Source organism: Aneurinibacillus aneurinilyticus ATCC 12856, from assembly GCF_000466385.1.
Taxonomy (GTDB): Bacteria; Bacillota; Bacilli; order Aneurinibacillales; family Aneurinibacillaceae; genus Aneurinibacillus; species Aneurinibacillus aneurinilyticus.
On record NZ_KE952903.1, the window covers coordinates 22,447 to 77,201 of the forward strand.

At 47.7% G+C, this 54,755-nt stretch carries 56 protein-coding genes; 1 reads left to right on the plus strand and 55 read right to left on the minus strand.

The genetic code is table 11. The annotated features are described in order from the left end of the window. Window positions 1-85: 85 nt before the first annotated feature. The 41 genes from HMPREF0083_RS23440 to HMPREF0083_RS23635 all read right to left on the minus strand — a co-directional run bounded on the left by HMPREF0083_RS23440 (window position 86) and on the right by HMPREF0083_RS23635 (window position 40,668). Window positions 86-1,303 (minus strand): ABC transporter permease, encoded by a 1,218-nt coding sequence (locus HMPREF0083_RS23440; protein ID WP_021624396.1) that lies wholly within the window; start codon window positions 1,301-1,303, stop codon window positions 86-88. Then, window positions 1,300-1,998, minus strand: a complete 699-nt coding sequence (locus tag HMPREF0083_RS23445) for an ABC transporter ATP-binding protein (protein ID WP_021624397.1) — start codon at window positions 1,996-1,998, stop codon at window positions 1,300-1,302. The genes HMPREF0083_RS23440 and HMPREF0083_RS23445 overlap by 4 nt, the downstream gene beginning before the upstream one ends. Further along, entirely contained in the window at window positions 1,991-2,161 is a 171-nt protein-coding gene (locus tag HMPREF0083_RS28515) for a YwzD family small protein (RefSeq protein ID WP_021624398.1), read from the minus strand. The genes HMPREF0083_RS23445 and HMPREF0083_RS28515 overlap by 8 nt, the downstream gene beginning before the upstream one ends. Before the next feature lie 17 nt (window positions 2,162-2,178). After that, a complete protein-coding gene (locus tag HMPREF0083_RS23450; protein WP_021624399.1) occupies window positions 2,179-4,116 on the minus strand; it encodes a polysaccharide biosynthesis protein in 1,938 nt (645 codons plus the stop codon). A 19-nt stretch (window positions 4,117-4,135) separates the two neighbouring features. Then, window positions 4,136-5,293, minus strand: coding sequence for a DegT/DnrJ/EryC1/StrS family aminotransferase (locus HMPREF0083_RS23455; protein WP_040304694.1), 1,158 nt, complete (start codon window positions 5,291-5,293; stop codon window positions 4,136-4,138). 2 nt (window positions 5,294-5,295) lie between these two features. Then, window positions 5,296-5,916 (minus strand): sugar transferase, encoded by a 621-nt coding sequence (locus HMPREF0083_RS23460; RefSeq protein ID WP_051354787.1) that lies wholly within the window; start codon window positions 5,914-5,916, stop codon window positions 5,296-5,298. Between the two features lie 35 nt (window positions 5,917-5,951). Next, complete coding sequence (locus HMPREF0083_RS23465; RefSeq protein WP_021624402.1) at window positions 5,952-6,662, minus strand: acyltransferase; 711 nt, start codon at window positions 6,660-6,662, stop codon at window positions 5,952-5,954. After that, window positions 6,659-7,963 carry a glycosyltransferase family 4 protein gene (locus tag HMPREF0083_RS23470; protein ID WP_021624403.1) on the minus strand — a complete coding sequence of 435 codons (1,305 nt, stop codon included), beginning with the start codon at window positions 7,961-7,963 and terminating at the stop codon, window positions 6,659-6,661. Before HMPREF0083_RS23470 ends, HMPREF0083_RS23465 begins: the two co-directional genes overlap by 4 nt. 44 nt (window positions 7,964-8,007) lie before the next feature. Next, window positions 8,008-9,159, minus strand: a complete 1,152-nt coding sequence (locus tag HMPREF0083_RS23475; protein ID WP_040304698.1) for a glycosyltransferase family 4 protein — start codon at window positions 9,157-9,159, stop codon at window positions 8,008-8,010. Next, window positions 9,156-10,526, minus strand: a complete 1,371-nt coding sequence (locus tag HMPREF0083_RS23480; protein WP_021624405.1) for a hypothetical protein — start codon at window positions 10,524-10,526, stop codon at window positions 9,156-9,158. The genes HMPREF0083_RS23475 and HMPREF0083_RS23480 overlap by 4 nt, the downstream gene beginning before the upstream one ends. Further along, window positions 10,507-11,853, minus strand: a complete 1,347-nt coding sequence (locus HMPREF0083_RS23485) for a lipopolysaccharide biosynthesis protein (protein ID WP_051354784.1) — start codon at window positions 11,851-11,853, stop codon at window positions 10,507-10,509. Before HMPREF0083_RS23485 ends, HMPREF0083_RS23480 begins: the two co-directional genes overlap by 20 nt. A 13-nt stretch (window positions 11,854-11,866) precedes the next feature. After that, window positions 11,867-13,033 (minus strand): hypothetical protein, encoded by a 1,167-nt coding sequence (locus HMPREF0083_RS23490; protein WP_040304700.1) that lies wholly within the window; start codon window positions 13,031-13,033, stop codon window positions 11,867-11,869. A gap of 173 nt (window positions 13,034-13,206) precedes the next feature. Next, window positions 13,207-14,544 carry a nucleotide sugar dehydrogenase gene (locus tag HMPREF0083_RS23495; protein ID WP_021624408.1) on the minus strand — a complete coding sequence of 446 codons (1,338 nt, stop codon included), beginning with the start codon at window positions 14,542-14,544 and terminating at the stop codon, window positions 13,207-13,209. Further along, complete coding sequence (locus HMPREF0083_RS23500) at window positions 14,541-15,674, minus strand: DegT/DnrJ/EryC1/StrS family aminotransferase (RefSeq protein ID WP_021624409.1); 1,134 nt, start codon at window positions 15,672-15,674, stop codon at window positions 14,541-14,543. The genes HMPREF0083_RS23495 and HMPREF0083_RS23500 overlap by 4 nt, the downstream gene beginning before the upstream one ends. Before the next feature lie 18 nt (window positions 15,675-15,692). Then, window positions 15,693-16,748 carry a Gfo/Idh/MocA family protein gene (locus HMPREF0083_RS23505; RefSeq protein WP_021624410.1) on the minus strand — a complete coding sequence of 352 codons (1,056 nt, stop codon included), beginning with the start codon at window positions 16,746-16,748 and terminating at the stop codon, window positions 15,693-15,695. A gap of 234 nt (window positions 16,749-16,982) precedes the next feature. Next, window positions 16,983-17,771: a tyrosine-protein phosphatase gene (locus HMPREF0083_RS23510; protein WP_021624411.1), complete on the minus strand. Its 789-nt coding sequence runs from the start codon at window positions 17,769-17,771 to the stop codon at window positions 16,983-16,985. A 324-nt stretch (window positions 17,772-18,095) separates the two neighbouring features. Further along, window positions 18,096-18,785, minus strand: coding sequence for a CpsD/CapB family tyrosine-protein kinase (locus tag HMPREF0083_RS23515; RefSeq protein ID WP_021624413.1), 690 nt, complete (start codon window positions 18,783-18,785; stop codon window positions 18,096-18,098). Continuing rightward, window positions 18,782-19,543: a YveK family protein gene (locus HMPREF0083_RS23520; protein WP_021624414.1), complete on the minus strand. Its 762-nt coding sequence runs from the start codon at window positions 19,541-19,543 to the stop codon at window positions 18,782-18,784. The genes HMPREF0083_RS23515 and HMPREF0083_RS23520 overlap by 4 nt, the downstream gene beginning before the upstream one ends. Window positions 19,544-20,101: 558 nt before the next feature. Further along, window positions 20,102-21,280, minus strand: a complete 1,179-nt coding sequence (locus HMPREF0083_RS23525; protein ID WP_040304702.1) for an aminotransferase — start codon at window positions 21,278-21,280, stop codon at window positions 20,102-20,104. Then, window positions 21,277-21,780 carry an Lrp/AsnC family transcriptional regulator gene (locus tag HMPREF0083_RS23530; RefSeq protein WP_021624419.1) on the minus strand — a complete coding sequence of 168 codons (504 nt, stop codon included), beginning with the start codon at window positions 21,778-21,780 and terminating at the stop codon, window positions 21,277-21,279. The genes HMPREF0083_RS23525 and HMPREF0083_RS23530 overlap by 4 nt, the downstream gene beginning before the upstream one ends. A 161-nt stretch (window positions 21,781-21,941) precedes the next feature. Continuing rightward, window positions 21,942-22,208 carry a DNA-directed RNA polymerase subunit beta gene (locus HMPREF0083_RS29555; protein WP_021624421.1) on the minus strand — a complete coding sequence of 89 codons (267 nt, stop codon included), beginning with the start codon at window positions 22,206-22,208 and terminating at the stop codon, window positions 21,942-21,944. Window positions 22,209-22,212: 4 nt separating this feature from the next. Beyond that, window positions 22,213-23,061 carry a flagellar hook-basal body protein gene (locus HMPREF0083_RS23540; RefSeq protein WP_040304704.1) on the minus strand — a complete coding sequence of 283 codons (849 nt, stop codon included), beginning with the start codon at window positions 23,059-23,061 and terminating at the stop codon, window positions 22,213-22,215. A 16-nt stretch (window positions 23,062-23,077) separates the two neighbouring features. Further along, window positions 23,078-23,971, minus strand: coding sequence for a flagellar hook-basal body protein (locus tag HMPREF0083_RS23545; protein ID WP_021624423.1), 894 nt, complete (start codon window positions 23,969-23,971; stop codon window positions 23,078-23,080). A gap of 139 nt (window positions 23,972-24,110) precedes the next feature. Then, window positions 24,111-25,136, minus strand: a complete 1,026-nt coding sequence (gene mreB / locus HMPREF0083_RS23550; protein WP_021624424.1) for a rod shape-determining protein — start codon at window positions 25,134-25,136, stop codon at window positions 24,111-24,113. 78 nt (window positions 25,137-25,214) lie between these two features. Then, a complete protein-coding gene (gene spoIIID / locus HMPREF0083_RS23555) occupies window positions 25,215-25,502 on the minus strand; it encodes a sporulation transcriptional regulator SpoIIID (protein WP_040304706.1) in 288 nt (95 codons plus the stop codon). Between the two features lie 130 nt (window positions 25,503-25,632). Continuing rightward, window positions 25,633-26,373, minus strand: a complete 741-nt coding sequence (locus HMPREF0083_RS23560; protein WP_021624426.1) for a M23 family metallopeptidase — start codon at window positions 26,371-26,373, stop codon at window positions 25,633-25,635. Between the two features lie 201 nt (window positions 26,374-26,574). Continuing rightward, window positions 26,575-27,600 (minus strand): stage II sporulation protein D, encoded by a 1,026-nt coding sequence (gene spoIID / locus HMPREF0083_RS23565; protein WP_021624428.1) that lies wholly within the window; start codon window positions 27,598-27,600, stop codon window positions 26,575-26,577. A gap of 190 nt (window positions 27,601-27,790) precedes the next feature. Further along, the gene (gene murA / locus HMPREF0083_RS23570; protein WP_021624429.1) at window positions 27,791-29,137 is read right to left on the minus strand and encodes a UDP-N-acetylglucosamine 1-carboxyvinyltransferase; all 1,347 of its coding nucleotides are present in this window, start codon (window positions 29,135-29,137) and stop codon (window positions 27,791-27,793) included. A gap of 23 nt (window positions 29,138-29,160) precedes the next feature. Continuing rightward, window positions 29,161-29,958, minus strand: coding sequence for a YwmB family TATA-box binding protein (locus HMPREF0083_RS26760; RefSeq protein ID WP_021624430.1), 798 nt, complete (start codon window positions 29,956-29,958; stop codon window positions 29,161-29,163). A gap of 73 nt (window positions 29,959-30,031) precedes the next feature. Then, entirely contained in the window at window positions 30,032-30,256 is a 225-nt protein-coding gene (locus HMPREF0083_RS23580; protein ID WP_040304709.1) for a DUF1146 family protein, read from the minus strand. A gap of 211 nt (window positions 30,257-30,467) precedes the next feature. Continuing rightward, window positions 30,468-32,009: an NADH-quinone oxidoreductase subunit NuoN gene (gene nuoN, locus HMPREF0083_RS23585; protein WP_021624432.1), complete on the minus strand. Its 1,542-nt coding sequence runs from the start codon at window positions 32,007-32,009 to the stop codon at window positions 30,468-30,470. Between the two features lie 5 nt (window positions 32,010-32,014). Next, entirely contained in the window at window positions 32,015-33,535 is a 1,521-nt protein-coding gene (locus tag HMPREF0083_RS23590; RefSeq protein WP_021624433.1) for a complex I subunit 4 family protein, read from the minus strand. Beyond that, window positions 33,508-35,415: an NADH-quinone oxidoreductase subunit L gene (nuoL, locus tag HMPREF0083_RS23595; RefSeq protein ID WP_378431553.1), complete on the minus strand. Its 1,908-nt coding sequence runs from the start codon at window positions 35,413-35,415 to the stop codon at window positions 33,508-33,510. Before nuoL ends, HMPREF0083_RS23590 begins: the two co-directional genes overlap by 28 nt. Window positions 35,416-35,439: 24 nt before the next feature. Then, window positions 35,440-35,751 (minus strand): NADH-quinone oxidoreductase subunit NuoK, encoded by a 312-nt coding sequence (gene nuoK, locus HMPREF0083_RS23600; protein ID WP_021624435.1) that lies wholly within the window; start codon window positions 35,749-35,751, stop codon window positions 35,440-35,442. After that, a complete protein-coding gene (locus tag HMPREF0083_RS23605; protein WP_021624436.1) occupies window positions 35,748-36,254 on the minus strand; it encodes an NADH-quinone oxidoreductase subunit J in 507 nt (168 codons plus the stop codon). Before HMPREF0083_RS23605 ends, nuoK begins: the two co-directional genes overlap by 4 nt. After that, on the minus strand, window positions 36,254-36,670 hold the full coding sequence (gene nuoI / locus HMPREF0083_RS23610; RefSeq protein WP_021624437.1) for an NADH-quinone oxidoreductase subunit NuoI: 417 nt from the start codon (window positions 36,668-36,670) through the stop codon (window positions 36,254-36,256). The genes HMPREF0083_RS23605 and nuoI overlap by 1 nt, the downstream gene beginning before the upstream one ends. A 13-nt stretch (window positions 36,671-36,683) precedes the next feature. After that, the gene (gene nuoH / locus HMPREF0083_RS23615; protein ID WP_021624438.1) at window positions 36,684-37,685 is read right to left on the minus strand and encodes an NADH-quinone oxidoreductase subunit NuoH; all 1,002 of its coding nucleotides are present in this window, start codon (window positions 37,683-37,685) and stop codon (window positions 36,684-36,686) included. After that, a complete protein-coding gene (locus HMPREF0083_RS23620; protein WP_040304711.1) occupies window positions 37,685-38,800 on the minus strand; it encodes an NADH-quinone oxidoreductase subunit D in 1,116 nt (371 codons plus the stop codon). The genes nuoH and HMPREF0083_RS23620 overlap by 1 nt, the downstream gene beginning before the upstream one ends. A gap of 4 nt (window positions 38,801-38,804) precedes the next feature. Next, window positions 38,805-39,794, minus strand: coding sequence for an NADH-quinone oxidoreductase subunit C (locus HMPREF0083_RS29880; RefSeq protein WP_021624440.1), 990 nt, complete (start codon window positions 39,792-39,794; stop codon window positions 38,805-38,807). Further along, window positions 39,791-40,309, minus strand: coding sequence for a NuoB/complex I 20 kDa subunit family protein (locus tag HMPREF0083_RS23630; protein ID WP_021624441.1), 519 nt, complete (start codon window positions 40,307-40,309; stop codon window positions 39,791-39,793). The genes HMPREF0083_RS29880 and HMPREF0083_RS23630 overlap by 4 nt, the downstream gene beginning before the upstream one ends. After that, the gene (locus tag HMPREF0083_RS23635) at window positions 40,300-40,668 is read right to left on the minus strand and encodes an NADH-quinone oxidoreductase subunit A (protein ID WP_040304713.1); all 369 of its coding nucleotides are present in this window, start codon (window positions 40,666-40,668) and stop codon (window positions 40,300-40,302) included. The genes HMPREF0083_RS23630 and HMPREF0083_RS23635 overlap by 10 nt, the downstream gene beginning before the upstream one ends. Before the next feature lie 338 nt (window positions 40,669-41,006). On the opposite strand from HMPREF0083_RS23635, the gene HMPREF0083_RS23640 reads away from it, so the two are divergent. Further along, on the plus strand, window positions 41,007-41,495 hold the full coding sequence (locus HMPREF0083_RS23640) for a low molecular weight protein-tyrosine-phosphatase (RefSeq protein WP_040304715.1): 489 nt from the start codon (window positions 41,007-41,009) through the stop codon (window positions 41,493-41,495). A gap of 132 nt (window positions 41,496-41,627) precedes the next feature. Here HMPREF0083_RS23640 and HMPREF0083_RS23645 read toward each other — a convergent pair whose 3' ends face one another. The 14 genes from HMPREF0083_RS23645 to HMPREF0083_RS23710 all read right to left on the minus strand — a co-directional run. Next, window positions 41,628-42,032 (minus strand): F0F1 ATP synthase subunit epsilon, encoded by a 405-nt coding sequence (locus tag HMPREF0083_RS23645; RefSeq protein ID WP_021624445.1) that lies wholly within the window; start codon window positions 42,030-42,032, stop codon window positions 41,628-41,630. A 31-nt stretch (window positions 42,033-42,063) separates the two neighbouring features. Further along, entirely contained in the window at window positions 42,064-43,467 is a 1,404-nt protein-coding gene (gene atpD, locus HMPREF0083_RS23650) for a F0F1 ATP synthase subunit beta (protein ID WP_021624446.1), read from the minus strand. Between the two features lie 30 nt (window positions 43,468-43,497). Next, a complete protein-coding gene (atpG, locus tag HMPREF0083_RS23655; protein WP_021624447.1) occupies window positions 43,498-44,358 on the minus strand; it encodes an ATP synthase F1 subunit gamma in 861 nt (286 codons plus the stop codon). 68 nt (window positions 44,359-44,426) lie between these two features. Beyond that, entirely contained in the window at window positions 44,427-45,938 is a 1,512-nt protein-coding gene (gene atpA, locus HMPREF0083_RS23660; RefSeq protein WP_040304717.1) for a F0F1 ATP synthase subunit alpha, read from the minus strand. 21 nt (window positions 45,939-45,959) lie between these two features. After that, complete coding sequence (locus tag HMPREF0083_RS23665; protein WP_021624449.1) at window positions 45,960-46,499, minus strand: F0F1 ATP synthase subunit delta; 540 nt, start codon at window positions 46,497-46,499, stop codon at window positions 45,960-45,962. Beyond that, window positions 46,496-46,960: a F0F1 ATP synthase subunit B gene (gene atpF, locus HMPREF0083_RS23670; RefSeq protein ID WP_051354788.1), complete on the minus strand. Its 465-nt coding sequence runs from the start codon at window positions 46,958-46,960 to the stop codon at window positions 46,496-46,498. Before atpF ends, HMPREF0083_RS23665 begins: the two co-directional genes overlap by 4 nt. Before the next feature lie 139 nt (window positions 46,961-47,099). Further along, window positions 47,100-47,321, minus strand: coding sequence for a F0F1 ATP synthase subunit C (gene atpE, locus HMPREF0083_RS23675; RefSeq protein ID WP_021624451.1), 222 nt, complete (start codon window positions 47,319-47,321; stop codon window positions 47,100-47,102). Between the two features lie 71 nt (window positions 47,322-47,392). Beyond that, on the minus strand, window positions 47,393-48,184 hold the full coding sequence (atpB, locus tag HMPREF0083_RS23680) for a F0F1 ATP synthase subunit A (protein WP_021624452.1): 792 nt from the start codon (window positions 48,182-48,184) through the stop codon (window positions 47,393-47,395). 27 nt (window positions 48,185-48,211) lie between these two features. Beyond that, window positions 48,212-48,589, minus strand: a complete 378-nt coding sequence (locus HMPREF0083_RS23685; protein WP_021624453.1) for an ATP synthase subunit I — start codon at window positions 48,587-48,589, stop codon at window positions 48,212-48,214. 1 nt (window position 48,590) lies between these two features. Beyond that, window positions 48,591-48,809, minus strand: coding sequence for an AtpZ/AtpI family protein (locus tag HMPREF0083_RS23690; RefSeq protein ID WP_021624454.1), 219 nt, complete (start codon window positions 48,807-48,809; stop codon window positions 48,591-48,593). Window positions 48,810-49,069: 260 nt separating this feature from the next. Then, a complete protein-coding gene (locus HMPREF0083_RS23695) occupies window positions 49,070-50,260 on the minus strand; it encodes an acetyl-CoA C-acetyltransferase (RefSeq protein ID WP_021624455.1) in 1,191 nt (396 codons plus the stop codon). Between the two features lie 99 nt (window positions 50,261-50,359). Beyond that, complete coding sequence (locus HMPREF0083_RS23700; RefSeq protein WP_021624456.1) at window positions 50,360-53,158, minus strand: phosphodiester glycosidase family protein; 2,799 nt, start codon at window positions 53,156-53,158, stop codon at window positions 50,360-50,362. A 222-nt stretch (window positions 53,159-53,380) separates the two neighbouring features. Then, the gene (locus tag HMPREF0083_RS23705; RefSeq protein ID WP_021624457.1) at window positions 53,381-54,109 is read right to left on the minus strand and encodes a CsxC family protein; all 729 of its coding nucleotides are present in this window, start codon (window positions 54,107-54,109) and stop codon (window positions 53,381-53,383) included. Between the two features lie 152 nt (window positions 54,110-54,261). Further along, on the minus strand, window positions 54,262-54,755 hold a 494-nt coding region (locus HMPREF0083_RS23710; protein WP_021624459.1), incomplete at its 5' end, for a UDP-N-acetylglucosamine 2-epimerase.

A 54,755-nucleotide genomic window follows, 5' to 3' on the forward strand; every position in this document is an offset into this window, starting at 1 on the left:
CTCAGCCAGGCGGGACTGCAAAACATCTGGGTAGGCGCGAAGAGGGAGACGAAAGGCTCCGTGCACGTTTTTCACCTGCCATTGCCTATTCATACCGCAACGCTTCAATCGGAGGAATCCGCACCGCACGAAGAGCCGGGATCGTACCGAACAGAAGTCCTGCACCGATGGAAAATACGATCGTGTACGCGACCATCTCTAGCGGAATGTGATTTGATAGAATCGGGAAGTAATGATGAATCCAATCTATCGCCCCATACGTTGCTGCAAGCCCAAGCACGGCACCTACGACGCTAAGAAAGACGGATTCGAACAAAAACTGGCTTAAAATATGCCACGATCTGGCTCCAACCGCTTTGCGAATGCCGATCTCCCGGGTTCGTTCTTTCACTGTCAACAGCATGACATTCATAATACCAATACCGCCGACAAGAAACGCGATACCGGTAATGGCAAGCGTAATTGTTCCGGCTAGGTTAAGTACCGTCTGGATGACATGGACTGCATCTTCCGCTTTTACGAGATTAAAATCTTTCTTTCCATGATTCTTGCCTATCACATGGTTAATCTGCTTTTCTACCTGTGCTACATTCTCTGCGTTCCTGGCGGTAAAAAATAGCAGCGAAGCGTTCTCCGTCTTCCCTATCTTCGCTACCACATGATACGGAGCGTACACGCGGTCATCAATATTGAAGCCGAACATCTGCTTCTTGCTCAACACTCCGATAACCTCAAATTGTTCGCCGTTAACTTTTACCTGCTTACCAATGGCTGATGCATTACCAAATACATTGTTCTTAATGTTAGAACCAAGCACAATAACATGCTTGTGCTGCTCTACTTCCTGCTGGGTAAAGAAGCGTCCCTCGGCAACCTGCGTGTCGAGTAAGGGCGGCAAATCCGGTGTTGTACCGGTAAAAATCATGTCATATCCCTTCTTCTCATGTACAAGCGCTCCCATGACTTCATTCTGTGGCGCTGCTTTATCCACACCTGCAATCTGCCTTTTTACATCTACTGCATCTTTGTACGTCAATGTACTTGCAGCTGGTGCAAATGAAGCGAAGTCGGATAGACCGCTATCAATGGCTTTTTTGTTCATGAGCTTGCCGGGTATGACCGTAATCTGCTGGGCGCCAAGTCCAGAGAATTGCCTGAGCAGTGTCTGGTTGAAATTGTACAAGACAGACATCAGCGATATAACAAGAAACGCAGCAACAGCAACGCCAAGCAAAGCAAGGAATGAACGGCCCCGATACATCCAGATGCCGCGCAGCGCCATCCTCAAGTTCCGTATTATCATCCAAGACCCGCTCCCTTGACGGCTGCTTCACCATATGGGACAAGGGTACGATTACGAACATACAGAATTCGATCCGCAATTTCCGCAAGTTCCGTATCATGCGTAACGAGCACAATCGTATGCCCCTGTCCATTCAACCGCTTGAGAATGGAAACGATCTCTCGCTTGGAATCAATATCAAGATTCCCTGTTGGCTCATCAGCCAGCAGCAGAGAGGGAGAGGCCACAATCGCACGGGCAATGGCTACTTTTTGCTTCTGTCCTCCAGATAGGTTTGTCGGCAGCTCTTTCTTACGTGCAAGCATTCCGACCTGTTCGAGCGCTTCATCCACCTGTCTGCGGCGTTCTCTGCCGGATAGCGGAGCGTACTGCAATGGCAGCGCCACATTCTCTCCTACCGTTAGCCGGGGAATGAGCATAAACTGCTGAAAAACAAAGCCGATATAGCGGTTGCGGATAGCAGCCAGCTTTCCATCGCCATACCGTGTCACATCTTCTCCGGACAGCAAGTATGTTCCCGTATCCGGTTTGTCCAGCAGACCGAGAATCGTAAGCAGTGTAGATTTACCTGAACCGGACGGTCCCAGAATGGAGACGAATTCTCCTTGCTGTATACGCAGGTTCACATTCTCAAGCACAGCAATTTTCTCCCTGCCATCCCGGTAATGGCGTGAAATTCCCATCAACTCAATCATATCCCGGCTCGCCCTCTATGAATGGTTTGAGCTGGAATACAATATGCGAGACAATGTCTCTCGTATCGACTGCTTGTAGTTGTTCACCCTTCTCGTAAATATCAAGCAAGATATCGGTCAGGGCCTTCTGATCCAGCCCCTTGTCTGCGGTTCTTGTAATCAACAGCTATCAACTCCCCGTCACTTTTCGGCGCCGAGCGCCACCTCCAGCTTCCGCCGATGTACGACAGCTTCCGCCGCTTTCTGTCTATTCTTCGCTTCTTCCAGGTCAGATGCCGCCAGTTGATATGTCGGTACGAGGTCTTTCAGCATGGCCTTTAGGTGTTCCGGTTCTACCGGCATATAGTTGTTGAAAGCGGCTCGCTCCAGCTTTTCAAGCTTCGCCATGAATTCCTTAACCGAGAAAACGGCGGGCTTACCGATAAAAATACGGTCGTGCGTCGTTCCTGCCGTACCTTCTTCTGCTGTCAGCAATTCCTCATATAGCTTCTCACCAGGACGCATGCCAGTGTATTCCACTCTAATATCCCGATCCGGCTCCAGCCCGGACAGGCGAATGAGATCATGTGCCAGCTTGGCGATTTTCACCGGTTCTCCCATATCCAGCACAAACGTCTCACCACCTTCAGCAATAGCGCCCGCCTGAATGACCAGCTGTACAGCCTCCGGAATCGTCATGAAATAACGAACCATCTCCGGGTGGGTGACCGTTACCGGACCGCCCTCCCTGATTTGCTGTTTAAAAATCGGGATGACGCTGCCCCGGCTGCCAAGCACGTTGCCAAACCGAACAGCAACAAACTTGGTGGTACTGCGGCGATTTAAGCTTTGCACAATCATTTCGGCAATTCGTTTGGTCGTTCCCATCACGCTTGTCGGGTTGACCGCCTTATCAGTTGAAATCATAACGAAGCGCTCCACCCCAAAGAGGTTAGCGCACTGCGCTACATTCTTTGTGCCGATTACATTGTTTTTAATTGCTTCAGCCGGATTGCGTTCCATTAGTGGCACATGCTTATGCGCCGCCGCATGGAAGACAACAGACGGACGGTACAAATCGAATACTTCAACCATTCGCTGCCGATCCTGAACATCGGCGATAACCGTCTCATACGCCAAGCCTGGATATTTACGCTTTAATTCATTTTCAATCGCATAAATACTGTTCTCCCCATGTCCGAGCAATAACAGCTTCTCTGGTTGGAATCCGGCGATTTGGCGTGACAGCTCCGAGCCGATCGAGCCGCCTGCACCAGTAATAAGCACCGTTTTATTTGTCACATATTCTGCGATGCCTTTCAGATCGACTGCCACCGGATCACGGCCCAGCAGATCCTCGACATTTACATCGCGGATTGTACTGATGGATACGTTGCCGTGTATTACATCACTAACGCGCGGTAAAATCTTAATGCTGGCGGACGTTTTCTTGCAGATGTTGATAACATTGGCCGTATCCGACTTCGCAGCGGATGGCAGCGCCAGTACGATCGTATCAATGCCAAGTCGCTTAACGACGGCTGGAATATCCCGTCTCATCCCGACGACTGGCAGCCCTCCGACTTCCATATACAGCTTGGCCGGGTCATCATCGATAAATGCCACCGGGTACAACGTCGTATCAGGAAAATGCTTTAGCTCTTTCGCTACCAGCGTACCCGCGTCGCCTGCACCTACGATGAGCGCTTTCTTGTGATGTGGCTGGATTTTCACCTGGCTGCCGCGTACGATGCGCCAGAGAAGGCGCGAACCAGCAATACCTATCGTCGTAGTCATCCATGATAGCAGAAAGACGGTCAGCGGAATCCCAATATCCATGCCGGACATACGCACCGCAGCATACAATAGCAAATTCATGCCAAGCGCGACCGTCGTTGTCCGGATAATCAGCACCAGTTCCCCTACGCTCGCATACTTCCATACCCGACGATACAGGTTGGAAAAATAAAACACGGCGTAGGTGACCAGCCAAATCCCCCCCATCGCATACGGCATGCTATCCCAGAACGGCTCAGGAATTCGGGCTTCGAACCGTAATAAATAGCTGATAAATACCGAACCCAATACGATAAACGAATCCACCGCAAGCAACAGCATAATTCTTTTGGAATACTTCATGCGGTTTCACCTACTTCCGTCATTTTTCGCATACGACTTGTATAGCACGCTTCACACCTGCAATTACCCGCTCCTGTTCTTCCACCGTTAGACTCGAACCGGAAGGCAGACATAATCCATTCACGAATAGCTCGTCCGATACGCTGCGATTTTCCGTATGCGGATAATAGCTACAACCCGTAAACAGCGGCTGCAAATGCAGCGGCTTCCACACCGGGCGCGCTTCAATATTCTCTTCGGCAAGCGCATCGACAATCTGTACAGCACTAATGCCTGTCACCCGCTCGTCCACCGTCAGCGCCGTTAGCCAGCGGGTTGTATACCCTTCTTCTGCTTCCGGCATAAATGCGAAACCAGGGACATCAGCCAACGCACTCACATAACGATCAAATACCGCTCGACGAGCCTGAATCCGATTATCAAGCACGCGCAGCTGTCCCCTGCCGACTCCGGCCAGAATGTTGCTCATACGGTAGTTGTAGCCAAGCTCACTGTGCTGATAGTGGCGAGCCTGATCACGGGACTGTGTAGACCAAAAGCGCGCTTTCTCCAATGCTTCGATATCATCAGAGACGAGCATGCCTCCGCCGGACGTGGAGATGATTTTGTTGCCGTTAAAGGAGTAAATACCGAATCTTCCAAACGTACCGCTGCTTTTTCCTTTATAGGCCGCGCCAAGCGATTCGGCTGCATCTTCGATAACCGGCACACCATATCGGTCACAAATGGCCAGCAGCGGTTCCATATTTGCGCTTTGCCCATACAAATTAACAATGATGACTGCTTTTGGAAGCGTACCTGCCGCCTCGGCATCCTGCATCGCTCTCTCCAGCGCGGCCGGCGACATATTCCATGTGTTCGGCTCTGAATCAATAAATACTGGAGTCGCACCCTGGTACAATACGGGATTAGCGCTAGCTACAAAGGTCAGGCTGGAGCAAAATACTATATCGTCTGCACCAACATCCAGCAAACGCAACGCAAGATGAATGGCTGCCGTACCGGAACTAAGTGCAAGCGCTCCCTGTACGCCAACATACTCGGCCAACTCTCGTTCAAAACCTTCTACATTCGGGCCGAGCGGCGCAATCCAGTTCGTCTCGAACGCCTCGGCAATGTATTTCTGCTCTTCTCCGCCCATATGTGGCGGAGATAAGTAAATCCGCTGATTTGTCATCCTTACGCCTTCTTTCGTTCGTTTTCATGCGTCTGTGCCTGTCCCATAAACTTCGTCATAGTCGCATGGCCCTCTTTGCTAACACCTTCTGAGCGAACGACCTTAAAAAAGGTCAGCCACAAAATCTTCAAATCAAGCCAAAACGATCGATTCTCGACATACCACACATCGAGCTCGAATTTCTCCTCCCAGCTAATCGCATTACGTCCGTTTACTTGTGCCCATCCGGTAATGCCTGGTTTAACCTCATGACGGCGGGCCTGCCGCGGCGTGTATCGGGGCAAGTATTCCATCAGCAGCGGACGCGGTCCAACAAGACTGATATCGCCCTTCACTACGTTAAATAACTGCGGCAGCTCATCAAGACTAAGCTTACGCAACAACCGACCGAACCGGGTCAAACGCACATCATCCGGAAGCAGCTCCCCCTGCCCGTCCCGCTCATCCGTCATCGTGCGGAACTTATAAATATGGAATGGTTTGCCGTGAAGCCCGGGACGCTCCTGTTTAAACAGAACCGGCGTGCCAAGCTTGCGACGAACCAGCAGAGCGCATACGCCGATAATTGGGAACGTAATGAATAGCAGGGAAAGTGAGCAAACAAGATCGAATGACCGTTTCACCATGCTTCTCCCTCCGTTTCGCTGCTCTGTATACATTACTCTTGGTTGCGCAGCAGCTGAGCCTGCGGTACATCCCGCAGTTTCTTGGCCGGAATGCCAATAACCAGTTCTTCTCTCTTCACATCGCGGGTGACGATACTGCCCGCCGCAACCGTTCCGTCTTCTTCGATCGTAATGCCCGGCAATGTAATCGCATTTGCCCCGATGCGGCCTCCGTCCTTCACCGTCACACCCTTCATCTTGCCAAAGCGCTCTTTGCTACGGGCCATATAGTTATCGTTGCTGGTCACGACGCAAGGTGCAACGAATACATGGTTGCCCAGATTAGAATATGCTGTAATATAGCAATTCGTCTCCAGCTTGCACTTGCGTCCAATCGTGCAGTCATTCTCGATGGCGACGCCGCGACCAACAATCGTTTTCTCTCCCACTGTTACACGCTCCCTAATGGTAGCAAGGTCAGCGACGAAGACATCGTTTTCCAATACCGCACCGGCATAAATAATAGATGACGTTCCAATCGTGCAGCCATCGCCGATAACAACGGGGGGATTTTTCTTCACTTCTTTTAAAACCGAGTTTTTTGCTTTGGTTGGCTGCTTACCAATAATGACATTGTCCTGAATGATGACGTTATCTCCGATAACACTGCCTTCGTAAATGATCACATTATGACCAATGGTGATATTCTCACCCAATACGACCGAATCTTCGATAATGGTGTTCTTTCCAAACGTAATATTCATGCGTTGTATTCCTTCCTCTCATTTTTCGATAGGGTTCGTACCGCCTGTACCGACACAGCATTTACATCATGTATCGGTATATCTTTCTCGATCACATTCATCAAGCGGTAAGCGAGTTGCTTCCATGCATGATTGTTCTCTACATACGCGCGGCCCTTCTTGCCCATCTGCCGCAGCGCAGTACGGTTCAATGCCAGGAATTGCAGCGATTCAGCCATCTGCTGCGAATTGTTAACCTTCATCCCGGCACCGGACATCTCTATCGGTGTTTCCTCAAGCTGACACAGCAGAACAATCGGGAGAGATGCAGCCATATAGTCGTACATCTTATTTAAGCTAAATCCCCACTTATAAATCTCCGCATCCTGCATGGAAATCACGCCCACATCGGAACGAAGCAGGATAGCCGGAATGTCTTCTTTTTTGACCGGAGGAACGAATGTAATGTTGGTGAGCTTCTCCTGTCTTGACCGTTCCACAAGCCGCTGCTTCTCCGGCCCGTCCCCTACCATAACGAAATGAATGCTATTGTCCCTATCCTTAAGAATGCCAGCCGCATCCAGTATCGGATCGAGATGATTGGCAATACCATGCGCCCCTGTATATGTGACAACAAGTTTCCCTTCCAGAGAAGCGAATACCTGCTCCAGATCATTGGCTAGGAGAGTATCCTGGTTGTACCGAGCCAGGTCTGCTCCATTCGGCAGGTAGACCACCTTTTCGATATCAAAGCCTTGCCCGGCAACATACTGATCGGCTTTGTCAAATAAGACGATAATCCGCCGCGCATTCCTGTATAAGAAATGTTCCAGCTTGCGAAGTAGCCAGACAACCGGATTGCCGCGGGACACTTTGCCTAAATCGATAAGTGTTTGCGGCCATAGGTCGCGCTCCTCGAAATAGAAGGTGCACTTATATTTGCGTGCCAGCATACAGCCAACCAGCGCAGCCAGCGGATGCATAAGCGTTCCGATAATAAGGTCCGGTTTTTCGTTCCTTTTCTTGCCCAGCATATATGATTGCACGGTATAGCTCAGCATATTGGCAACTCGTCGCCAGTCATTACGCTTATACTCCGGGGTTTTTATCCAGACGAAGCGGACGCCATTATATGTCTCCTCCTTCCACTTCATACCCGGCTCCGGAATGTAGCGCTCCTTGCGTTCCTGATGAGAGAAAGAAGAGGCGAAAATAGTTACGTTGTAATTGCGTTTTACAAGCTCTCGCGCCAGATCATAGTGACGTGTTCCTCCGCTTGCACCAGGCGCGATTGCATAATGGTTGAAAATCCAAATGTTCATTTCTTTTTTCTCTCCCCCTTTCTCTGCGGAGTAAGATGGTTCTTTTACTGTGAGGATACCTGCTTTTGAAGCGGCAACGTTCGCTGCGCTCCGGGGCCAAAGCTTTCATACATCGCCACAAGCTTTTTGGCTTCCATCTCCCAGCTGTATTTCTCCTCGATAGCGCGTCGACCATTGTCGCCCATTCGCTGAGCTTCTTCAGGATGGCTGACAAGATATTGAATCGCTTCAGCGATCTGCTTGTCATCAAGCGGATCGACGCAAATGCCGCATTCATTCCCTTCGACAATCTCGCGCCAGAGCGGAAAATCAGAAGCGATGACAGGAATACCTGCGGCCATATATTCGAACATCTTTACAGGGAGCGCATCTTTATAATTGATAATCGGATGGAGCGTAACCAGTCCGGCCATGCTGCGTCCCAATATTTGCTGTACTTCCCCGCGACTCACATGCCCGAATTCCTCTACACGCTCCCAGCCCGGAATTCTCGTCGTCTCTTCACGTAGCGATTCTGGAATGAACTTACCTGCCAACAGCAACTTCGCATCCGTTCTTTCCATTGCTTTTACCATCTCTTGAATGCCGCGTTTCACGCTAATACCGCCTATATATGTAGCGGCCTGCTCCTTGCGTGACCAATCCCGCTCTGGCATCACGAATTCAGCTAGAAGCGGGTAATTGTTAACATACAGGGAGTAGCAGCCAATCCGGGCGAACCGCTTGCTGATGAATGGTGTAGCCGCTGCGATCGCATCAAATCGTTTTGCTGCGAAGTTCTCGAACACTTCAAACGTACGGGAAATAACCTTGCGCAGCGGTGCAGGTATCCAATACTTTGAGAGAATTTGCCGCGGCACATCCTCATGCACATCATAAACAACTTTTTTGCCTTTTATCTTGAGCAGCAAGCCTACCGGAAGCAATTCCGGATCATGAAAATGATACGCATCCGCATCGATTTCTATCGCTTTGCGGTAAACGTCGCTTACTGTTTTGGTCATACGGTTCAGCCTGCCCCGGCCACGTGTAATCGAATGAAAGCGGACACCGTTATGCATACCTTCAGGCGCATCCGGCGCGATAAGATGCGTCTCATATCCGGCACCTGCAAGCGAGCTGCATTCTTTTGTAAAAATCCTTGTATCCATCGGTGGATGAACGGATGTGAGGTGGCAAATTACAAAATTTCTCATAAGTCACGCTCCGTATATTGTGATAATGAAGCAACAGGTGATGGCGGCATACGCTTCTTCCAGATGTCTTCAGGAGCGAGCACCGCCTCACCCTCCTTCTTCTTTATGCCTGGTAGGATATAGGCCAGGATAAGAGCAAGAAGAATGCCGTGGGTAAGAAGAGTAGTCAAAAGCGCCGAATTGGATAGCGCAAATGCCGGTATGCCAAGCATCAGGCATTTCACCTGATATTCGCAATGCCGGGTAATACTATCGAACAGCCACAGCACCGCCCCTAATAGCATCGTGAATACGAACAACCCTAAGTGTCCGAAATTAGCATAGCTATCAGCCCACAGATTAGCGTTCGCTGCAAGTGATGCGCTGCCCATGTACTGATAACCGATAACGTATACCGGCTTCATCGTATACGGATAATCCAGAAAGCTTTTGAATATGCTGTGAGCCAGGTGCACCTGCGGATTGTTCGTGAAAAACTCGTAGTAATAGCCAGTCAGAAGACCCGGCGTCAAAATGAGCCGACGTACGAACAGCGATACGAGCATGATATTCCCAAGAAAAGCATCCACGAGTACACAAAATGCGGTGAATATGATAGCACCGTATAGCATGCTAATCCCGAACCCGCTCTTCTTGCGTTTCAATAGAAGCAATAGAACAATATTGAGCAGAAGCGAGAAAAAAATGCTTTTCTGTCCGGTTATCGAGAAAATAAACATCTGACCGAACAAACCAGCCGCTACCAATCCTGGCTTCCTCGTTACCAGGCCGTATGCCATGATGAGGGGGTTGATAACGCCTGATTGCCAGGCAATGGCATAGGATACGGCACCGCCGCCGCTCTCTTTGTATTTCTCTCGCACATCATATACGTCTGATAGAGCACCTACATCAAACCGAATTCCGTATGTGGCAACAATAAGCCCGTAGAAAACGGCACTAATAAGTGCAATGCCAAGCCAGAACAATACCGGTGGCAATTCAAGGCGGCGAATCGGCAGATACGGCAGGCGGGTGGTTGCACCCAGAGTAGCGAACGCAGCTAATAATGACAGCGAAAACGCTGCGATTTGGCCGTCTTCCATCCTCAGCGTATAATAAGGAATAATGGACGCTGGAATGTAAACTAACACATATAGAATCCAGTACACCACCTGTGAAGGACGTTTCACCACCAGCGGCATCCATAGCGCAGGCAAAGCCGCTGCTGCAAAAGCCAGCACCACCATGGATGAGGAAGGCGAATGATAGACATAGCCCATGTACGCGAAAGCCGGGGAGACCGAATGAATATAAACCCAGCTCAACAGTCCGCCATAAATAAGAGCGCCGAGAAACAGGAGCATTCTACCCTTGATGTTGTTCATGCTGTATTCCTTTTTTGGAATGTTGGATGACAGCCTGTGCCGACAGGAAGAATAGCACCGCATAGCAGATGAACATGCCTGCGCCATAGATGACCATTGCTTCTCTGGCCGGAAGCTTCAGTACTGCCGACAGCACCAGGCCCCCAATGATGACGACAAATCGGAAAATATCCCAGACCAGCTGCACCCCCTGGCGCTCCAGCATGTTCAACGTCTGCGATAGCGGTACGACGACGAACTGCGCGATAAAACCAAGCGCCATAATCTGGATGTAGGTGCCCGCTTCTCCCCATTCATCACCAAAAATCAATTCGAATGCCCATGGAGCGATCGATGCCAGCAGACCAATCGGAATGCCGCCGAGCAAAAACAGCTTGCTTGCTGCCTTGAAATATAGCTTTTTCAGCGCGACCGGATTCTCCCGTGCCAGTCGGGCCGATTCGCCAAAGAATACCTGGGCGACCGATTGGCCCACCATTGTCATCGGTGCACCAACAACTCGCTGTACAAGCGCATAAAATCCGCCGATCTGCGTTCCGAAGAACATCACGAGCAGAAGTGGCGGCAATTGCAAGCCCGCACTGTTAAACAGCGATGAGAAACTGGTCAGAAGCGGAAAACGCTTATAGCGTATGGCCATTTGTTTCATACGAGTGCCGGATACGGCTTTAAGCGCTGCACGGTCTGTCCGGAATACGCTACGCGCCAGCGTTCCGCTGCCACCAATTCGACCGATAGCATCCCCCAGCAGAAGACCTAGCGGACGCCAGACCATAAGGCCACAGATAATTTGTGTAATCACCTGTGCCATACTCTGCCGTACCTTCGTAGCGGCGACGCGTCCGAATTCCCGTTTGCGCACCGACCAATAGTTAAGAATTTGATAAAGCCCGACACCGCATAAGCTACAAGGCAAAAGCCAGAGGTACGGGCGCAGCGCAGGGGCATTAACCTGCTGTATGAGTACATCTCCGAACACCCATACAAGAATGCCGGTCAGCATGGTCATTCCTGCCAGCGTAAGCAGTGATAGAACCATTATGTTCGCCGCATCTTCTTCTGTATCCGGTAGGAGAATGGCCAATTCATAACGTAATGATGCTATCACTGCCAAAACGGAGAGCAATGAAGCATATACAGCCAGCGTTCCAAAGTCTTCGGGCCGGTACATCCGGGTTAACAGCGGGGAGGCTGCCACCACCAGCAGCTGGGCGAATGCGGTTCCACCTGTTAATACCAATACATTGCGGATAAACGAACCCCCGGAAAAGAACTTTTTTACCCGCGTCATAATTCCAACATTTCCAAGCAAAGGACTATTGTTCACTCCTTTCTTCCCGTTAGTTTTTCAGTTTCACTTCCATTCCGCTCGATAAATCCATCAGCAGTGAGCGAAGCTTTACTTGCTGTTGTGTTGACGCTTGCTTGCGTGGCGTATCCGGCTCATTGTAGATGCCCGCCACATTAGCAACACCGGGAAACTGCTGCGACATTTTACTGTATACATGGCGAATCCTCTCTGAATCAAGGAACGTCCACCAGCCAAGCAACAGCGTATCGGAAAGCTCGTATGGTCCGTAGCCATTATCTGCACCAAGACTTTTGTAGCCCCAGCGGTATACGCCATTTCGCCCGTCAATGAAATTCTTCGTTCGATAAGCCGGAAAATCACGCGATGGCTGAACCAATACTTGCTCGTAAAATTGTTTTTCCATTCCCTTGCGCAGCGCCTCATAAAACCTGCGATTCGCCGAGTCTTTCTGCTGTGCCTGCGACATGCTCAGCAGCCAGAGCGGAAAGCGATGGCTGTGCGATGTATCCCAGGCAATATCTTTAACAGGGGCTGGTTTCATGCTCGCTTTCTTCTCCCGTCGGCCCGCATACAAATAATCCGGATGGTCCGACCAGATGCCGGGCTGGAATACCCAGCGCCCGTCCCCTCTAAATTTCACGCCTTGACGAAAGGCCTTATCCGCTGTAGCCAGTACGTCGGTAATTACCGGCGATTCAATCGTCCCGTTAAACGTTTCCCGTTCATATGTCCGCAAATCAGCAGCAATCGCGAATAGGAACAATTCTTCATCCATAATCGCCGTATAGTAATGCTTGTCCGTCTTCGGTTCAGAGAGCTTCCATACGACGCGCTCTTTCATTCCGCCTTCAAACGGCTTGCGTCCCCATTGCCAGGCTGGCGCTTGCTTCCATAACCTTTCCACTTCACGATACAGAACGGACGGCATGTACACCGGAATTAATTCTCGCTTACCCGACTGCGCAGCCAGAACAAGAAAACGGCTGGAAAGATATAAATACTGCAGTCTCCCCAGCCTATCTTCCATCTTCTCGTTCCCGCTTTCCGCTTCAAGCCGGGCGAACTCCCGGGCGAAATGTCCCGAGAATTCCTGCTCCCATCTTTTCTCATGCATCGTGAACGCCGCATGCAGCGGAACCATCAGCATTTGCCCTGCATCGTACATCTCCTGACTTGTGCCGAGCGTTCGGCTCAAGTATGGCGTAACTGTTTCTTTCCACAGCTCCTTCTCCTGTCGATTAGCTCCCGGCGAGTACCACCAGGAGTACAATGTGCTGAAAAGGAAGAAAATAGCAAGGCAAACAAGGATGCTTTTGACCCACCCGGCCTGCTTTATCCATATGCCCTTGATGGTACTCCCTCAATTTCCTATAGAATTTCATAGAGCTTCGGCTTCGCTTCAGTTTTGAGTGCATTCCGTGTATCAAGAACGGCAGGCGCAAACCGGCTGATCAGGCTGTAATCGAACGCAGTATGATCGGTCGTCACCATGACGAGATCCGACTTTTGCAAGCTTTCCTGCGTTAGCTCCATCGTACGGTACTCCTTGCCGCGCCGCTTAAATGACGGAATGTGCGGATCACTGTATACGATGTTCGCTCCCTTTTCTTCCAGGATGTCAATAATATTGAGCACAGGTGATTCCCGGATATCGTTAATATCTTTCTTATACGCTACGCCGAGCAAGTATACAGTAGAGCCTTTCAATGGCTTACCTTCCTTGTTCAACAGGTTGGCCGCACGCTCGGCAACAAACTCCGGCATGCTATTGTTAATCTCACCTGCAAGCTCAATCAAACGTGTGTGATAGTTATACTCACGTGCCTTCCATGTCAGATAGAACGGGTCGATCGGAATGCAATGTCCGCCGAGCCCCGGGCCTGGATAGAACGCCATAAATCCATATGGTTTTGTTTTGGCCGCATCGATCATCTCCCAGACATCGATGCCCATCTTATTGCAGAGAATCGCCATTTCATTCGCTAGCGCGATATTGATGTGACGGAATGTGTTCTCATAAATCTTCTCCAGCTCCGCTACAGCCGGGCTGGATACTTCGTGTACATCCCCCTCAAGCACAGCACGGTACATAGACGCCGCTACTTTCGTGCAATTCGGTGTTACTCCGCCGACAACTTTTGGTGTGTTCTTCGTATTGTAGTGCTTATTGCCAGGGTCAACGCGTTCCGGCGAGTACGCCAGGAAGAAATCCTTCCCGCATGCAAGGCCGGATTCTTCAAGGATCGGCTTCAGCAATTCTTCTGTGGTGCCCGGATACGTTGTGCTCTCAAGCACAACGAGCATACCTGGATGCAAATACTTGGCAACTTCACGTGCGGAGGACTCGACATAGCTCGTATCCGGCTGCTGATATGTATCCAGCGGCGTCGGTACGCAGATAGCGATCGCGTCCACTTCGTTGATGAACGAATAGTCGGATGTAGCACGCAGCTTTTGTTGCTGTACAATCTCGCGCAAATCATCATCAACGACGTCTCCGATATAATTAATGCCTTCATTGACCATGTCCACTTTACTCGACTGAACATCGAAGCCAATTACGTTGTATCCGGCTTTCGCCTTTTCTACCGCAAGCGGCAAACCGACATAGCCAAGGCCGACTACCCCAATTACTGCGGTTTTTTGCTCGATTTTCTGGATAAGCTCTTCAGCTAGTGAAGAAGCAGCTGCTACTGATGGAGTCATACTCTCTCTCCCTTCGCTTCGAAAAATTCGCGTACAACCGAGATAACATATTCCTGATCGTCCATCGATAGTTCCGGATAGAGCGGCAATGCCATCGTTCCAAGCGAAGCCTTCTCTGATTCGGCAAGGCTTCCAGCTTCATATCCGAGATTGCTGTATACTTCCTGCTTATGCAGTGGAACAGGATAATACACGCCGGAGGCAATGCCATGCTCTTTGAGGTAATCCATCAATTCATCACGATATTTGGTTTGGATGATATATAGATGGAATACGGCTTCACGGTTTTCTTTTACCCGGGGCAGTGTAATGGACAAATCCTTCAACGCTTCGGTATAAATAGCGGCTTTGTCGCGGCGCTGCTGGTTCCACTGGTCAATGTACTTCAGCTTTACCTGCAGCATAGCCGCTTGCAGTGCATCCAGACGGCTGTTGTAACCAATAACGGAGTGGTAGTATTTTGGATTGCTGCCATGGACACGCAGAATTTGAATTTTGCGGGCCAACTCTTCGTCATTCGTTACTACGATACCGCCATCACCGTATCCACCCAGATTCTTCGTCGGGAAGAAGGAGAAGCATCCAGCCGTACCAAGCGAACCGATGCGCTGACCTTTATATTTCGAACCGATAGCCTGACATGCATCCTCGACAACAGAAACATTATGCTTGTTTGCAATCTCCAGTATTTCATCCATATCTACCGGCTGTCCGAAAATATGAACCGGCATAATCGCTTTCGTCCTTGGTGTAATAGCAGCCTCTAGTTTGGCCGGATCCATGTTGTATGTACTCGGATCGATATCCACAAATACTGGTGTGGCACCCAACTGGGAGATGACTTCCGCAGAAGCAAAGAACGTAAACGGTGTCGTGATAACCTCATCTCCTGCTCCAACACCAAGTGCATCAAGCGTAAGCAGGAGAGCATCCGTACCATTGGCAACGCCGATTGCATACTTTGTACCGCAATATTCAGCCATCGCCTGCTCGAAGTTTTTCACGAACGGACCCATGATATAATTGCCGCTCTCCAGAACGTTATCCACCGCTTGTTTAATTTCAGGTTTAATATCTTCATACTGGGCAGTTAAATCCAGTAGGGATACCTTGCGCATTGTTTGTTCCATATTGTCTCTGTTCTCCTCTCACTGTTGACTACTAACTAATTCCTTGCTGTTGCCCCATTTGACTGGCGCATGTTTTTCTGCCGCTTCGTATACGGTCAGAACAAGCTGCAATGCATTGCGGCCATCCTGTCCTGTAACCAGCGGTTCTCTATCTTCCCGAATCGCATCCACCATATCCGCGATGATATGCTGATGGCCGGGTGTTCCAAACGGATCCTGCTCCACCTGTTCGATGATCCTTGCGGTCTCTTCTTCTGGTACGCCTTCAAAGATAAGGTGCTTTATCCGATTGGCCGTACGTCCGGAAATAACGGCCGTTCCTGTTTCGCCGAAGATACTAAGCGACTCTTCATAGTTTTTCGGGTAAATCGTCGCCGCCGCCTCGATGATACCAAGCGTACCGTCTTTGAACTTCAGGACGGCAACGGATACATCCTCCGCTTCAATGTCACGCAAGCGCGTTGCGTTATATGCTTGTACTTCTTCAACGGGACCTGTTAGCCAGTACATTAAATCCAAATTATGAATCGCCTGGTTCATGAGCACACCGCCATCGAGCGCTTTTGTACCGCGCCACGGCGCTTGATCATAATACGCCTGATTGCGATTCCAACGTACTGTTGCGTTTACATGACTCAACTTTCCGAATAGCCCCTGATCTTTTAACTTTTTCAATTTCATAACGGCCGGGCGAAACCGGTTTGGATGTACAACAGCCAACTTGACGCCGTTATCCTCGCATGCCTGAATAATACGGTCCGCATCTTCCAGAGTAAGCGCAATAGGCTTCTCTACAACGATATGCTTTTTGGCTTGTGCAGCCTGAACCGCAAGCGGCGCATGCAATCCGCTCGGAGTGCAGATGGAAATTGCATCAAGTCCGCTTTCTTTCTCAAGCATCTCCTCGAGTGATAAATAACCTCGTACATGATGTGTGGCTGTGTATTCCTTCAGTCGTTCCGGATTGGTATCACATACTGCTGCCAGCATGGCATTCGGAATATTCCGAATCGCTTCGATATGCTTGTTTGCGATATGTCCGCATCCGACAATAGCAAACGAAATAGTAGACATAGAGCCACTTCCTTCGTTGTAATCTTTATAGTTTGCTTATATACTTAAAATAGATTTTGCATAGTAAGATATAATGGGTGATTTTTGGGCATTTAACCCGACCTCACACCATACCCTTGACGATGAACGTCTAAGGCATTGCCTTGTTTTGCGCTTCATGCCCACAGCATGGCCGAGTGCCTGCAGTGATAGAGGTGCAGCAGGCAGTTACCTGACTATTCATGCACAGATGCATTAGAACAGTCCCAAGAATTTTTTACGCTTCTTTTTTCCTGTGAAAGGAAGCGGGGATGGTGCCGCAATATCCTGTCCGAAAATCAGCCGGCATGCATTCTCCTGAAAAAAGCGTGTATACTGCTGTCCAAGCTTATGATCGATCCACTCGTATGCCGCTTTCAAGGCGAATCTACGCCGTGTTATATTATGTGCGTCAGAAGCGATGAAATGGATTAAGTTATGCTCGATAAGCTTCCGTGAAATTTCTCGATATCTGTCACTGAATTCCCCGGCAACACTTGCTGCCGTTACTTGAGCAAGTACACCTCTCTCGACCATGCGATACAAAGTCGATGGCCGCTCCCGTATTGCATGATTTCGTTCCGGATGAGCAATAACCGGGATATAGCCTTCCATCTGCAAATCGAACAGAAGACGCTCTGTATACACTGGAACGTGATCATACGGGAGTTCCAGCAGCACGTATAGTCCGGTATGGTTTAGTGTTAGCAGCGTCTGCTCCGCCGTTTGGAAGTCCCGCACAGCTTCACCATAAAGGTGCAGTTCCATTCCCGGAAGAATGGCAAGCGGTACTTCATGTTCTGCAAGCAGGCAATTAGCTTCGTCCACCCGCTGCATGATAGAAGATGCAGGATTCTCATATTTACCGTCCATATGATGCGGAGTGGCGATGACATGCGTGATACCGTTCTGTACCGCATCACGCGCCAACGCTAGTGTCTCTTCCGGACTTTGGGCTCCATCATCAAGCCCCCATAAAATATGACTGTGAATGTCTACATTCATTCCCGCTCCCCTTTCTTATATAAATTACAACACCTGTTGATGTCCAAAGAGGAAAAGGCCACCACAACGGGACAGCCTTTCGTCTCCCTTCCCGAGCGTATGCCCCAGCCAGGCGAAAGAGGACGGCAATTGTCTCCCTCTTCGCGTTTACCCAGATGTTTTGCAGTCCCGCCTGGCTGAGGCAAAAAGCGGCCCTCTATGCTTCCGTGTGGGAGACGAACCGACGCCCTCTACGCTTCTGTGCGGGAGACGAACCGACGCCCGTTTGGGGCACGGTGTGATAACGACCCACTCTGGATTTTTGACAGGGAAGTGTGGTTGCTATTACTTTTGATAGTAATAGTAGTCATCGTTTCGCTTCATCTTCTTATTATTCAATACGACGCCGAGTAGACGCGTGTTCGTACTTTCCAGTTGTCGTTTCGCTCTCTTAGCCATATCGCGGTTCGTTTTACCTGAATTAACCACTAGAATACAGCCGTCCACAAGCCTTGCCAGAATGGTGGAATCTGCTACCGCAAGCGTCGGCGGTGTATCAAGAATGATCGCTTCAAAGTGCTTATACAGCTCCTCCATCGCCGCTCTCATTTTCTTCGAGCCGAGAAGCTCCGCAGGATTAGGCGGAATAGGACCCGCAGTCATAACAAACAGGTTCTTAATTCCGGTCTCTTGCACTGTGCTCTCCAGGGGAATCTGCCCTGCCAGATAATTGGTCAATCCGTGACGATTCGGAAGATGGAACGTCTGATGTCCGGTTGGTTTACGCAGATCTGCATCAATGTACAGCGTATGTTTGCCTGCCTGTGCCATAACAACCGCCAAATTCGCTGAGGTCGTAGACTTGCCCTCTTCCGGGCCGGTGCTGGTTACTAGAATAGACTTAACCTCTTCATCTATGCCTGCAAACTGAATATTCGTACGAAGGGTTCGATACGCTTCTGAAACCGGGGATTTCGGGTCCCAATGCGTAATCAGCTTTTCGTATCGTTTGCTTGCTGTTCCAACTGTACTCATGAGTTTTCACCTGCCGCCGCTACATGGGTTTGTTTTTCTTCAAGACTATGAACACTCGTTTTTTCATCCGATTCAATCACGGCAATCGAGCCGATAACCGGCACGTTCAAATGATGTTCGATATCCTCTTCCGTCTTTAGCGTATTGTCCAAATACTCAAGCAAGAACGTGCATGCAACCGAGAAAATCAGACCAATTACAAAGGCAACCGCCAGATTCACGGCTGGCTTCGGCTGTACCGGCGCTTTGATGGCCTCCGCTTTCGCTTGCGTAAGGATCTGTACGTTGTCTACGTTCATAATCGTGACGATCTCTTGTTGAAAGGTTTGTGCGACAGTATTCGCCAGTTTAGCTGCCCTTTGCTTGTCCGGGTCTTTCGCTTCGATGGAGATGACTTGCGAATCTTTGACCGCCGAAACATTAATTTGTCCAGTAAGAGCGGAAGTGCGGTTCGGTTCTCCCATTTTCTGCGCCACTTTATCCATTACACGTGGACTTTTCATTACGACGCTATATGTTTCAATCAATTGAAGATTGGATTCAATATCATTGCGGGAGATCGTTCCCGGCTTATTCCCTTCCTGTGATTTGTTCACCAACAGTTCCGATTTCGCCTGATAGACCGGTGTCATAATCAGATACGTAATCCCTGCGCTTGTTGCGACAAAAAACAGCGTAACGAGAACAATCATCCAGAATCGCTTTCGAAGAGTAGTGACAACTTCTCGTACATTCATTGTTTCCTCTTGTTGTGGCATCCTCCAATTCCTCTCTTAAGTTTTCTGTTGATGTCCTTCACGTACACCACTATATACCAAGGTACAAAAATGAAAAATGATACAAAGATTGTATTTTGCTTTGCTTTATTTGGTCATTTCATACCAACTGATAATTCTAAATATTCTATCTACGGTTCGTATTTTTGCTTTTTTAATAACATTTCGTTGTTTTTATGTGATCATTTTGTTAAAAAAATATGAAACCACTTCTCATTCATATTGACAAAAAAAGCCTATTTTTCCCTGTATGGCAATACTTCAAACCTTTTTTCAATCAAAAAACAAAAAAGCCGGCATTATAATTCCGACTTTCTTCCTTGACAATAAAAATTTTATGAGTTTTCGCCCAGATAATTAGGGGGAGAAATAGCGAAAAAAAGTAGAGTTTTTTCATGATTTTCCGGTTTTTTTATCATTTCTTGTCTTTTTAAAGCAAAAAAAGAGAGGCATTGTTTGCCTCTCTTCTTTAAAATACGGGGAACGAAGTAGGAGTTGAAAAATTCTTAAATAAGCACCGAGGCGCCCTTTCAAACTGCCTTATTTTTGCGCCCGCAAAAACGAATCCATACGGTCAATAGCGATCTCCAGATTTTCCAATGAAGTAGCATAGGAACAGCGGATGTGCTGCGCTCCTCCGTCACCGAATACATGTCCAGGAACAACCGCTACCTTCTGTTCAAGAATCAGCTTCTCAGCGAATTCTTCCGCCGGCATACCTGTTGAAGCAATGGAAGGAAATGCATAAAACGCGCCTTCCGGTTTATGGCAGGACAAACCGATTTGCTCAAATGATTTCACTACATAATTACGACGCTGACGGTAGCTTTCGATCATTCGCTCTTTTGCTTCCATACCGTGACGGAGCGATTCCAGAGCCGCTATCTGCCCCATAATCGGAGCACAGAGCATCGTATACTGATGAATCTTCACCATAGCTTGAATGATATCTTCCGGTCCGGTTGCATAGCCAATACGCCAGCCCGTCATAGCAAACGCCTTCGAAAAACCTGACAGCAGAATCGTACGTTCTTTCATACCCGGAAGTGAAGCAAGGCTCGTATGATTCGTGTCATACGTCAACTCCGCATAAATCTCATCAGAAATAACAACTAAATCGTGTCGGGCAAAAACTGCTGCGAGTGCGGCCAGTTCTTCCCTGGTCATAATAGAGCCTGTCGGATTATTCGGAAAGCAGAAAATAATCGCTTTCGTCCGATCCGTAATCTTCGCCTCAACCTGTTCCGGTGTCAGCTTGAACTGCTGCTCGAGCGTAGTCTGTACCGCAACCGGAACACCTCCCGCCAGGCGGACAACCGGGTCATATGATACGTAGCACGGCTCTACCACGAGTACCTCATCACCAGGATCGAGAATTGCGCGCAGCGCCAGGTCAATTCCTTCACTGGCCCCTACTGTCACGACTACTTCCTTATCCGGCTCATAGGAGATTTGGAACGAAGAATCGAGATATTTACAGATTTCCTCTCGCAATTCGTACAGGCCACTATTGGATGTATATGCTGTATAACCGCGTTCAAGCGATGAGATTGCGGCTTCACGCGTATTCCACGGTGTGACAAAATCCGGTTCCCCTACCCCAAGAGAAATGACACCCTCCATGGATGATGCCAATTCAAAAAAGCGGCGAATGCCGGACGGTGGAATGGATTGAATCGTACGAGACAGGCGGCTGTTGGCAACTTTGGATATACTCATGGCGTAACAACCATCCTTTTATCGTCTTCTGGCTGTTCTAAAATAACACCGTCATGTTTATATTTCTTAAGGATAAAATGCGTGGTCGTCGAAATGACGGAATCAAGCGCAGACAATTTTTCAGATACGAATTGAGCAACCTGACGCATCGTTTTTCCTTCGATAACGACAGATAAGTCGTATGCACCTGACATGAGATAAACGGACTGCACTTCAGGAAAGCGATAGATGCGCTCGGCCACATCATCAAAACCTACTTCACGCTTCGGTGTCACCTTTACATCAATCATTGCTGTGACGAGGTCATTAGCGTGCACTTTCTCCCAGTTAACAATCGCGGGATATTTAATAATTGTTTTTTCGCTTTCCAGTTTAGCGATTGTTTCTTTGACGTCTTCTACCGTAGTATCCAGCATTGTTGCAATTGTCTCTGCGGAGCGTCGGCTGTTCTCCTCCAGGATATGCAGCAGCTCCCACTGTTTATCTCTCTCCACTCTCATCGATCCTTTCTGTTTTCATCTGTAGCCACAAAAAAGTAATGCCTTTCTATTATACATCCAAACATAAAACAAATAAGAGGCAAGAGACATGGGATTAGATGTAAAATCGAATCGCCTGCCATCTTGCCTCGATGTTTTATTGCATAAGAAAACATACTCTTTTACCCAAAAACGAGATCATACATATGTTTCCACGTATTTAAATCAAAAACATCGACGGCTGAGCCGTTCCCTATAATACTGTAGCCGGTAATAAGTCCTGCCAGCAGGGCGATGACAAGAAGAAAAGGCACAAGCATGATTTTTAAAAGCAGCGGCATACCTGCTCTCCGCTTTGCTTTCTTTCTGGCCGCCTTCTTCCTGGGTGCTTCTTGCGCGGCTGCAGCAGATGATGCAGCCCTATAAGATGTTTTTTGCTGTTCTGACATTCTATCAACCTCTAAAAATTCGATTGGTAATGTCCATCATCTGATCGTTGTAAGATAGTGCCCGCGCGTTGAACTGAAGCGCACGTTGTGCTTCAATAAGACTCGCCATCTCTTTGCGCAGATCGACATTGGACATCTCTAGTGCACCCTGGTGCACGGCTACTCCCTCCGGCATCGCCGTGCCATCCGCATTGCTTAGCTGCGCATGCTGATTTAGCGGTAGTCCAGGCGAAAGCTGGTAATAATTTTCCCCTGCATGATTTAGGATATTCGGATTCTGGATACTATATACGCCGATGCGTGGCCCTGTTTGTTCCACATCACCAAGTCGATACGTAACTTGTCCGTCCAATCTGACTTTGAAGTCGGTCGCTCCGGCCGGAATGGAAATCGGTTTAGGGTTGGCGCTATTGTCCATCACCGGGTCTCCCGATTCTGTGACAAGCGCCTGTCTGCCATTTACAGGCATCAGCTTGAAGTTCCCATTTCTCGTAAATAACACGACCTGCTCTCCGCTATCAGTTGTACGCTGTACGCGGAAAAATGATTCTTCACCTTTAAGGTACAGATCGGTCGGCTCATCGGTCGTCTTAATTGACCCTTGCTCGAAATTCGTCTGAACTACTGCTTCCTTTGCACCAAAGCCCGGACGTGTGCCAAATGGTGTAATCCGGTTCGGCTCCTGTGCGGCATATGGCTGATTGTTCAAATTCCGGATTAAAAGGGAGGCAAAGGCTGTATCCTGGCTCTTATACCCTACTGTATCGGAGTTGGCCATATTATTCGCAATCGTATCTACACGCTGCTGCATAGCTCGCATACCAGCCGAAGCATTAATCATTGAATGATTCATACCTTACACCTACCCGTTAAATTTTACCCACTTCGTTCAACTTCTGAAGTGTCATATCATATGCCTGCAGCACCCGTTGGTTCGACTCATAGCTTCGTAGTACGGTCATCAGGTCGATCATCGTCCGGCCCGCATCTACATTGGAGCGTTCCACATATCCTTGCTTAACCACAATGGAAGAATCGATCATCGGATTGTATAGAGTCGGTGCACCGTTACCGGAATATCGAAAAGCGGTGTCGGCTTCTTTTACCAGATTGGCAGCCGGATTATTCACACGATATATTCCCAGCTGTACAGGTGCTGCATTCGGATTGCCCGGTGCAATCAATTGACCTCCGGGTGTCAGTTGTAGATTGCTTTTATTTAACGGCGCGTCACCGAGAAGCGCACGCAAATTAATCGGTCGATTATTTATATCCAATACAGGATAGCCTTCAATGGTCGTCAGCTGTCCCTGGGCATTCATTGACCAGTTCCCGCTGCGTGTGTAATATGTCTGAAGTTCTCCATTCTCCCCAGGCTTATGAATTGCGAAAAACATCCGCGGCTGCACTTGTTTTCCGTCCACTTCTACAGTCGGCAGTCCTTCATCGACCAACGCAACGTCAAGGACCTTGCCAGTCTCGGTTATATCGCCCTGTATGAAGTTCGGAACCAATTCCTGATTGTACACCCCATGGGAGATGCGTCCAACCACTTGCTTTGGCCCCGGAAGTGCCGGCAGCCCGGCCACTCCACTGTTCGTATCGCGGATACGTTCGAGGAGAAGCTCGGGAAATGTGCGAAATGTCGAATTATCAGATTTGTAGCCCGGCGTATTTACGTTCGCCAGGTTATTCGTCAATGCGTCCTGCCGCGCCTGATTGGCAATCATACCGGAAGCGGCGGCGTCTAATCCTCGCAGCATCTTTTTTCACCTTACTTTCTTATAAAACGACGTTAATGTCATATACGTCACTGATAGCTTGCATAGCGGGCAAAAAAACAGAATAAGCACTTCTTTTCACTATAGCAACATCATACCAGAAAAAGTATGAGTATACATACTACGAAAATATCTTTTTGCGGCCTTTTTGTCCGGAATGCTGCGGGGACTTGTCCAAATTCTCCAGCATAATACCGGTTCCTATCGCCACGCATGCCATAGGGTTGTCTGCAATCATAACAGGCACCTTTAACTCTTCTGCAAGCAGGCGATCAAGCCCGTGTAATAGCGCCCCTCCGCCCGTCAGCATAACACCGTGATCGATAATATCAGCGGACAATTCAGGCGGCGTACGCTCCAGTACATTCTTCGAGGCAATTACAATGGCTTGTGCTACTTCTTGTAGCGCTTCACATATTTCAGCAGATGTTACATTAAGTGTCTGTGGAAGCCCAGTGACCATGTCGCGGCCGCGAATATCGATTTCATCCTTGCGCGATCCAGGGAAAACGGTACCGATTTGAATCTTGATATCTTCAGCGGTCCGTTCGCCGATGAGGAGCTTGTATTTGTCTTTAATATACTTCATAATTGCAACGTCACACTTGTCCCCTGCCATCTTAATAGAAGAGGCGGTGACGATGTCTCCCATAGAGAGCACGGCTACATCGGTTGTTCCACCGCCCATATCGACCACCATATTGCCGTACGGCTGGAAAATATCCATTCCGGCGCCTACAGCGGCCACTTTTGGTTCTTCTTCAAGGAACACTTCTCGCGCTCCGCATCGCTGTGCCGCTTCCCGAATCGCCTTCTGCTCAACAGATGTAATGTTAGTTGGGGTGCAAATCAAAATGCGCGGCCGCGCCATGAACCCTTTCACGCCTATCTTCTTCACAAAGTGGTTAAGCATTGCTTCCGTAATATCAAAGTCTGCAATTACTCCTTCTCGCAGCGGACGAATAGCAACAATGTTGCCCGGTGTCCGACCGACCATCCGACGCGCCTCTTCTCCAACAGCCAATACTCGCTTTGTCATGCTATCAATCGCTACGACCGATGGTTCATCAAGCACAACACCGCTGCCTTTCACATAGATAACGACGTTGGCCGTGCCCAAATCTATTCCGATATCTTTGCCCAACATGTGAGAGCCTCCCTGTAACTGTTATATCATCAGAATATTGTACTACGCATATTGTCCTGTAACAAGGAGAATTTTTACCTAGGCAAGCTCTTCGGCTTCCTCCTTTCGGTATGATTTGCTTTTGCGCTTGTACTTGATCTTCGTTGCTTCCCCTCCCCGAAGATGGCGGACAGACTTGTGATATTCAAGGATTTCTTTGACTTCATTCGCAAGTTCCGGATTAATTTCGGGGAGCCGTTCTGTCAAATCTTTGTGCACCGTACTTTTCGACACGCCAAACTCTTTGGCAATCTTGCGAACGGTATTCCGGGTTTCCACAATATAGTGACCGATTTTCATCGTTCGCTCCTTGATGTAATCGTGCACGCCTCTCGCCTCCTAAGCTAATTGGTCATTGGTCTGATACATTATATTGGGGCAAGGGCTTATATATGCGAAAAAAGGCTGATAGCATGTACTATTCAGCCTTTTTTCTTCATTTTCTCGTATTTTCTTTTTATTTTGCTTGCGTCATGTTATCCGTTTTCTTTAAATATTGTTCCGGCGCCACTGCTTCTCCGTTCTTATGAACTTCAAAATGAAGATGAATGCCGAAATCCTTCTCGAACACATTGCGTCCAGCCATGCCGAGTACCGCTCCGCGATCTACCGTATCGCCTACATTCACCTTGGTGTCTTCAAGGCTGGCGTATACAGTGGAAAGACCATCCTTATGCTCGATTTCAACCTGATAGCCAAGCATCGGGTCGCGTTCTGACTTTACTACTTTGCCTGCTGCCGCAGCTGTAACTTCAAATGACTTTTTGTCTTTGGCTGCAATGGCAATACCCGTATTAGGCCAGTAGGAATTGTCAAACTGGACGAGGGCTGCCTCCTGGTCTTTCTTATCAGACGCATCATCAAAATACCCCATCACCTTCTCTGTGGCTTCTGATTTAGTCGGCCAGGCCAATTTGCCATCGTCCGCATTAACCGGAACAGCAGGCTGCTGCTCATTGCCGCCCTGAGCTACTTGTGTCGGCGCAGATGGCTTTGAAGGAGCCGCCTGCGGTGTTGCCAGTTTCGTCGTAAAGTCCTTGCTATTTTGATACCACATTACGCCCGCGAGGATGATAGCAGCTGCGCCTAGATACATTGCGGGAAAAATCCATTTCTTGCCCATTATGCGCCTCCAGCCACCACGTTTCACTTTTTGGACGGGGGAGGAGGATGTAGTCGATTTTTTTTGTTCATCCATTGTTTTATCACCTCAGCAATCAGTGTTGACAGGAAGCGAGGCGAATAAACATACGGAAGAAATTTTTTGTATAAAAGATGAGACAGATGGGCACAGGTTGTTTCTAAGCTCTTCTTCTCCTATTCTAAACCACAATACAATCCTTTTCGTTCCTTATAAGTGAGCGAAAGAAAAGAAGCGTTCGCGCAAAACGCTTCTTTGTTATTTTATCCACTTCTCTGCGCTCTCGATTTGTACGCCTTTATAGAAATACGACACGATTTCTTCAGCCGTTTTTCCTTCTTTCGCCATGCCATTGGCGCCCCATTGGCTCATCCCAACGCCATGGCCATATCCTAGCGTACGGATTTTCACCTTACCATTTTCGATGCTCATCGCAAAATGCGAGGACTTTAGCCCGAGCATTGTCCGCACTTCGCGTCCGGTAAAGGTCTTATCTCCGATTTTGACTTCCTTTACCCGCTGACCGGCTGTACGCGAGAGCACCTTCTGCCATGTATTGCCCCCTGCCGCAGCAGGTTGCGCAATCTTTGTTTTTAGTTTCTTCTCCATCTGCTGGACCGTCATAGTCACCGTTTCTTCATAGTTCGGTGATATGTTGTCCCACGGGACCTTGACACTGCGCAAATAAGGAATTCTAGTCTCCCAGTAATCTTCCGAGTTCTCTGTGTATCCATTACTTGTTGAGAAAAACGTGGCGTTAATCGGTTCATTCTGGTAGGTAAGAACTTGTCCCGCTGTTTGTTCAATTGCCTGGCGGATTCTCGCCTCTTTCCATGTATAAGCACTGCCCCAGCGCTCCCGCTTCTGCTTGTCATCCATATAAACCTGATGCTTGACCGTATCGGTTACATGCGCATCTTTAGGTACGTCCTTAAAATCCTTTTTCGCAAGGCGAAGGGTAATATATGTTCTTGCTGCCATCGCCTGAGCCTTCAATGCTTCTATCTCGAATTCCGCTGGCATTTCTCCTGCTACTACTCCCATTACGTACTCTTCTAGCGGTACTGTATCAATCTTTCCTGTTCCTACCCGGAAGACACGCACAGAAAAGTCGATATGTTTTATTTGTTTTTGTACGGCAGGTGACATGGGGGTGCCTTTCTCTTCTGCTACCTGCTGTACCGGACGCTCGGCAGGTGCCTGGTATATGAGAACGAGCATCGAAGGAACAGCAAGCAAGATTATGACAATAGCGGCGATTGCGTACACAATCTGTTTCATCATTCTCTCCCTTCCGACTGCCAGTTGGACAACTTACTTTATAAATCTATGCGGTCTAACAGAAAGATATGCAATAAGAAAACTCGCGGGCTATACTTTCCTATACAGAGAAAAAAGACCCTTCCGGAGCCTCAACACTCCCTGAAGGGTCTTTTTTGCAAATACGAAAATATAAATACGTGTATGAATCAAATTAAGCAAGCGATGCTTTTGATGAAGCCGTTACGACCATCTCACCGCTCTTCTCACTTTCATCTTTTACAAGCTGTACAACCGGTGTGCTATGTCGTTCAATGTTTGCACCCAATCCACGCAGTTTGCTGACAATGTCCACATATCCGCGATCTATATGGTGCAGTTCGGTAAGCTCGGTTTCGCCTTCCGCAATCAAGCCAGCCAGGATTAATGCAGCCCCTGCCCGCAAGTCCGTTGCTTTTACCTTAGCACCGGTCAAATGTGCTTCCCCACTGATAATAGAGCTACGCCCTTCGATTTTAATGTTGGCGCCCATCCGCTTAAACTCATCTACATGCATAAAGCGGTTTTCGAAAACGGTCTCTGTAATGATGCTGCTGCCTTTTGCGGACAGCATAACGGCCATGAACTGGGCCTGCATATCCGTCGGAAATCCCGGATGCGGCAGCGTCTTTACATCTACGCACTTAAGTTCCGGATTACAATACACTCGCACGCCGTTCTCTTCCTCATCAATGACGACGCCCATCTCACGCAGCTTTGCTACAACAGGCTTCAGGTGATCAACAATCGCATTCTCGATGAATACGTCACCACGTGTAATTGCTGCTGCCACCATAAAAGTTCCCGCTTCAATACGGTCAGGAATTACGCTATGTACGGCACCGACAAGACGTTCTACACCCTCAATGCGAATGGTATCCGTTCCGGCTCCGCGCACCCGCGCTCCCATTGCATTCAGATAGTTGGCCAAATCGACAATTTCAGGCTCTTGCGCTACATTTTCGATAACGGTTGTGCCTTCAGCCAATGTTGCCGCCATCATAATGTTTTCTGTTGCACCTACGCTTGGAATGTCGAGATAAATCTTCGTTCCTTTCAGACGACCGTCCACACTGGCCAAAATGTAACCTTGGCCAATCTCGACTTTCGCGCCCATCGCTTCAAAGCCTTTCAAATGCTGATCAATTCCTCGCGAACCAATGGCACATCCACCCGGCAGTGGAATTCTCGCCTGTCCTTTACGAGCCAGAAGCGATCCCATAACAAGGAAAGAGGCACGCATTTTGCGAACCCACTCATAAGGCGCTTCCACCTCTGACAGGTTACTGGCGTCTACTGTCAGCGTCTCAGCCTTACTATCATATTTTATATTTACATTCAATGCGCGAATGACTTCGCTGATTGTATACACATCATCTAGGCTAGGTACTTCATGGATTATACTTGTACCATCTTCTGCTAAGATTGATGCTGCGATGATGGGAAGTACGGCATTCTTCGCGCCGTGCACCCGTACTTTTCCGGATAGACGTTGTCCACCCCGGATAATAATCTTATCCACGTTACATTTCCCCCCGCGTCCTGCTAGTATTCCACTGTAATGATTGGTATTCCTACTGTTATCATTGTTCCTTGCATGTACGTATCATAATGTGCTGCAACTTGCAAGTTCATGGTTCGCTGGTTCGTTTCAACAACTGTATGAAATAGGGGCGAATAAGCTGAATAGCTAAGGACCGTTTCTTCTTCCAAACTTTCAACCATTGTTCCTTTAAGAGCAGCCAGTAACTGACTGGCTTTCTTCTTTTGCAAGTCATTTTCCAGTTTACCATTATATTTTCCTCTAACACAAGAGATAATTTGCGGTAGTTCTGAACTATTTGCAAAGATTTGCAAATAGCTCTCCATCATGGCTTTAAGCACTGGCACTTGATTTTCTTTACCCCGAAGAGTTAAAGCTGAACCTGCCACAATTTCGCTTTTGCTGCCCGAGGTATACAAGCTCACATATATTTCCCGTTCGACTCCCGCTTCATTTTCGGATGCAGCGCGATAAATACGCATCCCTTCCTTCATCTCTTTGGTCCATGCCCTAATATCTAAATCTTTGGCAATGGCTTGCAAAAAAAGCTCTGCTTCCTGCTCGGTCTGAAAACGAAGGCCTTCCCGCTTTACACGCGCTTGGACTTCCTGTATGCTTGCATCCGTTTTTTTCACAGCCATAAGCAAGGCTGACATATCAGCTACTGCCAACTCCACCGTTTGCTTCTGAGAGGCGGCAGCAGACAGCGAAACAGTTCCGGCAAGCAGCGGCGATCCTAATAGCACAGCAGCGGCACAAACCGCAAAAAGCGTATATTTCCACGTTTCCTTCGTATTCATTTATATCCCTCTCCCGTTTCTCTGATTTACTCTTATTCTGCGCGAAAAACGGGAGGTCTATACTGCCCGAACGTTAGAAAAACTGTCGCAAAAGCTGCGTCCAACCGAAATATTCGGTAAAAAACGAAGCTACACCGTGTCCGATGAAGATCGATAAAAAAATTTGCAATAATATAGCCCGGGGTCCTTTCGGATTGCTTACAAACAGGTCAAAGCGAAACGCCTGTAATGCCCAAAAACTTAATGCGATAAACACAAGCGAAAGTAAAATATTAATCACTCCGGCTATTGCCATCATTAGGTTCCTCCTTCTTTCTTCCTTGCTTTTCTTCCCCAAAAAAAATGTTCCCCGCCTATTGTATCACAATCAGCATTGGGGAACATTTTCACCAAACGTATTCCGTTTTTATCCTCCGTTTAACGGGCAGTAAGCACCCTACCTCTACGCTTGAGAGGACAAAGAAGCACAGTGGGGGAAGGAGAGAATCCCCGCTGATTGTAGATTCATTCTACTGTCCACTAGCCTGGAACATTTGCTGAAGCGGAAAGTTATGATGAATATACTGCAATACAGGGTCAGGCATAATACCGACCGCAATGGTTCCCGCCAGTGCAACCAGTACGACTGCTGCAATAGTGAACGGCACTTTCAGCGGTGCTTCCGTCTGACCCGGCCGCATGTACATCTGACGAATCACACTAAAATAGTAGAAATACGAAACGACACTTGTCGCCAGCATAATGCCGGCCAACCAATAACTGCTGTGCACAATCGTGCTCATAAAGATATAGAACTTGCCGAAGAAGCCAGCACTAATCGGGAGTCCGGCAAGCGATAACAAGAAGAAGGTCATCGCTATCGCCATCCACGGCGCTCGATGGTACAATCCAGCAAATGATTTCACGTCCTCCGTCTGCCGATCACGGTTCACCAGCATAATAATCGCAAAGGCACCCATATTAGCCAGCAAGTACGCCACCAGATAGAAAATGGTTTGCTCGAACATCAACACTGTAAGCGTCGCAAATGGAACAAGTAAATATCCCGCCTGCGCGATGCCGGAGTACGCCATCATTCGTTTTATATTGACTTGACGCATCGCCAATGTATTCCCGATAATCATAGACGCACCCGCAACAATCGCGATATAAAGACCGAGCGTATCTACTAGAACAGAGCTTTGTTGTCCATTCGTCATATCCAGGTTCACTAGATTGCCGAAGATAATCAGGAAAATGCGCAGAATAATCGCAAACCCCGCTGCTTTCGACACGACAGACAAAAAGGCGGTGATCGGCGTTGGCGCTCCCTGGTATACATCGGGCGCCCACATATGGTAAGGAACCGCAGAAATTTTAAATGCAAGCCCAACCAGCATCAGAAAAAATGATAGATACACAAGAAAATCAAAGCCGTTCTGGAACACGTTAGACAGTCGTTCAGCCATGATATAAAGATTCGTCGAACCAGTAAGTCCATAAATGAACGACATCCCATACAGCGTCACGGCGGAGGCAATTCCTCCTGATACAACATACTTAAATGCTGATTCATTCGATTGAATATGGTTCTTTCTTGTACCGACCATAATGTAGGAAGCAATCGAAAGAAGCTCAAGCCCTACAAATAACGTAATTAAATCAGCAGAGGAAGCCATCAACATGGCGCCAAGCAGTGCCATGAGCATCAAATAATAATATTCACCTGAATGCTTTACATTTTGTTTCTCATCCACATAGCTGATAGAAATAAGAAACACGAATGCCACGCCCACCAGGAAAATGAGCTTGAACGCATTAGCGAATCCATCCAGACGATACATGTCGTTTAGAATGGACACGACGTTTTGACCGGTGTTCTGAACTACAAAGTATCCCGCAATAAGGATTCCAATAAAACCGATCCAGGCGAGAATACGCCGATCGGAATTTTTATTCATCACCAAATCGAGCAGCGAGAGGAGTGTAGCGACACCTAGTATGGTAAATTCAGGGCTCATCACTGTCCAATCATATTGAGCAAGATTACCCCATTTACTAGCACCATTCATCGGTTTTACCCTCCTATCCTTGGCACGATATTTTGCAGCGTTGTCTGTAGCGGTTCACTCAATACAGCAGGATATATGCCGATTAAGATGACCAGGCTTAACAGAACAACCATTGGCACGACTTCGATCGCTTGTGCGTCAGATAACGATTCGTGTTTCTGCTGAATCGGTCCGAACGTTGCACCAAGCGTCGCACGAAGCAAATATACCGCTGTCAGGATAATGCCAAGGGCGCCGATGGCGGCAATAATCGGCTTTGTACCGAACAAGCCGACAAACGACATAAACTCGCTAATGAACCCGGACATTCCTGGAAGTCCGGCAGATGCCATCATAGCTGTAAGCAGAATGCCACTAATTATCGGCATTGATTTCGCAAGGCCGCCCAGCTCCCGAATATTGCTTGTGCCTGTTCGCTCATGGATAAGCGCGACTATGTAGAACATAAGCGCGGCAATCAACCCATGCGATACCATCTGGAAAATCGCACCCTGAAACCCTTCGGCGTTCATCGCTGCAAGACCAAGCAACACAATCCCCATATGACTGACGCTGGAATACGCCAGCATTAGCTTCAATTCATCCTGAACGAGCGCAAGAACCGCACCATACAGAATATTGATAACGCCTAGCACCGCGATGAGTGTTGAGAGCTGCTCCATCCATTCCGGAAAAAATGCTGCATTCATGCGAATCAACGCATAGCCCCCGATTTTAATTAACACACCGGATGAAATCATGATGACAGCCGGATGGGCCTCCTGATATGCTTTCAACATCCACGTATGAAATGGAACGATAGGGATTTTGATCGCGAAGGCTGCCAAAAGTGCAAGGAACAGGCCCAGACGCAGACTTTCCGGAATGAAACCTTGCATATCAGGCACATTGCGCGGTGACATCGGACTGGTAAGCAATTGCTTAATTTCTTCCATATTCAATGTCCCCATCAAAATAAACAGCGCTACGAATACGATCAGCATAATCGCTGATCCAACACCGTTATACAGCAAAAACTTCATTGAAGCTTTCTCCCGATCCTTATAGCCCCAAATCCCCATCATGAAGAACATCGGGATGATCGTAAATTCAAAGAAAATAAAGAACTGAAACAGGTTAGCAGACGTAAAGACGCCCAGCATCCCCATCTCTACGATTAAAAATAAAATGTAGAACTCTTTCCACCGCTTGTTAACAGTCAGTGCTGCAAGAGCCGATATCGTAGCAATCACTGTAGTTAACACAAGAAGCGGCATCGACAGACCATCTATACCGACTTCAAAATTAATCGGAATCGCCTGATCGCCAACCGGAATGTTAATCCAGTTCCATTGTTGCACAAGCTGCAAACCTTCTGCCGCAGAATTGAAATTGGCGTATAGCATAAGAGCCAATACGAGCGGAACGAGCGTGGCCAAAGTGCCAAGCGCTTTGATTGTGCCGGGCAGGCTTTTTGGAACAAAGGCGAGCAGCAGCACACCCAAAAGCGGTGAAAACGTTAGGATTGTAAGAAAATAGTTCGCCATTGCTCCACATACCCCCCTGCAATTGTTAGACCGGCAAGCAACAATACCAGTCCGATAAAGGCAATCGCTCCATATGTCTGTATCTGTCCATTCTGAACTCGGGCGCCTACACCACCTATGCCGCGTGTAAGCGCGGCAACAAGACGCACCAGGCCGTCCACTACCCATACATCAAACACATACATGCCTTTGCCAAACGCACGCAGCGGTCTGACAAACACAGCATTATATAGTTCATCAATATAATATTTTCGGAACGATAGACGATAGAATACTCCACCCTCGCCTTTCGGGATTGTTCCCTTGCCGTACATATACCAGGCAAGTGCAATACCTGCGACCGATACACCTACCGCAAGTAGCGTCACCCAAATCGGTGCAGCATGTTCTGCACCATGCTCACCTGCATTAAACATCGTAAATCCATTCGTTAACCATTCACCGAGTGCTGGCTTCCACGGCGTATTGATAAATCCGGCTACAACCGCCAACACAGCCAGCACTAGCATCGGCATCGTCATAACGCCTGGAGACTCATGCGCATCAGCGCCGCCCCGTGCCTGCCCACTGAATGTGAGGAAGAACAGACGGAACATATAGAATGCGGTAAACGAAGCTGCAATAAGAGCAATAATAAAGAGATCAACATGACCGGATGTGAGCGTTGCAACAAGAATTTCTTCCTTCGACCAGAAGCCTGCGAACGGCGGTACACCTGCAATCGCCAAACATCCGACTAAAAAAACAAGGCCTGTGATGCGCATCTTCTTCCATAAACCGCCCATCTCAAAAATATCCTGTGTGTGAACAGCATGTATAACACTGCCCGCAGCAAGGAATAATAGAGCTTTAAAGAATGCATGCGTCATCAAATGAAACGTCCCTGCCACATATCCAGCAGCACTGGCTGCCCCTAACGCCAGCATCATATAACCTAACTGGCTAACGGTGGAATATGCAAGAACCCGCTTGATATCTCTTTGCGTCAGACCAATTGAAGCCGCAAAAATGGCGGTAAATCCACCTACATAGGCAATAACTTCAGTCGCTATTGGAGAAGCAAGGTATAAATCGTACATGCGGGCTACCAAATACACACCCGCAGCAACCATTGTTGCAGCATGGATGAGCGCACTAACAGGCGTTGGGCCTTCCATCGCATCAGGTAACCACGTATGCAGCGGGAATTGGCCGGATTTACCGACCGCACCAATAAATACGAGAATACCAATTAGCGTAATCTTCCACTCTTCCACGGCGCCCGTTTGGATTTTGTCGAAGATATCACTATAGTTGAAGCTTCCCATCCACCAAAAGGTGAGGGTGAGTCCGATGAATAGTCCTACGTCACCGATACGGGTAACAATGAATGCTTTCTTAGCCGCTGCCTTCGCTTCCGGTTTATAGAAGTAGAACCCGACAAGCAAAAATGAACATACTCCAACAAGCTCCCAGAATATGTACAGCTGCAGAATGTTCGGTGAAAGCACGACGCCCAGCATTGAGAAGGTGAACAGGGCAAGATATTGATAAAATACAGGGAAACGTTCATCCCCTTGCATGTAGCCACGGGAATAAATATTCACCAGCATGCTCACCAGTGTTACGATTACAAGCATCATAGCATTCAACTGGTTGACTTCAAAGCCCATCGTAATCTTTTGCCCAGCAAATGTAATCCAGTGAAAGCTAGTATTAATATAGTCCTTGGCGCCGTCGCCAAACCGCTCGAAAAATATTAGCAGCGCCACTACGAACGAAGCAGCAGTGGCAAGAATACCAACATACGCCGCCGATTCTTTCAGCTGGCGTCCGAAGGCAACAAGCAGCACGAAAGCTAAAAGCGGAAAGAACGGTACAAGCCAGGCATTCGCTATCATTTCCATAATCACCAGTCCTTTTCTCTATCGCTTCATTAAGTTCATCTCATCCACCCGTACCGTGTTGCGGTTGCGATATAGGGAGATGAGAATGGCCAGCCCCACGGCTGCTTCGGCTGCCGCCACCGTAATTGTAAACAGCGAAAAGATTTGTCCCGAAATATTCGGAAACATGCCGTACTTGGCGAATGCGACAAGATTAATATTGACCGCATTCAGCATCAGCTCAATCGATAGCAGGATAACCACAGCATTACGCTTGGTCAGTGCTCCATATAAACCGATGCAGAATAAAATTAACGCTACCAATAAGTAGGATGTGATCGGTACACTCATTCGTCTTCCGCCTCCTTCTTAGCCAGAATAATCGCTCCGACAAGCGCCACTAGCAGAAGAACGGAAACCGTTTCAAACGGAATGACATAATTGGTAAACATCTGCACGCCGATTTCCTTGACATTATCTTTTTGTGTGAAATCAGCTGGCTTGTCGCTCCACTGAACGCTTTGAATTCCAAAGAAAACAATAATAAAAAACACTGCAATTCCCACGCGAATTAGCCACTTCGCCGGATTTTTCCCTTCTTCAACTTCCGAGGCATCGTGACGCGTCAGCATAATTCCGAACAGCATTAGAATCGAAATTGCCCCAGAATAGACGAGAATTTGTACCATGCCGACGAATTCAGCCTCCAGCAACACGTATATGCCAGCGATGCTCAGAAACGTAAATGCCAGCGCCACCACCATATGTACAACTCGAGTGAAGCTAATCATGAAGACCGCTCCCCCGATGGTCAACAGGGCAAGAATGAAAAATGCGATGAACTCTCCTGTCATTACGCATCTCCTCCCCGCACGTTCGTGTTATTGTCATCCAGCCACTCCAAATTCTTAAACAATTCGTCACGGCTGTATGATGCCAGTTCAAAATTAGTCGTCATCACAATCGCTTCAGTCGGACATACTTCTGTACATAAATCGCACAAGATGCAAATTTCGAAGTTAATATCATACGTGTCGATAACTTTTCCTTTTTTGTTCGGATCCTCGCTCTTCTTCCCAATAAGATTAATACAGTTCGTTGGACAAATCCGGGCACACTGGTTACACACTATGCATTTTTCAGGGGCGAAATGCTGAATGCCACGGAAACGCTCCGGCCAAACCATCTCTTGGTCCGGATACATATGGGTAACTTTCTTTTTGGTTAACTGTTTGAATGTGTAAGCCATACCCTTGGCAAAGCCTAGCATACTATCACCTCTTTTATAGGACCGTTTTTAACACAGCGGTAACCAGGATATTGACAAGCGAAAGCGGCAAAAGCACCTTCCACCCCATCTGCATGAGCTGGTCTACACGCATACGAGGAAACGTAGCCTGCAACCAGAAAATAAAGAAAACAATCGCAACAAATTTTAACGCAAACCAGATAATACCGGGAATAAAGCTTAAATATTCAATCGGTGGCAGCCATCCGCCCAGGAACAATACCGTAGTTAAGGATGCCATAGCAAAAATGTACACATACTCAGTTAGCATGAAGAATGCCCAGCGAAATCCGCTATACTCAACATGATAGCCGGAAATAAGCTCGGACTCTGCTTCCGTTAGGTCGAATGGTGTCCGGCTCAGTTCGGCAAGCTGTGCAATAATAAAGATAATGAAGCCCAAAAATTGCGGAATGAAAAACCACATGCCCATCTCTTTTTGCTTCTCGACAATATCGATAAGATTCAGGCTTCCTGTCATAAGAATGACACCAACAACAGACATAACAAGTGGAATTTCATAACTAATCATCTGGGCAGCGGAGCGCATCGCCCCAATAAGAGCCCACTTATTATTTGATGCCCATCCGCCAGTGATGACCCCTAACACTGTAATACCAGAAAGGGCAATATAATACAGAAGTCCGACCCCGACATCGGCAAAATGCAGCTTATCAGTGAACGGCATAACCGCAAGCACCCCAAAAGCAGGCACAAAGGCGATAACAGGCGCAATGATAAAGAGCGGTTTGTCGGCAGCTTTCGGAATAATATCTTCCTTAAGCAATAGCTTCAATACGTCAGCCACTGTTTGCAGCAAACCGAATGGACCTACCCGATTCGGGCCTATTCTCAGCTGCATCCAACCAAGGATTTTGCGTTGAAAATAAATCGAGTACGTTACAAAGCCAAGTACGATGGCCAGCAAGACAACTGCCGAAAGAATGAACACCAGACTATTCTGGAGCCCAAAGCTTTGTTCAAGATAAGCCCCCATTAGCCGTCTACCTCCCCAAGCACAATATCAATACTGCCAAGAATCGCTACCATATCGGCGATGTTCTGTCCCTTGACAAGCTTGGGAAGAACTTGCAGATTTGCAAAGGAAGGTCGACGGAACTTGATGCGATACGGCTTATCTTTTCCATTGCTTGAAATATAACAGCCAATCTCTCCGCGTGGCGCTTCAATTCTTGTAAATGCTTCTCCTTGTGGCGTACGGAGCACACGCGGGACCTTAGCCATGATTTCCCCTTCCTTCGGGAATTGTTCAAGTGCTTGCTCAACGATATTAAGAGACTCCTGCATTTCTCTGAAACGGATTTTATAGCGGGCAAAACAATCGCCTGCCGTCTCTGTTGGCACTTCAAACTTGAAGCGATCATATATAGAATATGGAGCATCCTTGCGCAAATCCCATGCCATACCTGTAGAACGAAGCTGAACGCCGCTCAGTGAATAGTTAATCGCATCTTCCTGCGTAATAACGCCAATTCCTGTTAACCGGTTAATCACCACTTCGTTTCCTGTTACAAGCTTATGGTAATCATTAATTTGCTTACGCATATACGGAACAAATTCTTTTACCTTCTCAATCCAACCTTCAGGAGCATCCCACTTTACGCCACCTACCCGCATATAATTATATGTCAGACGTGCTCCACACAATTCGTTGAAAAATGCGAGAATCTTCTCCCGATCTGCGAAAGCGTACAGCAATGGACTGAGCGCACCCAAATCTAGTAAATACGTACCAAACCAAAGCAGGTGACTCGCTACACGCTGAAGTTCCATTACAATGACGCGCAAATATTCCGCACGCTCCGGAATCTCCAGTCCCATCAATGTTTCCACCGTATGTACCATCATGTAGTTATTCGTCATCGCTGCAATATAGTCCATCCGATCGGTATAGGGAATAATCTGGGTGTAATTCAAATCTTCAGCCAGCTTTTCTGTGCCACGGTGCAGGTATCCAATAACCGGGATAGCTTCCGTAATCGTTTCCCCGTCGATTTTGACAATCAGACGAAACACCCCATGCGTACTCGGGTGTTGAGGACCTACGTTGAGCAACATTTCTTCCGTTCGTAGCTTTGTGCTTGAGCTCATGTCCTCATACCTCCTCATCGTATTGTACATAGTCTTTGCGAAGCGGATGTCCGACCCAGGTGTCAGGAAGCAAAATTCGCTTCATGTTGGCATGGCCTTCATACGTAATACCAAGCAGGTCATACGTTTCCCGCTCAAACCAGTCTGCACCAGCCCAGATATCCATTACGGATGAAACCTTGGCGTTATCTCGATCCACCTTCACTTTGACGCATACATTGTTACGATGCTTGTAAGAGTATAAATAAACGAGAGATTCCATATACGTCTCATAATCTACACCGAGGCTTAGAGATAGGTAATCAAACGCCAATTCCTCATGATCATGCATGAACCGGGCAACCTCATGCCACTTCTCTCTCTTAACAATTAATGTAGGAATATGCTCACTAAGCTCATTAATATATGAATCCTCCAGCACATCCGTACCAAATTTTTCTGTTATAACTTTCACAATCTTATCCAGTACCGGTTGCTTCGGTGATGGCTTCTTGGGTTCTTCCGCCTCCGCTCCGGTAGCTCCGCCAGTTGCTTTAGCCTTTGCAGCAGCGGCTGCTGCGGCTTTGGCTTTGGCAGCTGCGGCAGCTTTTGCCTTCGCATCATCCCCACCAGTGGCTCCCTGTGCTTTGGCCTTCGCAGCGGCTGCGGCTTTTGCCTTCGCATCATCCCCACCAGTGGCTCCCTGTGCTTTGGCCTTCGCAGCGGCTGCGGCTTTTGCCTTCGCATCCGCGTCTCCACCAGTTTCACCTGCCGCCTTTGCTTTAGCAGCAGCGGCAGCAGCTTTTGCTTTAGCGGCTGCATCCGCTTTGGCCTTTGCTATATCTTCTGTGCCCGCTTCTGATGTATTGGATGGAGCTTCAGCGGAAGCATCTCCTTGCGCGGACTGCGCAGCTCCAGCTTCCATCCGCTTTCTTTTAGCTTCGGCGGCAGCTTTGGCAGCTGCAGCGGCCTTTGCTTTTTCTTCTGGCGTAGGCTTCTTTTTCTCTTCGCTCATTCACCGGTCACCTTCTTCCCGGTTTTAGCTTCGTATCGGATTTTCTCTTGCAATTTATTAATTCCATAAATTAAAGCAGGCGGGCTTGGAGGACATCCCGGAATATATACGTCGACCGGGATGATCTGATCCACCCCTTTAACGACAGCGTACGAATGAACATAAGGACCACCAGCCGTAGCACAGGAACCCATAGCAATAACCCATTTCGGTTCGGCCATTTGGTCGTATAAGCGACGGACAAGAGGGGCCATCTTCTTCGTTACCGTTCCGGAAACGATCATACAGTCGGACTGACGCGGTGAAGCCCGGTAAAATACGCCGAAACGGTCTGTATCCCAGTTAGCGCCTCCGGTTCCCATCATTTCGATAGCACAACAGGCCAGCCCGAATGTAAGCGGCCAGATCGAATTGCTACGTGCCCAGGCTTTCAACTGTTCAACCGTGCTGAAAAACACATTGCGTTCAAGCTCTCTGCGTTCCTCTAAGCTGATATTCTCCAAGTTTAGTTCCATTCCAACACCTTCTTTTTCCAGGCATAGATTAACCCTATTATCAGCAGTGTAATAAAAATAAGCATTTCGACTAGTGCGAATAATCCAAGGCTATCATAAGCTACTGCCCACGGATACAAAAATACAGTCTCAACATCAAATATTACAAATAACAAAGCGAAAATATAATATTTAACGTTAAACTGCACCCAACTGGACCCTACAGGGTCAACCCCGCTCTCATAGGTTTTTCTCTTTTCCTCGGTTGGATTGCTCGGACGCAAAAGCCGCCCGAATGTAAGCGCAACCACAGGCAAAAGAACACCTAGAGAGAGAAAAATGACAACAATGAAATAATTATTTGCGTATAATGTCGCCATACCTTTCCCCCTACCTTTACTTGTAAATTTTTTATAATAAAACAAGCAAAAAAACAGGAAATTGTGGAAAATCCCATCCAATTATACCAAAAGGCTTGGGTACTGTCTAATAGTGGAATCCCAAATCTTATGGTACATTTATATGTGTATGTGACTTAATATATTGACACGCTTTACTAGATTAAGGTAAGAAATGCTAAAGCCAAGAGACTAACGATGTCTTGCGCTTCGACTAAAAAGTCCAGCGTTATTGCTTCCAGCTTCAACCTCTTTTTTCTGCCTTGGGCCACAGAAGTGTGCCAATGTATTAAAGCATATTTATATAAGGAAGTGATTATTTGAAAACAAAAAAAATTAGTGTCATCTTTGTTTGTTTGGGAAATATATGCCGCTCTCCACTGGGGGAAGGAGTGTTTCGGCATCTGGTGGAAGAAAAAGGATTGGGTGAATACTTCATGATCGACTCAGCTGGCACTGCAAGCTACCATGCAGGCGAGCCTCCGGATCCGGGTTCCAGACGCATAGCAAAAAAACATGGAATCTCACTGAACGGACAATATGCCCGACAGTTCATAGCAAACGATTTAACCCAGTGGGATTATGTTATTGCCATGGATTCTACAAACCATAGCAATATTCGGCAGTTAGGCGCCCTAACCTCTGGAAATATTCACCTGATGCGCGAATTCGATCCGGAAGGTCCGGGAGATGTACCCGATCCATGGGCACGCGGCGATGAAGCGTTTCTTGAGACATATACGATCATTCGCCGTTCTTGCGAAAAACTGCTTGAACATATTATCAAGGAACATCATCTGCTACAATAACCTTTCCTCATTATAACATACAAAGCAAATGTTATCCTGTAAAGAAAAAACCGCGGGCACGACCAATCGTCCTTTTTCTGCAAAAAAGCTCTCTTCGAAATCCTCGAAGAGAGCTTTTTTATCATACTTTATTTACTTCCCAGCGACATCAAGACGTGTCATCGCGCGTTGCAGTGACATCTGGGCACGTTTGAAATCAATATCTTCTTTTCCGCTTTCAGCAAGGCGGCGCTCGGCACGCTCTTTTGCTGCTATTGCGCGGTTTACATCAATCTCTTCAGCAAGCTCGGCAGATTCCGCAAGAATCGTTACTTTATCCTTGCGAACTTCCATCATACCGCCGCTGACCGCAATTTTATCATCTGCGCCATCGTGTTTCTTAACCAGAATCGGAGCAATCTTAAGCGGAGTAACCATCGGAATGTGATTGGGCAAAATACCCAAATCCCCTTCTGCGCCTCTGGCTACGACGATGCGAGCGTCTCCGCGGTAGACAACCCGTTCTGGAGTAACGATTTCGACTTCAATTGTATTCATTTACGAAACCCTCCCCATTATCAGGGTTGAACTACTGCATGCTTTTCGCTTTTTCAACCGCTTCTTCGATTGTTCCTACATACAGGAACGCCGCCTCCGGAAGATCGTCATGCTTGCCTTCCAGAATTTCTTTGAAGCTACGTACCGTTTCTTTAACCGGCACATATTTTCCAGGGAAGCCAGTGAACTGCTCGGCAACGTGGAATGGCTGAGACATAAAACGTTGAATTTTACGTGCACGGTTTACGGTTTGTTTATCTTCGTCAGACAACTCATCCATACCTAGGATAGCAATGATGTCTTGAAGTTCTTTATAGCGCTGCAGAATAGACTGTACGCCGCGAGCTACATCATAATGTTCCTGTCCTACAACTGCTGGCGACAGAATACGAGATGTAGAAGCAAGCGGATCTACCGCAGGATAAATACCAAGCTCGGAAATACCACGGTCAAGGTTGGTTGTTGCATCCAAGTGGGCAAACGTTGTTGCCGGTGCCGGGTCGGTGTAGTCATCCGCCGGTACATAGATCGCCTGGATCGATGTTACAGAACCTTTCTTCGTGGATGTAATACGTTCTTGCAACTGACCCATCTCTGTTGCCAGTGTCGGTTGGTAACCTACCGCAGACGGCATACGTCCGAGCAGTGCGGATACCTCGGAACCAGCTTGCGTGAAACGGAAGATGTTATCGACAAACAGAAGCACGTCACGGCCTTCTACATCACGGAAGTACTCAGCCATTGTCAGACCTGTCAGGGCTACGCGCAGACGCGCTCCTGGCGGCTCATTCATCTGACCAAATACCATGGATGTTTTGCTAATAACGCCGGAGTCTACCATCTCATGATAAAGGTCGTTCCCTTCACGGGTACGTTCCCCTACACCTGCGAAGATAGAGTAACCACCGTGCTCTTGCGCGATGTTATTAATAAGTTCCTGGATTAGTACGGTTTTACCTACACCCGCACCACCGAACAGACCAATTTTACCGCCTTTTGCATACGGTGCAAGCAAGTCTACAACCTTAATCCCTGTTTCCAGTACTTCATCTGCTGTAGATTGCTCTTCAAATGCTGGTGGTTGGCGATGAATCGGATGATATTCAACATCCGCTGGAGCTTCTTTCAAGTCGATCGGCTCACCCAGTACGTTAAATACGCGACCGAGTGTTTTCTCACCAACCGGTACAGAAATCGCTTTGCCTGTATCGACAACTTCCATACCACGTACCAGACCGTCTGTAGAAGACATAGCAACGGTACGAACTACGTTATCGCCCAGGTGAAGGGCAACTTCAAGAGTCAGTTCAATTTTCTTACCGTTATCAAGTGTATCATCAATTTTAACAGCGTTATAAATTTCAGGCAGGTGACCGCGTTCGAATTGAACGTCTACGACCGGACCCATTACCTGAAGTACGCGTCCCTTGCTCATCTGTTTCCCTCCTATCTAACGCATCGAATCCTATTCGAGCGCGCTGGCTCCGCCAACGATTTCCGCGATTTCCTGTGTAATCGCCGCCTGGCGGGCACGGTTATAGAACAGTGTATAACGTTCAATCATGTCTGTTGCGTTATCCGTTGCGTTGCCCATTGCCGTCATGCGGGCACCATGCTCACTAGCTTTGGCGTCCAGCAGTGCACTGAAGATAAGGGTTTCCGCGTACTTCGGCAACAGGTCTGCAAGCACCTCATCCGCAGATGGCTCGAAGTCGTATGTTGGTGTTCCCTCCACCTTCTCGACATCAGCCAGCGGAAGCAGACGTAGTTCCGTTGGCTCTTGCTGAATGGCACTTACGAACTTGTTATACACGAGGTACAATTCGTCGATTCCACCATCGGCAAACATTTGAACAGCGCCGCGTGCTACATTCCTAATGCTTGCGAATGTCGGTGAATCAGACATGTTCACGAACTCCTCAGAAATCGGATAATTACGCTTCTTAAAGAAATCGCGACCTTTACGGCCCAATACGAAAATCGTATATTCATCCTGGCTTTTATGGCGTTCAGCGATGGTACGAGATACCATGCGAAGTACGTTCGCATTATACCCGCCTGCAAGACCACGGTCGGATGTGATAACCACATACCCCGTTCTCTTTACAGGACGGCTATCAAGCATCGGATGCTTAGCACCTGATGTACCAGCCGCAATACTCATAACAACTTCACGCATTTTTTCTGCATATGGACGAGCCGCTTCCGCTCTCTCCTGCGCTCGGCGCAGCTTGGCGGCGTCAACCATTTTCATTGCTTTCGTAATCTGGCGTGTGTTCTGCACGCTTTTGATGCGTGCTTTTATTTCACGAAGTCCTCCGGCCACGTTTGTTCACCACCTTTGTTCCTTGAATTAGTCGCTTTGTCATCTGCTGACGCAGCTGTGTTTTCCTATTACTCGGATACAGCAAAACCTTTTTTGAACTCGTTGATTGCCGCGTTCAATTGGTCTTCCGGTGGCAATTCCTTTGTATTAACAATCGTGTCGAAGATTTCTTTCTTATTATGATCGATGTAAGCATGCAGTTCTTTCTCAAAACGAAGCACGTCAGCTACCGGAATATCATCCAGGAAGCCTTTCGTTGCCGCATAAATAGAAATAATCTGCTTTTCAACCGGCATCGGCTCGAATTGGCCTTGCTTCAGAATTTCAGCTGTGCGCTCACCACGAGTCAGACGAGCTTGTGTTGCTTTGTCCAGATCAGAACCAAACTGGGCGAACGCTTGCAGCTCGCGATATTGAGCAAGATCAAGTTTAAGAGAACCCGCAACTTTTTTCATTGCTTTAATCTGAGCGGAACCACCTACACGAGATACGGAGATACCTGTGTTAACCGCCGGACGTTGACCGGAGTGGAACAGGTTAGACTCAAGGAAAATCTGTCCGTCTGTGATAGAGATTACGTTCGTAGGAATGTAAGCAGATACGTCTCCTGCTTGTGTTTCGATAAACGGCAGAGCAGTCAAAGAACCTCCGCCAAGATCATCGCTCAGCTTCGCAGCACGCTCTAAAAGACGGCTGTGCAAGTAGAATACATCCCCTGGATATGCTTCACGACCCGGAGGACGGCGGAGCAGAAGGGACAGCTCACGGTATGCAGCTGCTTGCTTGGAAAGGTCATCGTATACGCACAGTACGTGCTGACCTTTATACATAAAGTATTCACCCATCGATACCCCTGCATATGGAGCAAGGTATAGCAGCGGAGCCGGATCGGACGCTGTCGCAGAGACAACGATCGTATATTCAAGCGCACCATGCTTACGAAGCGTTTCTACTACACCCGCAACTGTGGATTGCTTTTGACCGATAGCTACATAGATACAAATCATGCCATTGCCTTTTTGGTTGATGATGGTATCGAGAGCGATCGCCGTTTTACCTGTTTGACGGTCACCGATAATAAGCTCACGCTGTCCACGACCGATCGGAATCATTGCATCGATGGCTTTCATACCTGTTTGCAGCGGCTCATGTACGGATTTACGTGCCATAACACCCGGTGCCGGGCTTTCAATCGGACGGAATTCCGTCGTTTCAATAGGTCCCATACCGTCAAGCGGCTGACCAAGCGGGTTTACAACGCGTCCAAGCATTGCTTCCCCTACTGGAACCTGCATGATGCGGCCCGTACGTTTTACTTCGTCACCTTCACGAATATCCGTATAAGGTCCAAGAATAACAACACCTACGTTATCTTCTTCCAGGTTTTGCGCCAATCCCATAATGCCGTTCGAGAATTCAAGAAGCTCACCGGCCATAACGTTTTGCAAACCGTGAACGCGCGCGATACCGTCACCAACCTGGATAACCGTGCCCACATCCACTACTTGGATGTCAGATTTATATTTTTCAATCTGTTGTTTAATCAGAGAACTAATCTCATCTGGTCTGATTGCACTCACCTTATGGTTCACCCCTATCTATCATACTTGGGCTTGCTTAATTTGCTGTGTGAAGCGAGCCAACTTGCCTTTGATGCTACCATCATACAGTCTATCACCGATGCGCACGATGATACCGCCGATAATGGAAGGATCGATTTTCGTTGCTACACGCAGCTTTTTATTTACTTTCTGTCCGAATTGCTCAGCCACTTTTTCCAGTTCGGCCTCAGTTAACGGTTTTGCCGTAATCACTGTAGCATCGGCAAAGCCGCGCGCCTCATTGGAAAGCTCTGTGAATTGCTTTGCGATATCGTTCAGTTCATCTTCACGACCGCGCTCTAGCAGAAGGTTCAAAAAGTCGAGCGTCGTTTCAGAAACTTTACCAACAAATAATTCGTTCAGTATGCCCTTCTTTTCCGCCGCCGTCACTTTTGGATGAGTTAAAAGCATGTTCAGCTCATCGCTCTGCTTGATAATATCTGTAATTTGATTCAATTCAACTTCAGTTGTATCAATCGCCTGCTTTTCACTGGCTACTTCATACAGGGCGCGTGCATAGCGCTTTGCGACAGCACTCATACTTGACCGCCCACCTGTCTCATAAATTGCTCAATTGTATCTTGTTGCTCAGCTTCTGACATTTCCTTTTCAATAATCTTGGAAGCAAGCAGCACGGAAAGACCTGCAACTTGATCACGTACAGAAGCGATTGCTTTTTCTTTCTCACGGTTAATCTCAAGCTTGGCATCTTCAATCATACGCTCCGCCCGAGCCTGGGAAGCAGCCATGATTTCCTGCCCCTCCACATCTGCTTGTTTCTTCGCACGTTCCAGAATAGCCTGTGCTTCTTCACGAACTTTTTTCAATTCAGCGCGTTGCTCTTGGAGCAATCCTTGCGCTTCCGCATTCGCTTTCTCAGCAGCTGCGATTTGTCCTTCAATATTCTCCTGGCGTTTTTGCAGTATAGACATCGCCGGCTTCATTGCAAACTTGGATACAAGTGCCAGTAGGATTAGAAACATAATAATTTGAAACAGCATAGTTCCGAGTTGGATATCCACAGTCCGTCAACTCCTTTCCTGTAGCAAAAGAATTCATCTAAGTACAAAAGGAAGGCGAAGGATAACGGCCTCCGCCCCGGTAAAAGTATACAATTGCTGAATGTTGTCTCTTTATTTATTAACCTAAGCGGCCTAAATACATGAAACCAATAGCAACTGCGATGATCGGAACAGCCTCAACAAGACCCAGACCAAGGAACATAAGACCCATCAAACCACCACGTGCTTCCGGTTGACGTGCAACACCTTCAATTGTACGAGAAACTACAAGACCGTTACCGATACCTGCGCCAACAGCGGCGAGACCAAAAATTAAACCAATCAAAACTGCGAAATCCATTATGATTTCCCTCCTAAATAAATTGTTAAAATCAAATTTTATGGATGAAAAAGTGATTAGCTTACCAGTTCCTAGTGGTCATCCACAACTTTTTGTGAAATGTACACTAGAGCAAGAGTAGTAAAGATGTACGCTTGTATACTACCAACAAATACAGAGTAGCCCAACCAGACAATCAGCGGAAGGCTTACCACCGCCACAGAGCCTGCCAACAAGAAGGCAATGAGCACCTCACCCGCAAAAATGTTACCGAATAGACGGAGCGGAAGCGTCAGTGGTTTGATAATGAATTCTTCCATTACATGCAGGATAAACATTAGCGGATGCGGCTGGAACCAGTGTTTTACATAGCCGCCTGCATCTTTCCTAATGCCTAAATAGTGCGCATATAACAATATCATAAGCGCAAGTCCGAACGTAACGCTTGGCGAAGCTGTTGGCGATTTAAACCAAACAACGCCCAATGCTTTTTCCTTCTGACCATTATGCTCAACCTCATGACCGTGTTCACTAATTACTTCTTGGGTAATCCCCAGTGAAGGGATCGGTTGGCTATGTTCAATAGTAAAATTCATCATAACACCCAGCTGGTTTCCTATAAAGATGTACAGAAAAAGCGTTAAAGCCAAAGTTATAAACTTCGTACTGGTTTTTGCATCCATAAATTGACCGGCAATTCCACGAATGAACTCAATAACCCATTCGAAGAAATTTTGTTTACCCTTAGGTACCCCAGTCGTCATGTTTCTTGTACAAAACATTACAAGGATAAATACCAGAACAGAAGTAAAAATAGTCATCAGCACTACAGGAATATCAAAACGAAGCCCTGCAAACTGAACAATCGGAGAGTAGTGTTCCATTTCTCATTCACCCCTTTCGTAAGCGCATTATTTTTTTATCAATAAATATTGAGAGATAGCAGATAGAAATGTAACAACCGGCACAGTCATCAGTCCGATTACAACCCCATAGAAGGAGAACAGATGTGGTAACTTAAAGGAAACATAGACAGCGAAACCGGCAAGTAGAAAACGAGGTAACATCCCTACTCCACGGAGCCGTTTGCCAGGGTTAAGCGCCGCCTCCCCGGCCTGTAACGTTTTCACATAAAGCACGAAGCCGTTGATCATGCTTGCCAGCATGCCAAGGATAAGCCCTTGAAATAATACGCGTTGCGGCATAAACAACCACAATAGAACAACTGCCGTGAAAAGTATGAATATGTAACGAGATACTTGTTTAATCAATGAAGCAAAATTGTCCATGTCAATCTCCAAAGAACTGTTTCACCAGGAAAAAAACGCCTAGTATGCCGACTCCTAAACCGAACAATAAGCCAACAAGCAAGAACCATGGTTCGGTTCCCAGCCAATTATCAACCGCACGTCCGGCCCAAAAGCCAAAAATAACAGAGGTAGCCAATTCTACCCCTATGGTTCCAACTAATGCAAAAGCCCGTAAAGGTCCGTTCTTGTCCTGTTTCAACTACGGCACCCCTCCCGTTTTTCGCTTTTACACGCTTCCAGTTTTCCCAAAAAAATATGACAAAAAACATCAATTTTCTCAAGAAAAGGTCAGGAACAACCGTCATAACTATGTATGATCTATAATTGTCCCTAACCATAGTACTTAAGCATTTATCGTTTGTCAACAATATGCAAACGGATTGTCACTTTTTCGACAAAACATCCTAATTTTATACGGGTAAAATGTGTCATTTACCTATTTAACACTTGACACCGTAACTATTTTTCCATTTCAACAATGGTAGCTACACCCTGTCCTCCACCGATGCACAGCGTCGCCAGCCCATATCGGGAACCGCGGCGTTTCATCTCATGTAGCAGTGTCACAAGCACACGGGCTCCGCTCGCACCGACTGGATGTCCAAGTGCTACGGCCCCACCATTGACATTAAGCTTCTCATCCGGGATACCTAACTCACGCCCTACCGCCAGCGATTGCGCCGCAAATGCTTCGTTCGCTTCGACCAGGTCGATATCGCCTATAGACAATCCTGCTTTTTCCAATGCTTTTTTCGTGGATGGCACTGGACCAATCCCCATGATCGACGGGTCAACACCCGCGCTTGCATTGGCACGAATAACCGCCAAAGGCGCAATACCCAATTGCTCCGCACGTTCACGACTCATCAGTACAAGTGCCGCAGCACCGTCATTAATGCCCGAAGCATTACCTGCCGTTACTGTTCCTTCTTTCTTAAAGGCTGGCTTCAGCTTGCCGAGCTGCTCTGCAGTTACGCCTGCCCGTGGGAATTCATCCTTGTCAAATAGAATGGGGTCGCCTTTGCGTTGCGGGATTTCCACTGGAACAATCTCATCCGCGAACTTACCTTCGTTCATAGCCGCTTCCGCCTTTTGTTGGCTCCATGCAGCGAACTTATCCTGTTCCTCGCGGGTGATGCTATATTTATCAGCCAAGTTCTCTGCAGTAATCCCCATATGGCAATCATTGAACGCACACATCAATCCGTCCGACAGCATGCTATCGATTACTTTCTGGTCGCCCATACGATATCCGGTACGTGCTTTCGGCATCAAATACGGCGCCAGGCTCATGTTCTCCATGCCGCCCGCGACAACGATGTCCGCATCACCGAGTTGTATCGCTTGTGCAGCCAGATGTACAGCTTTCAACCCGGAACCACATAGTTTATTAATAGTAGTAGATGGAACTTCATGCGGCAGTTCGGCCTTTATTGCAGCTTGGCGTGCCGGCCCCTGACCAAGACCTGCCTGCAGAATGTTCCCCATGATAACCTCATCTACTTGATCGCCGGAAATGTCCGCACGTTTCAGCGCTTCCCTAATAACGATAGCACCTAATTCCGTAGCTGGAATGTTGCTTAACGCGCCCATGAAGCTCCCAATCGGTGTACGTACTGCACTTACGATAACTACGTCACGATTACTCATAAATTCGGCTCCCTCACTCTCACTTTTATTGACAAATACCCGTACTATATTCGATTAGAAAAAGTGAATTCCTGCTAGGGAGTACCAATTTAACACAAATTAAGAACTTTTCAGCATACTATTCAGTACGACGAGCGACTCGGCGCGTGTGGCGGTCCGCTTCGGCCCAAAGTTTCCATGCTCGTCTCCGACAAGGTATCCTCTCTCGGACAGAAATAGAATACTTTCCCTAGCATAGGCAGAGAAAGAAGCTGCGTCCTTAAAAGAAGGGCTGGCAATGACCGGCTTGTCCGCATTTCCATATCCCTTTTTCATTGCATTGTGCATGATAACCGCCATCTGTTCACGAGTAATGGGTTTATCTGCTCCGAATGTTCCATCATCAAACCCGGACACGATTCCTTTCTCCACGGCAGCCATGATAGAGGCCTGCGCATACGTCGGCAGCTTGTCCTTAAACGGAGACTTGACCGCAGGAGAACCGTTTTTCGTCCAACCAAATGCCCGGTCCATAAATGACACGAATTGGCCGCGAGTAACTGGAAGATTCGGTCCCATCTTGTTAGGAGCAATACCGCTAACGATGCCTTTTTTATTCATCTCTACCAGGACTGCCTCCGCCCAATGACCTTTAATATCAGTGAAACCGGAACCAGGAGCAGGAGTTGGCGGAGGTGTAACTGGAGCCGTGCTTCCCGCATACTCCAGAGATATCTCGTCAAAGTAAAGCACACCTTGTGGATTGAGTGTTGAATCCTCCGGATCTACCACATACAGACTTTTCAGCGATACCGGATAGGCTATGTCCGCTGGAAAGCTTGCTTCGATTTCTTTCCAGTCTGTCCAATTAATTTCCTTAGCAAGATCTACATAATGTACTTTTCCTTTTGCATCAGCCAGTTCAGCACGCAACCAATGACCGCTGTTGTCACCATACACCCACAGCTTCATACCGAGTGGCTTACCCGGCATTGCCAGTGTAGTCGTTCCGAAACGACCATAGGCGAAACGGGTATCCACGTTAGAAGAACCTGCAAAGTTATACGCGAGACGAAGCGCTTTACTAGACGCTTTTACTGGTTCATTTCCTGTTGTCTGACGGAAGGAGCCGTCAGCGCTTATGGAAGCCGGAACCGTATTATAGCTAAGCGTAGTCAGATTATCCGTGTTGGTCCAGAACGACCATCTCGTTCCCACACTAACTGGAACTTTGCGAATAATGTTATTGTAAGAAACAACAAGTTCGCCCGATTTATTTGTCTGTTCTGCCTGAATGGTAAACCCTTGTACTGTACCAAGCCCGGGAGTAAGCGATGTTTTCACTTCACCGGGAGATGCGGCGACAACTTGTCCGCTCTTTGTTTTCAGCGAAACGGAGAAGTTAGTCTGCCCGCCGCTGCGAAGCGCCAATGGCGATGGTGAGATCACAATGTCCGTCACTTCCGGAGAGGTTACATTCAGGTTCATGCTCTTCTTCACACCTTGATATTCACCGGTAACAGTAATCGTACCGCTCCGTTTCGGGGTGAAAATATTTTTATTGAATGTGCCATCTGCCGGATTGGCTGTCCAGGTGATTTGCGCAGGGTCTAGCTTATACGGATTATAATGCTTGTCGTATGCTTTAACAGTCATTGTAATCGGCTTGCCCATCATTGTCTTATCACCATTTGTGATGAAGAAGTTCGCAAACTCGCCTGGAGGTGCCGTATTGAATACAGCTAGACCTGTCGGCACATTACGCAAAGTCGCACCAAGCTTCGGTACGTTTAACACCGTCGTTTGTGTATCGCCTGGGTAGCGAGCTACCATCGTCGTGGAGCCGCCTCCATCCAGGTTGGCCGCATTGTAAGCACCTAGCTGCTTCATCAATTGAGCAAGCTCGTCCAAATTAACACCACGACTCTGGTTTGGCCCTTCTACTATTACCATATATAGCGTTTTTCCGTCCTGTGAGACTCCGAATGCGGTACGAGGCTGATTACCTCCGATTGAGTCCGCAGGAATCTTACTAAGCGCATTTCCGTCCTTCACCAGCAGCATATGCCCGCCTACAGCGCTGGACAGTTCACGTTCACCTATCGGAAAATCAGTCGTCGTCTGAAGCGTTACTGTTACCGGGGAACCTACTTTAAAATGACTTAGCAAGTACTCCTTACCAACACCGTGTCCCCAGAGCACATATCCGCCCTGTGGAATCGAATAGCCGGTCTTATTGCCGATGCGCATATCCGTCACCTGATCATTCACAACCAGAACTTCTACTGCATCATCGTATCCTTTAATCGCACCCAGACTGGTCGTGCCAAAGTCGGATGTATACAGATTAATTTTATTCAAATGACTTTTATCGTTCGTCGGATTGTATTCTTCCTTATTGACTCCCTGAATAACAGCAGTTGTCCCATCAGGTGCCTGTACTGTACCTTTAAAGCCAAGATGGGAGACAATAGCTGTCTTATCATTCAACAGGCCAAAAGAGTACCAGTTATTGATTTTTCCCATGGAAGATACGAGTTTACCCTTATCCAGCACAATGCCAAATGGAGCTCCTTTACGATCCATACGGAAAAAGTCGGCATTAATCGCTGCAACTGCCCCTTTTTCATCAGCCATTTTCTTTACGTTCTGGCGATTCGTCAACTTTCCGGCTGTACCATATACCGGTCCTACATCAACATACGGATTGTTCAGATCGACACGCGTAACAAAAACATTAGAAGCTTTTCCTCCAATTACATACCGATATTTCAGGAGGGTTGTCCCTTCACCCAGCGGGGATTCGGACACCTGTTGCAGAGAACCTGCAGCCATCGCCTGATGCGGCATCTGCAAAGCAATCGCTGCCATAACCGCGATGAATGCCACGATTACCTTGCGTGTGTAGTTACTCATCATCCTTCTCCTCTCTTAAATAATTGCGTGGTTTTTCCCAATTAATTTAGACGCCTCGTGATAGGGAATAGTTTCTAAAATTTGTTCACTTTATGATTCACAAATCAATTACATAACAAAAAGCAGATGTTGCTTTCATACCTTACAGCGACACATACTTCTTACTCCGACAAAAAAAAAGAAGAGCACACAGCGCTGTTACGCCGTCTACTCTTCTTAATTATTTCAACGAGCATTGACACGCACCTGCTGATTTTGTAGAACTTTAAGAACAAGATCGAGCACCATTTTTTCTACAAGCTCCGTGAATACACCTTCTTCAAACGGTCCATCCTTTAACGGTCTGCGATTTGTCGCTTCATCCCACTCAGTAATGTCGCTTCGCACAAGCTCACAGAAGATTATTTCATTGAAAAATTCCGTGCTCTGTTGATGGAATTGAGACAAGTCATTGGACATCAATTCATCTTTTTCCGGGAAACCGGCCGGCAATGGCTGGTTAACGAGGAAGTCGAATTCACGACGAGCATTAAAGAACGGCCCAACAGGAGGCGTTAAGAATTCATCAATCTCCACTACACAATCAAACGGGATATCTACTGTCAACGAACGAATACGAGAAGACACTTCATCTTTGTCTGCGCAGAACGGTGTAGCATACTGAATATTTTTGCGGACAAAACCGCTCAGGAACAGCTTGCCACGCGGCCCACGTGTTGTACGAGGCTGGATTAAGCGACATTGTGTCACTTTTACACGCTTTTTGATTTTCTTGATTTCAAGCACAGGATCAGGAAATTTGATCCGTGCTTTCAATGGAATTTGAACGGATACTTCTTGTAAGAGCACAGGGACTTTCACAATACGGGCCCCGGCTGGTGTCAAATTGCCAGGTGTAACAATTACACCATCGCACTCACCAATGCTTGCCGATTCATCAAAATTGATTGGCATAAGCAATTCCCTCCTTGAGATTTCACATAATGCATACTATGAGAGGCGAAAGGGAATGGGTATGGACAATCCACCTAGGTCAAAAGCGGAATTTCAACAAAAAAGAGCGCATTTTTTAGAAGAATGCGCTCTTTCCTTCTGTTTCTATTGAGCTATTGCTGCGTACCTTTCGGAAGAAAGGGCGCAGGCTTCTCACTACGAATTCCAAAGTAATGCAGGATAGCTTCACAAATACGGCGGGACGCTTCTCCATCACCATATGGATTCGCCGCTTTCGCCATACTATCATACACATCCTGGCTCATCAGTAGTTCATCTGCCAGGGCAAAAATTCTCTCTTCATCTGTCCCGGCTAATTTTAACGTACCGGCTTCAATACCCTCCGGACGCTCAGTCGTATCACGTAATACAAGCACCGGCACACCGAATGCAGGCGCTTCTTCCTGTACACCGCCCGAGTCAGTCAAAATTAAGTGAGCACGGGACATAAAATTATGAAAGTCTACCGCACCAAGCGGAGAAATAAGCTGAATCCGGTTGTGCTCACCTAAATATGTAGCAGCGGCTTCCTGCACCGCCGGATTAAGATGAACCGGATACACCACCGCAATGTCCTCATGCTTGTCTACTAACCGACGAATGGCAC

Excerpts from the sequence above, each read along its gene's own strand:
- HMPREF0083_RS23440 (WP_021624396.1), bottom strand. The coding sequence starts at position 1,303 with ATGATAATACGGAACTTGAGGATGGCGCTGCGCGGCATCTGGATGTAT.
- HMPREF0083_RS23445 (WP_021624397.1), bottom strand. The coding sequence starts at position 1,998 with ATGATTGAGTTGATGGGAATTTCACGCCATTACCGGGATGGCAGGGAG.
- HMPREF0083_RS23450 (WP_021624399.1), bottom strand. The coding sequence starts at position 4,116 with ATGAAGTATTCCAAAAGAATTATGCTGTTGCTTGCGGTGGATTCGTTT.
- HMPREF0083_RS23455 (WP_040304694.1), bottom strand. The coding sequence starts at position 5,293 with ATGACAAATCAGCGGATTTACTTATCTCCGCCACATATGGGCGGAGAA.
- HMPREF0083_RS23465 (WP_021624402.1), bottom strand. The coding sequence starts at position 6,662 with ATGAATATTACGTTTGGAAAGAACACCATTATCGAAGATTCGGTCGTA.
- HMPREF0083_RS23470 (WP_021624403.1), bottom strand. The coding sequence starts at position 7,963 with ATGAACATTTGGATTTTCAACCATTATGCAATCGCGCCTGGTGCAAGC.
- HMPREF0083_RS23475 (WP_040304698.1), bottom strand. The coding sequence starts at position 9,159 with ATGAGAAATTTTGTAATTTGCCACCTCACATCCGTTCATCCACCGATG.
- HMPREF0083_RS23480 (WP_021624405.1), bottom strand. The coding sequence starts at position 10,526 with ATGAACAACATCAAGGGTAGAATGCTCCTGTTTCTCGGCGCTCTTATT.
- HMPREF0083_RS23495 (WP_021624408.1), bottom strand. The coding sequence starts at position 14,544 with ATGACTCCATCAGTAGCAGCTGCTTCTTCACTAGCTGAAGAGCTTATC.
- HMPREF0083_RS23500 (WP_021624409.1), bottom strand. The coding sequence starts at position 15,674 with ATGGAACAAACAATGCGCAAGGTATCCCTACTGGATTTAACTGCCCAG.
- HMPREF0083_RS23505 (WP_021624410.1), bottom strand. The coding sequence starts at position 16,748 with ATGTCTACTATTTCGTTTGCTATTGTCGGATGCGGACATATCGCAAAC.
- HMPREF0083_RS23510 (WP_021624411.1), bottom strand. The coding sequence starts at position 17,771 with ATGAATGTAGACATTCACAGTCATATTTTATGGGGGCTTGATGATGGA.
- HMPREF0083_RS23515 (WP_021624413.1), bottom strand. The coding sequence starts at position 18,785 with ATGAGTACAGTTGGAACAGCAAGCAAACGATACGAAAAGCTGATTACG.
- HMPREF0083_RS23520 (WP_021624414.1), bottom strand. The coding sequence starts at position 19,543 with ATGCCACAACAAGAGGAAACAATGAATGTACGAGAAGTTGTCACTACT.
- HMPREF0083_RS23525 (WP_040304702.1), bottom strand. The coding sequence starts at position 21,280 with ATGAGTATATCCAAAGTTGCCAACAGCCGCCTGTCTCGTACGATTCAA.
- HMPREF0083_RS23530 (WP_021624419.1), bottom strand. The coding sequence starts at position 21,780 with ATGAGAGTGGAGAGAGATAAACAGTGGGAGCTGCTGCATATCCTGGAG.
- HMPREF0083_RS29555 (WP_021624421.1), bottom strand. The coding sequence starts at position 22,208 with ATGTCAGAACAGCAAAAAACATCTTATAGGGCTGCATCATCTGCTGCA.
- HMPREF0083_RS23540 (WP_040304704.1), bottom strand. The coding sequence starts at position 23,061 with ATGAATCATTCAATGATTAATGCTTCGGCTGGTATGCGAGCTATGCAG.
- HMPREF0083_RS23545 (WP_021624423.1), bottom strand. The coding sequence starts at position 23,971 with ATGCTGCGAGGATTAGACGCCGCCGCTTCCGGTATGATTGCCAATCAG.
- mreB (WP_021624424.1), bottom strand. The coding sequence starts at position 25,136 with ATGTTGGGCAAAGATATCGGAATAGATTTGGGCACGGCCAACGTCGTT.
- HMPREF0083_RS23560 (WP_021624426.1), bottom strand. The coding sequence starts at position 26,373 with ATGGATGAACAAAAAAAATCGACTACATCCTCCTCCCCCGTCCAAAAA.
- spoIID (WP_021624428.1), bottom strand. The coding sequence starts at position 27,600 with ATGATGAAACAGATTGTGTACGCAATCGCCGCTATTGTCATAATCTTG.
- HMPREF0083_RS26760 (WP_021624430.1), bottom strand. The coding sequence starts at position 29,958 with ATGAATACGAAGGAAACGTGGAAATATACGCTTTTTGCGGTTTGTGCC.
- HMPREF0083_RS23580 (WP_040304709.1), bottom strand. The coding sequence starts at position 30,256 with ATGATGGCAATAGCCGGAGTGATTAATATTTTACTTTCGCTTGTGTTT.
- nuoN (WP_021624432.1), bottom strand. The coding sequence starts at position 32,009 with ATGAATGGTGCTAGTAAATGGGGTAATCTTGCTCAATATGATTGGACA.
- HMPREF0083_RS23590 (WP_021624433.1), bottom strand. The coding sequence starts at position 33,535 with ATGGCGAACTATTTTCTTACAATCCTAACGTTTTCACCGCTTTTGGGT.
- nuoL (WP_378431553.1), bottom strand. The coding sequence starts at position 35,415 with ATGATAGCGAATGCCTGGCTTGTACCGTTCTTTCCGCTTTTAGCTTTC.
- nuoK (WP_021624435.1), bottom strand. The coding sequence starts at position 35,751 with ATGAGTGTACCGATCACATCCTACTTATTGGTAGCGTTAATTTTATTC.
- HMPREF0083_RS23605 (WP_021624436.1), bottom strand. The coding sequence starts at position 36,254 with ATGACAGGAGAGTTCATCGCATTTTTCATTCTTGCCCTGTTGACCATC.
- nuoI (WP_021624437.1), bottom strand. The coding sequence starts at position 36,670 with ATGCTAGGCTTTGCCAAGGGTATGGCTTACACATTCAAACAGTTAACC.
- nuoH (WP_021624438.1), bottom strand. The coding sequence starts at position 37,685 with ATGGGGGCTTATCTTGAACAAAGCTTTGGGCTCCAGAATAGTCTGGTG.
- HMPREF0083_RS23620 (WP_040304711.1), bottom strand. The coding sequence starts at position 38,800 with ATGAGCTCAAGCACAAAGCTACGAACGGAAGAAATGTTGCTCAACGTA.
- HMPREF0083_RS29880 (WP_021624440.1), bottom strand. The coding sequence starts at position 39,794 with ATGAGCGAAGAGAAAAAGAAGCCTACGCCAGAAGAAAAAGCAAAGGCC.
- HMPREF0083_RS23630 (WP_021624441.1), bottom strand. The coding sequence starts at position 40,309 with ATGGAACTAAACTTGGAGAATATCAGCTTAGAGGAACGCAGAGAGCTT.
- HMPREF0083_RS23635 (WP_040304713.1), bottom strand. The coding sequence starts at position 40,668 with ATGGCGACATTATACGCAAATAATTATTTCATTGTTGTCATTTTTCTC.
- HMPREF0083_RS23645 (WP_021624445.1), bottom strand. The coding sequence starts at position 42,032 with ATGAATACAATTGAAGTCGAAATCGTTACTCCAGAACGGGTTGTCTAC.
- atpD (WP_021624446.1), bottom strand. The coding sequence starts at position 43,467 with ATGAGCAAGGGACGCGTACTTCAGGTAATGGGTCCGGTCGTAGACGTT.
- HMPREF0083_RS23665 (WP_021624449.1), bottom strand. The coding sequence starts at position 46,499 with ATGAGTGCTGTCGCAAAGCGCTATGCACGCGCCCTGTATGAAGTAGCC.
- atpF (WP_051354788.1), bottom strand. The coding sequence starts at position 46,960 with ATGCTGTTTCAAATTATTATGTTTCTAATCCTACTGGCACTTGTATCC.
- atpE (WP_021624451.1), bottom strand. The coding sequence starts at position 47,321 with ATGGATTTCGCAGTTTTGATTGGTTTAATTTTTGGTCTCGCCGCTGTT.
- atpB (WP_021624452.1), bottom strand. The coding sequence starts at position 48,184 with ATGGAACACTACTCTCCGATTGTTCAGTTTGCAGGGCTTCGTTTTGAT.
- HMPREF0083_RS23685 (WP_021624453.1), bottom strand. The coding sequence starts at position 48,589 with ATGGACAATTTTGCTTCATTGATTAAACAAGTATCTCGTTACATATTC.
- HMPREF0083_RS23695 (WP_021624455.1), bottom strand. The coding sequence starts at position 50,260 with ATGAGTAATCGTGACGTAGTTATCGTAAGTGCAGTACGTACACCGATT.
- HMPREF0083_RS23700 (WP_021624456.1), bottom strand. The coding sequence starts at position 53,158 with ATGATGAGTAACTACACACGCAAGGTAATCGTGGCATTCATCGCGGTT.
- HMPREF0083_RS23705 (WP_021624457.1), bottom strand. The coding sequence starts at position 54,109 with ATGCCAATCAATTTTGATGAATCGGCAAGCATTGGTGAGTGCGATGGT.